Raw genomic sequence first — 57,671 nt, forward strand, 5'->3', positions numbered from 1 at the left:
GTGGGCAACAAGTACCACCAGACAAGACGTTATTTCAACCACGACCTGCATCCAATCAAGGTGGGCAACAAGTACCACCAGATAAGACGTTATTTCAACCACGACCTGCATCCAATCAAGGCAGACCACAAGTGCCGCCAGATAAGACGTTATTTCAACCACGACCTGCGTCCAATCAAGGCAGACCACAAGTGCCGCCAGATAAGACATTGTATCAACCGCGACCTGCATCCAATCAAGGCAGACCACAAGTGCCAACGGATGACACTATTTACCAACCAAGGCTAGGTGGGCAGCTAGCTACAAGAATTACTCCCAATTTTTTGCGAATCCTGGGGGTGGTTTTGGCAATTGGGCTGACTCTAGCATTAGTAACCTATATATATACTCAATCGCAATCTGGTAAACAGCCAAGCAATCAGCAAAATTTACCTAATAGCGATCGCATTCAGAACTAAATATTCTGTCAGCATAAGCATTCCCCAGATTATTTTGCGTACCTGCCCAATCTTTAGGAAAGGCGCTGCGGGTATATACTCAGTGGCGTCAAAAATGAGGAGGAGAGTAGAAGCTTTGGTTTCCATCCCCGTGAGGGGTAAGAGATTTAAAACCCTACTCTTACAGAAAGCTTACCAAATAAGGCTTACAGAACTGTAAAACTGAGGGCGGTCGATTTTACCTGTCAATAGACCACAATTATTGACAATAACTACAGTCTCCAAGTAACTCAAACCCTTATACAGCAAGTCTCCTGAGGGGGTCTACGAAACAATAAGCTTTTCAGCTTTTGTCCGACCCCCTCAGTTTACACTTCTTAACAAAATGGCTGGAGGAAACTAACCATTAGGTTAGATGTAAAGAATATGTACTTATTCAATTTTCAAGGTGCATGTGTTGGTATAAACCATACCATTAGCAACCGACAAAATGCAATCTCTCTATCAAGGTTTCCAAATCATTGGTCGATATATCTTAACCTCTCCCATTAGACAAGCTATATACTCCTGCGCTTGTAACTCTAAACACCTGCGAAAACTAACTTTCCTTAACTATGTTCATCCCAAGCCACGGGAAAGGAATAATCTGAAATCGGCGATAAATCATGATTTTCGCTGCGGGTTTCTTCATCCAGAACTTTGACAACTTTGTTATAAATGTCTTGTGCTTGTTGCGGGGAATCACCGATGCTGGTTAATCCCAACTTGCCAAACTGGGAAAGGCAACCCATAAGATGAAATACTGTACCAGTCTCAGTACCGCTGTCGAAGTGTAGTCTGTGGTGAGCGATGATATCCATCAAATCATTAGGTAATAATCCCTGATAGCGCTCTTTTTGCAGATTGTCAGTGGCAATGTAGTATTTTGGACGACCTTGCTGACTATAAAATAAACCCGTGGAAAGGTCATAGCGACCGTTCGTTAATAATTTTAAAGTCATGAATGGATGAGTTGTACCGCCTTTACGCAGGTTAATTTCGATCGCCTGAATGTCCCACTCTCCATTACCATTGTCAACAGCGATAAAATCTACGCCAAATCGCTCTAAAGTACCTTTCTCTGCTAGCTTTCTGCCAACTTGTAGTCCCAATTGCTGTAATTGCAATCGATATCTTTCATCAGCGGGAAAGCGACAACCAAGATAAATCTGACCGTCTGGGCCTCCAAGAATTTGGTCGTGGGTTGAAAGGATTTCCACTTCCCCAGTGGGTGTGATCCGTCCTTGGACGCTGGGCGATCGCTTAATTTCTCCCTCCACAAATGCTTCAGAAATTGCTCCTAATTCCGGGATTCTTCCCGAAAAATTGTCCCAAGTTTCTTGTTTTGCTTGAAAGCGCATTGTTGAAAAGCGATCGCTAATTGCTGCTACCCTTTGGGAATGAGTAGCAATACTTGGTGCTAAATTCTCAATCGGTCTCAGATCAAGCAATGCATTCCCCTCTCCCGAAATGCCTTCGTTGAGTTTTACCACTACCCGTTTTAATGTCGGTTGTCGTTCCCACAAATCACTAGTAGCTTCTGCCAAATCTGTGTGGTTCCAAACTTTTTCGCTGCCATCTGGATGCGGTACTCCGCTTTCAGCGAAGATTTGCCGACTGCCACTTTTTGTCCCCCAAATCTGTAAATCTGGTGCAGCAGCATAGAGCGGTACACCCAATTTTACAGACAATTCGCCTTCCCAGTGCGAGGAGTTGTAGCAAATCATGAATGATTTATCTAGCCTCAAAGCTTGATGAATCCGCTTTAGCAGGCGGGGGCGTTCTAAAATCTTTTGGCTGAGAGGCTTAAGCGAGGAATCGTAAGTAGAAAGTAGCAGCAAGCGATTGCGAGCATGAGAAAAGGGAATTCCTGGCAACAGTTGCAGATAATAATCAATGATACTAGGATGCAGCGGTACTGATGTTACATAAACCAGCCGAGTCCGGGGATTCTGTAACCGAATTAAGGAAAATAGTAATCTTTCTTCATAATGTTCGCAGCCTTCGATCTTTCGGAGTTCCCGCTGGTCGAGACTCAGAGAGGGAATAATTAAAATATCCGCTTCATTGTTGTCAAATGACTCGCTCGTTTTCCAGCGATCGCTTAGGGTTAATTGTAAGTGGCGAAACTTTTCAACCTGCTCTAACTCGGAAATATTTAGTATTGCCATAACCCCTGCCCTCTAATAATCTCAATGTAGCGCACCACGCGGGCTTTTGGGCTATTATGCGGACTAGTTGTCAGATACTTGTGCAAGGAATTTAGTCTGCTAGAAGACAACTATGCAGATATCAGCCTAAATAAATATTAACATTAACGAAAATCGATGGTATTGAAGTAAGTATTTTTGCAACTACGAAGTGAGAAAGTATAAATATTGATTTTCATTTAGTGAAAATGGCTCAATTATTGTGCCTCAAGAATTGATTGTAAGCTCATGCAGTAACTTTTATTTATTTCATTTATTTTACGTCTTAAGGTTGAGCAAATTTAAGTTTATTTTACCTCTATAGAGTGATAAAGTACAGCAACATAATAGTTAACTTAAAAGCAGATGAAAAGTAGAAATCCTTCATTGCATGAGAGTTGTATACTTGCTTTTTCGTGGTTAGGTGAATAGCGTGTGTCAAGTGTGAGGAGAAATAATTTAAGCTACGTACAATTGCCAGTAAGAAGTCCATTTGGTAAGCATTCGGGGTATAAACGCCTAAAGTTGCAAATGGCTAATGGGAGCCAAAGCAAAAAATAAGCCTTGGGTTGAATTTTCGATCCAAGGTTTACTTTTGAAATAGTGACTAGAGACTGGAGAAGGCTTTTCCTAACATCCAATTACATTCAATATTAAATTACCGAGACAAAACTTATGGCTAAATCAAAAGAGCAAAAAGAGCAGAAATTACAACCGCCACAGCAACAACAACCACCAGGTGTTGAATCAGAAATGACGCCAAAACCTAAAGCAGATGATGCTCAGTATCGGGGTAGTGGCAAGTTACAAGACAAAGTAGCATTGATTACAGGTGCAGATAGTGGTATTGGTCGTGCTGTAGCGATCGCATTTGCTAAAGAAGGTGCAAATGTGGCGATCCTTTACCTCAATGAACACGATGATGCCAAAGAAACAAAACATTTGGTAGAAAAACAAGGACGTCGTGCAGTAACTATTGCAGGTGATATTGGCGATGAAACTTTTTGTCAGCAAGCGATACAACAAACAGTTGGTGAGTTCGGTAAGCTCGATATTCTCATCAACAATGCTGCCGAACAACATCCGAAAGAAAGTATTGAGGAAATCACCAAAGAACAACTGGAGCGAACTTTTCGCACTAATATATTCTCGATGTTTTTCATGACTAAAGCTGCACTCAAACATTTACAAGCAGGCAGTTCTATCATTAATACCACATCGGTAACAGCTTATAAAGGTAGCCCACAACTACTAGATTATTCCTCTACAAAAGGTGCGATCGTTGCCTTTACTCGTTCCTTATCACAAAATTTAGTACCAAAAGGAATCCGCGTTAATGCTGTCGCACCAGGCCCAATTTGGACTCCTTTAATTCCCTCAACCTTTCCCGAAGAGAAAGTTGAAACTTTTGGTAAACAAGTACCGATGCAACGAGCCGGACAACCAGAAGAAGTTGCTCCTAGCTACGTATTTTTAGCTTCTGATGATGCTTCTTATGTCTCTGGTCAAGTATTACATGTCAATGGTGGAGAAGTTGTGAATGGATAAGTAAAAAAGTTAGTCATTAGTCATTAGTTATTCACTTTGGACAAAGGACTAATGACTAATGACAAAGAAATAATTACTTCTAACTATACCCTGATGGTATTCCATTGGAGGGATGAGTTAATGTTGGAGTATTGATAATCTATCTAGCAGCAAACATTTAAAAAATAATAAGTACGTTTATGGCATCTCCTACACCACTGCATGGCACGGAACTAGTAGATTGTGCTAGAGCAAATGCCAAGCAAGGAATTGAAACTGCTGCTTATCAATGTGGCTATGGTCAAGACCTCAACAAATTTGCCAGAGAACTCAGACAAGCTTGTGAAGAAATGAATTTACAAGTAAAAGAACTCAGCGGATTGATTACTGAGCAGGACTTGATACTGCAATTGGGTACTGGTGAAATTGTGGCTCCAGAAACGGAATCAGAATTGTAAAAGTTAGTCATTTGTACTTTATTCTTCACTAATGACAAATGACTCTTTTCATAACTTCAGAATAACCCGCGCCAAATTAAAGTAAATCAAAACGCCCACGACATCAACTGCTGTGGTGATGAATGGTGCTGACATTAATGCCGGATCTAAACGGAGGTAGCGAAATAGAAACGGCAGGGCTGAACCGGAGATAGAAGCCAAAATAGAAATAGCTACCAGACTAGTGCCGACAGCGATCGCTACTTCTAATCGTCCTTGGAGAAAATAAGCCCAGACAGTAGCGATCGTACCTAACATTCCTCCCAATAATGCCCCAGCGATCGCTTCCCGGCCGATTACCTGCAATGCGCCAAGTGATCGGATTTCATCGGTGTTCATCCCGCGAATCACCACCGTGGAAGATTGAGCGCCCACATTACCACCAGTACCAGTCAGCAAGGGGATAAATGCTGTCAGTGTCACCACTTTTGCCAAAATATCCTCTTGCGACTTAATAATCGTTCCTGTAATGGTATTGGTTATAAGTAAAACCAACAACCAGACAACCCGCTTCCGAGCAATTTCCAGTAGATTCATCTGAAAATAGTTGTCGCCCCCCGACTGCACACCACCACCTAAGGCATAGATATCCTCGGTGGTTTCTTGTTGCAGAATATCAATCACATCATCTACTGTGACAATACCTACTAGACGCTGTTCTCGATCAACTACAGGCACAGCCAGAAAGTCATATCTTTGAATTAATCTGGCAACTTCTTCCTGGTCTGTATCAGTGTGGACATAGACCACATCACGGGTCATAATTTCGTCAATAATTTGCTCAGGCTGAGATGTTACCAACTCCCGTAACGATACAATTCCCGTTAAGCGCCTTTCCGCATCCATGACATAAAGATAATAAATCATCTCACTGGCATTAGCTAAGTTGCGAATTCGCTCTAGAGCTTGAGATACTGTAAAGTTTTCTTTCAGTGAAATTAACTCTAGTGTCATGATTCGCCCAGCAGTATCAGCTTCATAACCCAATAGTTGGGCTGTGGCTTGGCGTTCTGCTGGACTCAGTTGTTCTAGGAGGCGATTGACGACTTTTGCTGGTAATTCGTCAAATAACCTAGCTCGGTCATCCGACGACATTTGATCGACAATATCGCGGACTTCTTGGCTTTTAAGTTCCTCGATTAACCGTTCTTGAACACTGTAGTCGAGATATTCATAAACCTCGATCGCTTCATCCTTAGAAAGTAAGCGAAAAGCCAAAGCGTGCATTGCTTCTGGTAAACCCTCAATCGCCTCGGCAATATCCGCAGGCTGCACAGGTACGAGAATAGCTTTTGCTCCCTGCAAGTCTCCTGCTTCTAGGAGCATTTGCAGCTGAGTCCGCACTAAATCTCGCAATTCCCTGCGTGAGACATTCTGGATGGTAGAGTTTAAATTGTTTGTCTCAGTCAAAATCCACTTTCCTCAGCCAGTTTGAACAAGGTTGCTGCCCCTAGTCTAGGGGAAAGTGGGAATGTGCAACGGCAAACTTGTAATTTTTCTGACTTGGAGTAAATTGAAAACTTTTGTAAATGAACGAAAGAGTAGGGTTTTGGACGTCGAAAATTCTTTGCGTTTAGCGATCGCGGAGCGTCTCGTTAGCGCTGCCTATTGTAGAAAACAGAAACTGTCGCGTAGCGATTCGCTGGATAGTCTACCTTACAACAGAGTTACTCAAAAAGTATGAGCGATCAAAGAATTCTAGCGGATTGTGTTCCCTAGCTTAAATGCATAACTGGTGAGGCTTTTGCAAAACTTTTCGATTTACTGACTTTAGGTTAGTACTATATCTTTGCTGCTTCTTGTAACAAAGATATGAATTGACAACCAACATCAAGCAGAGATAAATAATACTTTTTCAAATCTTTAAATATTAAAAACTTTCTTTATCTAATTTTTATTTAATTAATAACTATGCGATAAATAATATGAGATTATCCAGTATTTTGGCAATTTTTATTTAAAAATCATCAAAACTTTGATATTACTTTAAAAAAAATATATCAATGTGAATATTTAAACAAAGTTCTCCAAAAAAGATAGACATAACACCGTGATCTATTGTCAAATGTGTAGTTGATTAATCTCAAAGCAATACGTAGGATAATTATGTGAAATTATAACCTTTGACTACTTAAGTATGTGCTTACCCCGATTGGCGTTGCTTCATCTCAAGTTCATGCACCTGCACATCAGCGAGATTAGAAGCTCTCAAAAATGGTGATTTATAATTTTTTCTGAAATTCACCAAACTGAATTGACATAGATCAACAACTTAGAATTTTGTCGAAAGGAAGCAAAGATTAATAAGGACTAATATGCCCTTAAAGTAATCTCTAGTATTTCTTACTGTCATACACATTTTTCTATAGATATGCTTTCAGAGTAAATTTAGGAAGGTATATCATCGCATCATTCTATTTTAATCTTGATACAAATAGACAGCAAAGTAGTAGAGCAGATGGGCAAAGGAGCAAACAGATCAGAACTAATTTGTATCAGGAATTGAGTGAATAGTATTGGTAGTAATTAATATATCAATAGGCAAACAGTGATTTGCTTATTAATATATTTACGCTATGAATATTACGCATTTTTTGTTGAAAATATTAAACATAAAACTAATCCCAAAGCATTGATTATGGCATTAGTTTTAGCACAATTGTGAGGCATATATCTCAATGAATGAACAAAATCAAGGTCTTAATCAACAGTTGTCAACAGATGCAAGTCCAGTAATTGGTGCTCCATCACCTTTACAACAATCCAATATTTCCACTCTGGCTAGCAGCAGCGTGCTCTCTCAGGGAGATGGACTCAAAGCAGAGTACTACGACAACATCGACTTCACCAACCTGAAGCGAACTCGCACAGATGCGACGGTGAACTTTAACTGGGGTTCTGGTTCTCCAGATCCGTTAATTGGTGCAGATACTTTCTCAGCGCGTTGGACAGGTCAGGTAGAAGCCAAGTACAGTGAAATTTACAAGTTCTACACCACTAGTGATGATGGTGTGCGACTGTGGGTCAACGATCAACTACTCATCGATAAGTTTGTCCTTCAATCTGCCACAGAATATAGCGGCGCAATCACACTGGTTGCAGGTCAGAAGTACAATATTAAACTCGAATATTACGAAAATCAATACGATGCCGTTTCCCAACTGGCTTGGTCAAGTGCTTCTCAGACCAAGGAAATCATTCCTCAGTCCCAACTCTATAGTAATGTCAACGTACCTGCTGTAGTTGGTAATGGCAACGGACTCAAAGGAGAATACTACGACAACATCGACTTCATCAACCTGAAGCAAACTCGCACAGATGCGACGGTGAACTTTAACTGGGGTTCTGGTTCTCCAGATCCGTTAATTGGTGCAGATACTTTCTCAGTGCGTTGGACAGGTCAGGTACAAGCCGAGTACAGCGAAACTTACAAGTTCTACACCACTAGTGATGATGGTGTGCGACTGTGGGTCAACGATCAACTACTCATCGATAAGTTTGTCCTTCAATCTGCAACAGAATATAGCGGCGCGATCGCATTGGTTGCAGGTCAGAAATACAACATTAAAGTCGAATATTTCGAAAATCAATACGATGCCGTTTCCCAACTGGCTTGGTCAAGTGCTTCTCAGACCAAGGAAATCATTCCTCAATCCCAACTCTATAGTAATGTCAGCATATCTGCTAATGGCAACGGACTCAAAGCAGAATACTACGACAACATCGACTTCACCACCCTGAAGCAAACTCGCACAGATAAGACGGTGAACTTTAACTGGGGTTCTGGTTCTCCAGAGCCGTTCATTGGTGCAGATACCTTCTCAGCGCGTTGGACAGGTCAGGTAGAAGCCAAGTACAACGAAACTTACAAGTTCTACACCACTAGTGATGATGGTGTGCGACTGTGGGTCAACGATAAACTACTTATCGATAAGTTTGTCAATCAATCTGCCACAGAATACAGCGGCGCGATCGCACTGGTTGCAGGTCAGAAGTACAATATTAAACTCGAATATTACGAAAATCAATACGATGCCGTTTCTCAACTCTCTTGGTCAAGTTCCTCTCAGACCAAGGAAATCATTCCCCAATCTCAACTGTATTCACCAGAAATTCAGACCAGCATCACCTTAGGATCATCTTCCACCACTGTGAACGAAGGTGTTGGTAGTACAACCGTAACTTTACTTAGAAGCGGTAATTTAAGTAGTACTTCCTCAATTAAATATGCAACCCTATCTAATACTGCCACAGCAGGAGTTGACTACGGGAGTGAAGGCGTTGAAACCGCTGGAACACTGATTTTTGCACCGGGAGAAAGCAGCAGACAGATATCCATTCCGATCAATAACGATTCCTTAGTAGAAGGAAATGAAATCTTTAATGTTGTCATCGATCAGGCAGAGGGAGCAACACTAGGACTCCAAAGAACTCTCGGAATTACGATTCAAGATAATGATAGCTCTGGTCTCGACTTTACTGCGCCAGTAGTTAATGAGGGTAACACTACTGCTACGGTGACAGTTACACGAGGTAACACTGTGGGGGCTGCTAGTCTGGATTACATAACCGGGGATGGGACTGCGAAAGCGGGATCTGACTACCAAGCTGTATCTGGAACCTTAGCCTTTGCAGCAGGACAAGCCAGCAAGACCATTGTTATCCCCATTATTAATGACAATGTTGGGGAATCAAATGAAGAATTTACTTTGAAGTTCAGTAACGCAGTTGGAGTGCAACTAACTACTCAACAGACAACTATCAGTATTCTCGATAATGACTCTGGTAACTTTGCTTTAGATACAGTAGCTTCTGGTTTGAATCAGCCCACGGCTTTTGACTGGACACCTGACGGTAAGAGCTTGTTCGTTGCCCAGAAAAATGGGGTAGTGCGAGTCTTGAAAAACGGCACCTTATTATCAACACCATTTATCGATATTTCTGGAAAGGTAAATAATACTCGCGATCGCGGTCTGTTAGGCATTGCCGTACATCCAGATTTTGGCAAGGCTACAAACCCCAAAAACTACGTTTACCTGTTATATACCTTCGATCCACCAGAAACTAATCCAAACAATCCTAAGAACAATCCCAATAGCACATTAGACAATCCCGATCAGAATGGGAATCGTACTGCACAGCTAATTCGGGTGACAGCTGACCCCACCACTAATTACACTACTGCGATCGCTGGCAGCGAAGTTGTGTTGCTAGGCAAAAATGCCAGTTGGCAGTATATCAGCCACCCAGATGGCAATAGCACAAATGTCTCACTTAACTATGCACCATCAGGAATTCTCAACAAAGATACTGGTAAGCCGTTTACCAGCTTGCAAGATTATCTCAATAATCTCGATAAAGTCCAAAATGTCCAGGATTTTATAGCCAATGATAGTGAATCTCACTCAGTTGGTTCTGTGCGCTTTGGTACTGATGGTTCTCTGTTTGTTAGCTTAGGAGATGGCACTTCCTACAATGGAATAGACCCCCGAGCAATTCGCGTCCAGGATGAGGATAATCTATCCGGTAAGATCCTGCGGATTGACCCGATTACTGGTCAAGGCTTATCAAGTAATCCTTTCTACAACGGTGACCCTAATAGCAATCGTTCCAAGGTCTATAACTTAGGTCTGCGTAACCCCTTCCGTTTCACAATTGATAAAAATACCAATAGGCCCGTAATTGGTGATGTTGGCTTAAATTCTTACGAAGAGGTGAATGTCGGAACACCAGGAGCTAACTTTGGCTGGCCATTCTATGAAGGTGGTCTTGATGCAAATAACAAAATTGTCAGCCTGCAACAACCAAAATATTCTACCCTAGATGCAGCGCAAGACTTTTATAGTAGTGGCGAAACTGTCACAGCACCAGTTTACACCTACAAGCATTTTAGTTCCAATTCGATCGTCTTGGGCGACTTTTATACAGGTAATACTTTCCCCTCAATCTATCAAGGTGCTCTATTCGTTGGTGATTTCAGCCAAGGAACTATCGATGCTTTGAAATTCGATAGTCAGGGCAAACTTGTCTCAGTTAAGCGGTTTGCTTCTCCAGCAGATACGCCTAATCTAGGGGTAACTGCACAAATTACCACTGGGCCGGATGGTAATCTGTACTACGCAAACTTGACCGGAGGTGCGATTAATCGTTTCCGACCTGTTTAGAGATGACTTGAAGGAGGCAGGTGGTCACTGAGCGTAGTCGTACCACTTGCCTACGGCACGCTACGCGAACGTGGAAGCAAGCTAGCAAGAGCGTCTCCGACAGGAGAAGTGAGGCAGGAGACAGGAAGTAAACTCTTTATGTCTGATTTTGAGTCCTGTACTTTATGCCTCATCTACTTAAAAACTGCTGTATTAATTATCAGTGAACAGTTATCTGACTGTTCACTGATTTTGGTCAAGATAATTTTGTCAGAAATCCCAACAATTTTTTGGTATTTGATGTCAGTAGTGTTCGACGATAAGCATCAGCTGCTTTTTTAATAGCTTCGGCTTGAGTGGGATAAGGATGAATCACACTGCTTAACTTACTCAAACCGATCTTATTCACCATTGCTGTAGTCACTTCTGATATCATCTCACCCGCGTGACTGGCGACAATAGTTGCACCGATAATTTCATCAGACCCCTTTTTATGATGGATTTTGAGAAATCCTAACTCTTCACCATCTGCGATCGCTCGGTCTACACTATTAAAAGGTATGTTGATGGTCGTCACCTCAATACCCAATTTCTGCGCCTCGTGTTCGTACAACCCTACGTGGGCAATTTCTGGGTCAGTATAAGTTACCCAAGGCATCACCAAACTACTGAGTTTGGTGCGTCCCAAGCCAAAGGGAGAAAACAGCGTATTTTTAATCACAATTCGCGCAGCTGCATCAGCAGCATGGGTAAACTTCCAGTTCATGCAGATATCGCCAGCTGCATAAATTTTGGGATTGGTCGTTTGCAGGTAATCATTTACCTTCACGCCTTTGTGCTTGTCATATTCTACACCCACAGCTTCTAAATTTAGATTTTCGACATTTGGCGATCGCCCTGCACCAACTAAAATTTCATCTACTGTCACCGAATCTCGATGACCATTAGAGGAAAAGTAAAGCCGTTTCCCCTCAGTAACTGTTACCACTTCTTCCAATTTGGAATCGAGTACCACGCGAATTCCTTCGTTAATCAAAACCTTTTGGAGAATTTTAGCGGCTTGGGCATCTTCTTTATTCAAAAGATGAGAACCGCTATGGAAAAGTACCACCTCAGAACCTAAACGCCGGAAAGCCTGTGTTAATTCGCAACCAATGGGGCCGCCGCCAATCACCGCCAAACGTTCCGGTCGTTGAATTAGGGAAAAAACTGTCTCATTGGTTAGATAACCCGCCTTTTCAATTCCCGGAATCGACAGTTGTGCGGCTCTTGCGCCAGTAGCAATTACAGCTTTTTTAAACCGCAGGGTTTTGCCGCCAACTTCCACGGTATTTTTACTCGCAAATCGACCGCTACCCAAAAAGACATCGACACCCAATGAAGAGAAGCGTTCAGCTGAGTCATTATGGCTGATATCAGCTCTTATCTTCCGCATCCTGGCCATAACTTTGGGAAAATCAACATCAATATTATGTTGGGGAATATTAACTCCTAAGTCTTTAGCATCCCAGATTTCGCCAACTACGCGAGCAGACCGAATAATAGTTTTAGATGGTACGCAACCAACATTTAAGCAATCTCCACCCATGAGATGCTTTTCAATCAACGCTACTTTTAAACCCAAATCCAGACCCGCTGCGCCCGCCGCCACCACTAATCCCGCCGTACCAGCACCAATTACTACCAAGTCGTAAACATCGGCGGGTTGAGGATTAACCCAATTTGGCGGATGGACGGAAGACACCAACTTTTGGTTATATTCATCCATTGGACGAACTGTAACTCTCTCTAAATCTGAATTGGTCATTGGCGAAACCTCTTTTAAGAATTGAAAATACTAAAGTCAACTGCCTTTGCGGTATTCAAAATTAAGAATCCCGATAAATTTAGGCGGCTCAGTCTTTTATTTTTTATGCTTGTTTAATAAGGAATACAGTCTTTGAATTGTTTTGTCCGTTTGGGAATTGACAGATACGATTGAAGCTTTCCTGTATAAACGTTTCAGCAATCGATAATCTACAGCAATTTGCTGTTGAATAGCCCACAGTCGAGTACCTACAATTCCTCTTCTAAAGCTTTACGTGCAATCCGGGTTATATAAACTGTAACGGCTACTGTCGCAATCAAACCCAAAATCCGAATTGCCCATTGTAAAGTTGGGTTAGTAGGTTGAGCTTCAGTACCAATCATGGCAAGATTACTTGCAAGGGAACCTATATAAACGTACATAATGGTTCCAGGAATCATGCCCACGGAGCCGATAAAGTAATCTTTGAGCGAAACTCCGGTGATGCCGAAAGCATAGTTTAATAAATTGAAAGGAAATATCGGCGACAGTCGCGTTAGCAGGACGATTTTTAATCCTTCTCTGCCAACGGCTTGGTCAATGGCGGCAAATTTTTTATTATCTGCAATTTTTTGAGCAACCCAGCCCCTTGCTAAATAACGTCCCACAAGGAAAGCAGCTGTAGCGCCAAGGGTTGCACCAACGAACACGTACAAAGAACCCCAAATTACGCCAAAGATAACGCCAGCACCTAAGGTAAGAATAGAACCTGGGAAGAAAGCGATGGTGGCAATAATGTAAAGTGCAATAAAAGCGATGGTTCCCATTGCACCCAGGCTATCAATCCACTGCAAGGCGTCTCGTAAAATTGCTTGGGGATTGAAAGAATTCAGATTTGCAGATTCTTGTGCCAAAGCCGGGTCTGTATTTAATGAAAAAGCGTAGGCGTAGCCCGTCGTAGACATCGCCAATATCAGTAATATTAATACACTTAAGCTAAAAAACTTCTGCAACTTTCTGGCATCATTACTTTTAACACTTCGGCTACCTTGGCTTCTCTGCGAGACGCTACGCGAACGCTCGGTACAAGTTCGCTCAGTGTTAAAGCCGAGCGGAGTCGTTCGCGTAGCGTCTCGCAGAGAGGCTTTAAATATCTGAATGATTGTTAGTTTTGTCATGGATTGTTATTTCTTCTATTGCCACACTTTGAGCTAATGCTTTCTGAGCAACTTTTGTGATATATACAGTCACAGCAACGGTAGCAATCAATCCAACCACTCGCATTATCCATTGCCAGACTTGAGTTTCTGGAGTAATTGGTTGATGAGACGTGTTAATCATGGCAATATTACCAGCTAAAGAACCGATATAAACGTACATCACAGTACCGGGAATAATGCCAAAGGAACCTAATATATAGTCTTTGAGAGAAACCTGTGTCACTCCAAAAGCATAATTTAATAAATTGAAGGGAAAGACGGGAGAAAGACGAGTTAGCAAGACAATTTTCCATCCCTCTTTGGCAACTGCTAAATCAATCGCTTTAAATTTAGGATGTTTGTCCATTTGTCGAGAAACCCAATCCCGTGAGAGGTAACGTCCAATAAGAAAAGCCAAGGTTGAGCCGACGGTTGCAGCAATTAGCACATATATTGAACCCCAAAATACTCCAAACAGACAGCCACCTTTGAGCGTTAGAAGAGAACCAGGTATAAACAGTAATGTTGCCAAGTTGTAAATGACTATGTAGGCAATAGGCCCTAAGACGCCAAGACTCTCAACCCAAATGACTGAGGTTTGTAAAAGTCCCTGAATGTTTAACTGTTTGGCGGCAATTATGAGAGTAACAATTAGGCAACTTAGCAGTAGGAGTTTGAGTTTGGAATTTAATAAATGCTTCTTCATTTTTATAAGTTTCACCTTCCGAGGCTCAATGTTGACCTTTTGAGGCTCAATGTTGACCTTCTGAGGCTCAAATTTAAAACTTACATCTCAAATCCAATGCCCCTAAGATATACTACCCACATGAGAAACAGCTTAAATTCTCTTCAATTTTTCTTAGCGATACCAGCGACGAATTCGCTCAGGTGAAACGCCGAGCAAATAAGCAATAATTACTATTTGATTAAGTAGCGTAGTTTTAAACACTCCCTTTTGCAACCATCTACGCGCTGAGGTGACAACTGGCGTGGGAATAATTACAACGCGACCGATGCTTTTTAAACGACGCATGAGTTCAAAGTCTTCCATGATAGGCAATTCGGGAAAACCACCAATTTGCTGAAATACTTCCTTCGTTAAAAAAATTGCTTGGTCGCCATAAGGCATTTGGTAGAAATGCGATCGCAAATTTACTCCCCACTCCACCCATCGTAAACTTAAAAGTGACGCATCAATCCGCAACTTAAAAGCACCAGCCACAGTTCCAGGCTGTTGTAGTGCTGTGCGAATCATCTCATCAAACCCGGTTGGCAAACGGGTATCTGCATGGAGAAATAACAGAATCTCACCGCTAGCCGCTAAAGCACCGACGTTCATTTGCACAGCACGACCGAGAGATGATGAGATAACTTTGACACCTAATGATTGAGCAATTTCTACTGTGCCATCCTTTGAGCCAGCATCTACTAATATGACTTCTATATTTATGCTCTGTTGAGTTGTCGCAATTGCTTCTTTAATATTTCCTGCTTCATTAATAGCCGGAATAATAATCGAAATTTTAGCAGCGCCAATATTCTGACTCATGATTGCTGAGTTTTCTTTTCCGGTTGGTCAGGAAATGAACACTCTACCGTTACCTTAAGATTACTTTCAGCCGTGCCTTTAGTTACGTAAGGTATACCTGCTTCACCGCCAACTTTGATCCCAAATTCTAGAGTGACTTTATCAATATTAGCAACAGGGATTTTCTTAAAAGCATTAAGTGAATAAACAGTGTAAGCCCGAATTGTACCTTCAATTGCTTGGAAATTTTGGACTATTTGCTTTTGTGCAGCATCAGCATCCCATCCCTTATCAATTAGTGCTTCTTCTCCCTCTGGAGAAACTTCGGTAATCACTGGTGGAGCATCTACATTATCTGTAGCTTCAATGTAAATAATAGTGCCATCTTCTAACTGAATAGGTGTGAGTTGAGTCATGGGATAAATCTCGCCTAAAAGAATTGCGTGTAGTCAATTTAACGCGAAATGGGCGGTTAGAATTCGCGTTTAGACAAAGGAAGCCAGGGCGAATAGAATTCGCGGCTACACAAACATTCGCCCTTGGCGTTCCCGAAGGGTAGGCCGCCTCCGCAGACTAAAGAAAAATCAAGGTTTTGAAACCCACCTCCGTGGGTTTTGCCTGTGTAGACAAGCCAGTGCGTTGGGCGGCTTTGCCGACTTGAAGCATCTGGCGCGCGGTTTCTAACCGCCCGTTTAACTCTATACATTTTTACGGAAAATGCGGTAAATTTCTTGTAGAAGCTGGAAATAATGCGACTAAACTATCATAAAGCTTACTAAGATGAGTCGAGACGCTTTGGTGGTGGGAATTAATACGTATGACCGCTTAAAATGTCTCAACGCACCAGCTGCCGATGGTGAAGCGATCGCTCAAATCTTACAACAATATGGTGAATTTCGGGTAACGCGGCTACCAGCAGTCAAAGACAAGGAAAATGAGACGATTCGCATTGGCAAGCAAACTAAAGTTAGTTTAACTCAGTTAGAAAAAGCGATCGTCCAATTATTTAAGCCAGATGGAAAGCCGCCAGACACAGCACTACTGTATTTTTCTGGTCATGGATTGCGGAAAAACTTAGGAATTCAGGAAGGCTTTTTAGCGACGAGTGAAGTCAACCCTGATGCAGGTAATTGGGGATTATCTCTACAATGGCTGCGGCGACTGCTGCAAGAAAGTGAGGTTAGACAACAAATTGTGATTTTGGATTGCTGCTATAGCGGGGAAGTGCTAAATTTTGCAGAGGCAGATCCAGGCGATCGCGGTAAAGGCAGAGACAGGTGTTTTATTGCGGCTTCTCGTGATTTTGAAGTAGCTTTTGAAGATATTAACAGCCAACACAGCGTTCTCACTGCCGCACTGCTAAAAGGTTTGGAACCAAAACAAGACCGTTGGGTGAGTAACTACACTTTAGTAGACTTGCTCAATCAAGAACATCACCCCTTCCCCCAGCGTCCCATTTTTGCTAACTCTGGTGAAGCAATTAATCTCACCCGCAAATGGAATTCCTCTCCTGTTAACCCCACAGTACAGATATCAGCTATTTGTCCTTACAAAGGGTTGTCTTATTTTGATTGCACAGAAGCAGATGCAAACTTATTTTATGGCAGAACAGCGTTAACCGACGAATTATTAGAAAAAGTGCGATCGGGTAACTTCCTCGCTGTGTTGGGAGCATCAGGAAGTGGTAAATCTAGTGTTGTTAGAGCGGGTTTACTTTATCAATTACAGTTAGGACGTAGGTTATCAGGTAGCGATACTTGGCAGTTGAAAATATTTCGACCAGGGATTAACCCCTTACAAAATTTAGCACTGGCATTTTTAGAATCAGAATTATCAGATATTGAACGTGCATTTCAATTGGCGAAAGCAGAAGAATTAATAGCTAGAGGTGCAGTTGGTTTAGGACAGTTGATTACTGCTAGTCAAACTCAGCGCATAGTCCTAGTAGCAGACCAGTTTGAGGAAGCTTTTACTCAATGCCAAGACATTATAGAACGACAAAAGTTTTTTGAATGTTTGCTAGGTGCTTTGCAGCGCAATGATAACAAAATCTTCCTAGTAATTACTATGCGAGCCGATTTTTTTAGTAAATGCCTGGAACAAGAATATAGCGGACTTGCCAAGAAGATTCAAGAGCATTTAATAACAGTAACACCGATGAATAGGCAGGAATTAGAAACAGCAATTAACAAACCTGCCCAACAAGTGAACTTAGAAGTAGAATCTGAATTAGTTTCCCAGATGATTGCAGATGTAGAAGGCTCACCAGGAAGTTTACCGTTGTTGCAGTATACGCTAACAGAACTGTGGAAGCAAAGGACTGAGGAACGGTTAACTCTTAGCACCTATACCAAACTGGGTGGAGTCAGGGGAACCTTGCAAATACGCGCTACAGAAGTTTATGAGTCATTGTCACCAGAAGAACAGCAGGCAACCAAGCGAATTTTTTTGGAACTGACCCAGTTAGCAGAAGGAACAGAAGATACCCGCAGACAAGTTTTGCAACGGGATTTAGTTAGTCCGCAGTATTCAGAAGTTTTAATTAATCAGGTAATTCAGCGGTTAGCTGATGAGAAGTTAGTTGTCACCAGTACCTTAATTGAGAAGGGGTCAAGTTTTGGTAAAGTAGCTGTAATAGATGTAGCTCATGAAGCATTGATTCGGTATTGGTCATTATTACGCAAGTGGATTGAAGAAAGTCGGGATGTACTGCGACAAAAACGGAAAATTGAAGTGGCGGCTATGGAATGGCAAGATAGCGGCAAAGGCAAAGACTATCTGCTTCAGGGGAAACTTTTAACAGATGCCAAAATTTTTCAGAAGGAACGAACTGAAAATTTGACATTATCTAACCTGGCTATGGAGTTTATTCAAGCAAGTGCCAGACAAAGATCGAACCAGCGTTTTTTGATTGGTTTTTTCTTAATTTTTCCCTTAGGTTTATCAGTATATTTGGGCATTGTGGTTGAAACACAGAGCCGGATCAAGGAATCTTGGCAAACTGTCGAAGCTGTAAAGGGAGTTGAGTACAGTCAGGCAAGAATTCAAGCGCTTGAAAAGCTGGTAAAACTTGGTGAGAGCCTAGCTGGTAAAGACTTTAGCAATACCGACCTCAGTGAAGCTGACCTCAGCCATGCCAATCTAAGTAGTGCTTACTTCAGTAAAGCCAAATTTAACCGTGCCAACCTCAGTGGTGCTAACCTTAGCGATGCCAAATTTAACAATGCTTACTTCAGCCGTGCAAACCTCGTCAATACCAAATTCAGCCTTGCTGACCTCAGTGCTGCCTACCTCGGCGATGCCGACCTCAGCAATGCTCAGCTCAAAGGTGTCAATCTCAAGTATGCTTACTTCGGTGATGCCAACCTCACTGATGCCAATTTGAGCCGTGCTGACCTCAGCGATGCCAATTTGAGCCGTGCCAACCTCAGTGGTATTGATATCAGTGATGCCGACCTCAACCGTACTGTCTTCTATGATGTCAAAAACCTGACTATTGAACAAATTAAATCTGCGAAAAATTGGGATAAAGCTAAATATGACAAGGATTTTGGTGCAAAGCTAGGTTTACCACCAGAAGCAGCTAAGTGATTTAGTTATCAGTTATCAGTCAATCCGCCATAAGATTTTTAGATTAACTGACCATAAATATATTTCTCAGTATTATACTAAACTTCTGCAAGCGATTTATTGGAACATCTAATCTTCAAAAATGGCATTGAACAGCGATCGCTTGACTCTGAAATTCATTGCCAGGATGTCTTGATACAATTGGTCTGTGCTACTAATGGTGATTTTGCCATCTACCTGAAGTTTCTTGATGACTGCTAAGGTTCCCTTAACATTTAATCCCAGTCGAGTTGCTTCTTTTCTGGCTGCGAAGTCATCTAAAATTATGTAATCTGTTTGTAATTCAGTGCCTAAAGCAATGGCCTCTGATTCTCCTCTCCCTAGTCGCATATTTAGGCGATTGGCTAAGGAAAATAATTGAATTTCTTTAACTAATATTTTGTCGGCATCAATTAAAGCTTTTACCTGCTGACTAGCTGCATCAGATTTAGCACTGATTTCTTCTGCAACAAAATTTGGCAAAAAGTTATCGTCAGAATCTAGAAAAATATCGAGAAATTCCAGACGCGATAAAAAGATTAATGGAGAAGAGTTAAAAACAACCTTCACACACCCTACCAATCCTTTTCTATAGCGATATCTTGTTCAGTCAAGTAGGAAAATTCCAGCCCCATCAAATCTAATAGTTCAATAAATACATCAGGTTTTATTTCCATGATTTCTGCGGCTTTTTTCAAACTAATAACTCTTGAAAATAACGCCCCTATCACAAACAAAAATGTTTCTTTTTGCTCAATATTATTAAATAATGGAATTTCTGAGGCAACACTTCTTAATTCTTCCTTGCTAGTCATAGGTATTTCAAGCTACCGACTGAATATCTTCTAGATTATGCCAAACTTCTGCAAGCGATGTCTACCCACAAGCGAAATGAGCGGTTAGAAACTGCACGCCAGTTGATTTCGATAAAGATTTTCGTATCAAGCTGGGTTTACCACCAGAACCAGCTAAACGACTTCCAAAGAATGAATTATCACAAACATAACCGCCTTTAGTACAATTATATTAACTAGCCCCAATAGCTACTTTGTCTACATATCAGGGAGAAAATGCCGGCAAAAGATGTATACCATGATGCGGTTAAAAATGCCTTAATTCAGGATGGTTGGATAATTACAGCCGATCCTTATCCGATTAAATATGAAGAAGTTAAACTGTTTGCCGATCTTGCTGGTGAAAAAACCATTGCCGCGAGTAGAGAAGGACAACAAATTGTTATTGAAATTAAAAGTTTTCTGAGTCGCTCTCCTATGCGTGATTTTGAAACTGCATTAGGTCAGTATCTCATTTATAAAGCTCTACTTTCTCTTGAATATTCTGAAAAGCAATTATATTTAGCAATAGGTGAAATAATTTATGAGGATTTCTTTCAAAAAGTTGCAATTAAATTAATTTTGGCAAAATATCAAGTTTCACTATTAGTTGTTGATATGAATAAACAGGAGATTGTGAAATGGATAAGTTAAATCAATATCAAAATACGATCAAGCACATATTAACAGAGTATCAAAGAATATCTTCACAAGTTACTGATGTTGATGTAGATGAAGTGTTAATGTTTGATGATGATAGAAATCAATATTTGTGGTTCAATATTGGTTGGAAGCAAGGGAAAAGAGTTAAAGGAATTTCTGTCTATATTCGCATCAAAAATGAAAAAATTTACATTGAAGAAGATTTGACTGAAGAAGGAATTGCAACTGAGTTAATGCGTTTAGATGTTCCTGCAAGTGATATTGTCTTGGCTTTTCAGCCTCCAGAAGTGAGGAAATACACTGAGTTTGCAACGGTTTAAAGCAGCAAAGCGGATTCAAATTTAAGGAGGGTTAGGGATAATCAAGCCTTAACCCAAGAGTATTTGCAAATAATTAACTGCGATTATCTATCTGAGCGCGTTGCAAACTTCCAGAGAAGTCAACATAGACACTTTTCCATTCTGTGAAAACATCCAAAGCAGTAGTTCCAGCTTCGCGGTGTCCGTTACCAGTTTGTTTCACACCACCAAACGGCAAGTGTACCTCTGCGCCAATAGTCGGGCCGTTAATATAGGTGATACCTGCTTCAATGTCCCGCATGGCAGTAAAAGCCCGATTGATATCGCGGGTGTAAACTGAAGAAGAAAGACCATAATTGCTATCGTTGAGAATTGCGATCGCATCCTCAAAGGAACTAACCTCAATTAATGCCACCACTGGCCCAAATATCTCTTCACGGGCGACGCGCATATCAGGAGTTACATCATCCAAAATAGTTGGTTGAAAGAAGTAACCGTTTTTCAATGAGCCTTCACTAGCGATTTCTCCACCAATTAAAACCTTTGCTCCTTCTTCACGGGCGATATCCAAATACTTCCTCACCTGTTTGAGTTGCTTTTCATTGATTATCGGGCCAATATCTGTATCAGAGTCAGTGCCAGCACCCAAGCGCAACTTACTGGTACGCTCATAAAGCATGGTGGTAAATTTTTCCTTGATATCACGATGCAAAATCAGCCGACTAGTAGCCGTACACCGTTGCCCAGTTGTCCCAAATGCTCCCCACACTGCACCATCGAGAGCAAGTTCTAAATCCGCATCTTCCATCACAACTTGAGCATTTTTACCACCCATTTCCAAACAGACACGCTTGTGAGTACGTCCGCAAGTAGCGCCGACAAAAGCACCCGTTTCTGAGGAACCGGTAAACGATACCAAATCTACATTGGGATGCTCAACTAAAGCTTTCCCTACCTCTTCTCCCACACCATGCACCAAGTTAATTACTCCTGGTGGTAAACCTGCTTGTTGAAAAATTTCAATCAATTTAGTTGCACAGGCGGAAGTATCTTCGGCAGGTTTGAGAATAACTGTATTGCCACACACCAAAGCTGGCATAGCTTTCCAGCAAGGAATTGCCACCGGGAAATTCCAGGGAGTAATTAAGGCACAGACTCCAATGGGCATCCGTACAGTCATGGCGAATTTATTGGACATTTCCGAGGGTGTGGTTTGCCCAAATAGTCGCCGTCCTTCGCCAGCACTGTAAAAGGCGCAGTCAATACCTTCTTGGACATCTCCCCTAGCTTCCGTCAAGGGTTTACCCATTTCCCGACTGATTAGCTGGGCAAGTTCTTCTTTATGTTCGAGTAATATTTCCCCAACGCGAAAAATGTATTCTGCCCTCGCTGGGGCCGGGACTTTGCGCCAACTGTGGTAGGCTTTACGGGCTGCGGCTACTGCTGTATCTACATCTTTAACTTGAGAACGGGGAAATGTGGCCACCACTTCGGTTTTGTCAGCAGGGTTGCGACTTTCTAGGGTTGCTTCCCCTATAGCACTCAACCATTGACCGTCTATATAATTGCGGCAAGATAGCGGAGTTGTCATCTTGAAAATCTCCGGCTGATGATCTACTGAAACTTATGTACTAAGTTTGCTTGCTTTCTAGGTTATCCTCAAGTTTAGGAAATTGGTGTGAGATAGAAATATCGATATAAAAATTAAGGGACTAACGCCAATACTCCAACAGGAGAACCAGAACCACCACGTAATCTTAGAGGTGCGATCGCTAGAGTAGTACCTTTAGGTGGTAGTTGATCCAAATTGGTGAGATTCTCTAATACAATGCGCGGTTGTTCTAAAACTAAGCGGTTAATCGCAAAACTGTTATCCTGTCCTGGGTCTACGCCATGAGTATCAATTCCTACCCCAGCTATTTGCCGTTCATCCAGTAAGAATTGAGTAGCATCGCTGCCAAACCCAGGAAAGTGGGCAATTCCTTGAGCATCATGATTTAGGAATGCACTTTTATTAAACCACTTTTTTTGCCAACCAGTATTCAGTATAACTACGCAACCATCAGAAATTTTACCGTATTGTTCTTCCCAAGCCAGAACATCAGCAATAGTCAGGGCATAATCCGGATTAACCGCTGTAGCTTGGCAAACATTTATGACCACCGCAGGTACAACCAAAGACTGGGCTGGGTATTGGTCAATTCCCACAGCAGAACGATGAAAACTGTTAGGGGCGTTGATGTGGGTAGCGCTATGTTCTCCCAAGGAGAAACGTCGTAGGTAATAGCCATCATTATTCAGTTCAGCCACAGTTTCAAATTCTACTTTGGGATCGCCAGACCATTGGGGAATATCTATGTCAATTACATGACTTAGGTGGATAACGCGTGTGTAGGTGATACTATTTTGACTTTGGGGTTGTATCATCCCAGCCTTCTGTTTTATTTGTACTGAGGGATTTTTTTCACAGGTGCAATACTTGTTTTGAAAAGTGATGCTCCTGCAGACGCCCGTTCTTAGCGACCGCTAACAGATACCTGCGGCAAGCCCAAAATTGTTTACAGCAAGAACCTGGCTCGACTTTTCGCTGGGTTGGGCTACACCAACGCAAAGACAATACTACCATTACAATGTTTTTTAGTCGATTGAACTGCAACATTCCTACTCCTAATTCCCTATAGTTAGGAGAAATAATCCCCCCAACTCCTGTAAATTTAGGTTTTGGGGGGGAATTCAAATGTTGCAGCAAAAAGTGAATTAATCTTAGTTAACAACCAATAGATTAACTTTTAATTAAGCTTAGGTTAAGGTTGTGTGATATCTACGTTGAGGGTTGCTCTTGTAGTGGAATCACAATGATAAACTCGGCACCTTCTCCTGGCGCTGAAATACACTGGATTTGTCCTCCGTGTTTTTTGACAATAATTTGGTAGCTAATTGATAAACCCATACCCGTGCCTTTACCTACAGGTTTTGTCGTGAAGAACGGGTCAAATAGGCGTTTGCGTACTTCCTTAGTCATGCCTGGACCATTGTCGGCAATGCTAATAATTACACGGTCTTCTTCGATAAGGGTGCGAATGCGAATTGTGGGTATGGGGCATTGGGGAGACACTGCGTTAGGGAGGGAGTGTGTTGAGCGGGTTTCCCAACTCCTAGGTCGAAGCAAGCTAGCAAGAGCGTCTCCGACAGGAAAAGCAACTGCTTTATTCGCTCTTAGCGTTCCCCCAGGGTAGAAAGTGGCGTCATTGGGCACTGGGAAAACTCTTCCCTTGTCTCCCTCATCCCCTTCATTTCCAGTCCCCATTGCCCCTAATCCCCAGAGAGTACCAAGAGTTCCCCAATCCCCAGTCGCTACTCCCTCCTCTAAAACATCGATCGCATTTGTCAACAAATTCATAAACACCTGATTCATCTGTCCAGCGTGACACACTATTGGTGGTAGGTTGCCGTAGTCTCGGATTACTTGGATTTCGGGATGTCCTGGTTTGGCTTTCAGGCGATTTTGCAACAGCAGCAAGGTGCTATCAATACCTTCATGAATATCCACTCGCTTTGTGCCGTCTTCATCAAGGCGAGAAAAATTGCGTAAAGATAGGACAATCTGCCGAATGCGTTCGGCTCCCATGTTCATAGAATCCAGGATTTTGGGCAAATCTTGCTTGAGAAAGTCTAAATCAATGGTGGAGATTTCTTGGTGAATTTCTGGTGTTGGTGGGCAGTAGCTCTGTTGATAAAGTTCTACCAAGTGCAGCAAATCCTTGGTATATTGACGGGCGTGGCTAATATTGCCGTAAATAAAATTGACGGGATTATTGATTTCGTGGGCAATACCTGCAACCAATTGTCCTAAACTGGACATTTTCTCAGTTTGAATCAGTTGCGCTTGGGTTTGTTGAAGTTCTAGCAACGCTGCTTCTAGTTGCTGGGCTTTGTCTTGGGCAGTTTGGGCAGCAATGCGACTTTGAGTGTAGAGTTTGGCTTGGTCAATGGCGATCGCTAGTTGAACTGTAACTGCTTGTAGTAATTCTACTTCGTTATCCAGCCAAGGGCGGAAGCCACTACAATAACCACAGCTAAATGCACCAATTTCGCCAGATTGAGTGTGTACGGGCAGCGACATAAAGGCAGTGAAGCCAAAATCCTGTAAAAACTGCTGTGCTATGGAATCGCCCACAGTCTTAACATCATTAATGCGGATGATTTCTCTATTTAAGGTTTTGGCTGCGATTAGTTCGATTTCTGTATTAGTTGCTTCTTGGTGGTGAAGCAGACAGGGTAAAAAGGAACTTTTCGCCTCATATACTCTCTCCCAGTAGGGTACATCAGCGTCTTGCCGATACCAAAAGAAGGCGCAGCGATCGATCTGGAATAAGTTGCGAATCTCCTGCACTGCGGTTTCCACAATGTAATTGAGATCCAAAGAAGCTCGAATTTGGCTAGAAAGACGATTGAGTAATGTTTCCCGCTGGACGCTTTCTCTGAGTGCAACTTCTGTTTGTTTGCGCTTGATACCGATGGCAATCTCTTGGGCGGCAAATTCCAGTGCTGTGAAAGTTGATTCTGTCACTGTTTGGCGAGCAAACATGGCTATCACCCCTACAGTTTCATTTTCGACAATCAGGGGATAGCCAGCGAAGGCGACCATACCTTCTCGCTTTGCCCACTCTTTGTTACCCATGCGGGGATCTGTCTGCACAGAGTTAGTGAGGTGGGGTTTGCCCTCTTCGGCAATTAAACCAATTTTGAATTGACCGACTGGCACACATTTATGAGGCCCATTAATGTGGGTGTACATTCCCGAACTGACTTGCAACTCCAATACATTGTCTTGTTTGTTCAACGTCCAGATGCGAGCAAAGGCAACATCAAGATGTTCAACTAAAGCCTCAGTGCAACGGCGCATCATGTTATCTAAACTGTCACTCTGGGTAAGGGCCGCGTCTACATCGGCACGAAAATTTGCTAAACGCGCTCGCTCTGCTAGAGCTGACTCTGCTTGTTTGCGGTCAGTGGTGTCATAGCAAATACCAACGAAGTTTACAACATTACCATCAGCATCTCTAATAGCAGATGAGTTGCTTGTATGCCATCGCCAACTACCATTTTTGTGTTTTACTCGATATTCGATTGCATTTTGTTTTTCGCCTGTTGTCAAAAGTCTTTGGAAATAATCGGTACAGATAGACACATCGTCGGGATGTATAAAGGGAATAAAAGATTTGCCTTCAACCTCCGCAATCTCATGCCCAAAAATTTCAGTCCAGTTAGGAGAAACGTAAGAAAATATCCCTTCAAGTGTCAGCGCAAAAATAATGTTATTCGCGTTTTCCACAATGCTGCGAAACTTGGCATCGCTTTCTATCAATGCTGGTTGTACTGTGTCGCTAGTGTCGCGGACAAGAACTATGATTTGCTGGTCTGGTAATGGTAATAACCTAGCTTCAAAATTGTTGTTTGTTTCTGGTAGCGGTAAGGTATATTCAAAACTGACTTCATATTGAGTTTCCAGTACTTGAGTTATTGCTTGGTGGAAGCGATCGCCTACAGCAGTCGGCAGGCATTCTCGCAAACTCTTGCCCTGACAATCTCCTGTTGAAATATACAGACTCTGCATCAATCCTTGCTTGTAATCCAGGATAGTTCCATCAGCATCTAGACGAAAGTACAAATCAGAAAGGACTTGTAAAATCGCTGCAAATTCTGATGTTTTTTGGCGTAACTGTGCTTCAACTGCTTGGCGTTTTGCAGTTTCAGCTTCTAGTTGATCCAGTAATTTTGTGAATTCTGCTGCCTGTTTTTCTTCTGTGAATCTACGTAGACAACAAGAAAAGTTTGTAGACGCCGAGCAGCTTTCTGCCAGGATAGGTCGGCTTCCTACTATCGTCACTTCTGTTATATCTACACAATAACCGATATAACCAACAAAGCTGCCATCTGCTGCAAAGCGTGGCGCGGCTGTATCTAGAATCCAGCGATATTTGCCATCAGCCCGACGCAGGCGATATTGCCTCTGGAACGAATTATGCACTGCAAATGCTTTAAAGTATATATTTTTACATTTTTGTCTATCTTCTGGATGGACGTTGCAAGTCCAGATATTGTTTATCTCCTCTTCTCGCGCAGACATAGACGGGCATATTGTTAGATATGTTCCAGTAAATTCCAGCCAATTGGAATTGAAGTAACAGTAAAGTGCATTGCATCCAGACATCCAAATCATTAGAGGAGCAGTATCCGCCTGCTGGCAAAATACTTTTTGATCCTCTTGTATTTCTGACGGGGCAACCATGATTTGGTTAATATAGCTCTGCACCTTTTTAGAAAACACTTTTGCCTGCCTGCTCTGCCTAAATTATTAAGGTAATAGTCTGAAAATATGATTTGTTAATAGATGTATATAATCTTCATGCCAATCTGCTTTGATCTTAATACTTTATTTATTTTTATATGTACGGTAATTCCTCTTTTACTGTAAATAAATTGAAAAAATGCTAAAGTTATCATTAAGATTAACTTCAACACTTTTCGGTGAATTTTAAACTATTCATGTGTCAGGGAAGTTGTTTAACTTTGTTTCTTCTTAAAACTACCTTTAAATTCATCCTAGCTATGTAATTGCATTGCTTAAAAACCTGACTTAGCTTCACAAAAACTATACGATTCTCTGGGAAGCGTTGACATCTTTATGAGAAATTCACAATAATCAAGAATTTAATACCAAATAAATATTGATTTTTTATCAAGAAGAATTCAGCATGAATTAGAGTCCGGCTGACGAATCTAGCTTGCTTAAAATTAGGTGTATAAAATGGTTTAATCTCCACATCTATATTAAGCAGTCACCACGCAACTGGTGGTATAAAACCCCACTTAAATGATTGGTAATCCTGGATTCTGACAAATGTATTCTTTTTTATTTTTGCCAACAAAAGCCGATTTCTCAAAATTGTCTTGACCGTTCAAAATGCCTTATAGCAAAATCGCAAATTAAATGAGAGAAATGCTAAATGTGATATCAACAGGTTGCAACAATGGCTGATGATCGCGTTTTATATGTTATAAAGCTCACAGAAATTAATGTTAGGCGGAAACTACTCTATGGAACCAGACAAACTGGGACGTTTTAAGGAGTACGGGGAATTCATCCTCCGGAAGATAGATTCTGTGCCCCAGTACCCTTCTAAACAAGAAGATTGGGTTCCAGCTAGTCTTGATGACTGTCTCCTTCGTCTGCGGTCAGCTGCCCAGAAAACTGTAGACCTGGCAACTTCCCCTGTCAAAATTGGTGTGATGGGAGAATTTAGTAGTGGGAAAACCTTACTTTTAGGCAGTCTAATTGGATATGCAGATGCCTTGCCAGTCAGTGAAAACCCCACTACAGGTAATGTTACCGCCATACATATTATCCCGCAAGACGAGTTTGCAACTACGCAATTAAGTAATTTCACTGTAGAGTACCTTTCTCATGAAGGAGTACATGAGTGTCTGCGCTTCATGCTAGGGGAAGCCAATAAACGAACAACAGCAGCAGGGCTTCCTCCTATACCAGTATCGAAACTCAACTCTGGCAACGATATTATTAGCTGGTGTGAAGAAGCATGGAATAGCAGTAACAATTTAGAGCTACGTTATTTACTCCGGGAGTTGGTACTATTCCTACGGGCTTATCAAGCATACGGGGAAGTTATGTGTGGTGGGCACTACCAGATTGATGCTATCACCGCCCGCGAGGGGCTACAGCTAGTCGAACAGCCAATGGCAATCCAAACTCTGAAATTTGAGGATCTACCTCCAGCACACATCCGATTACCGAGTCCACCCCAGAGGCTACCAACAAAGTTATTGCAAAACAGCTTCCCACTTATCCGCCGCGTAGATATAGATGTGAAAATCTCACGGGAAATTTGGGATTTTGCAGGCGCAGCTAAATTTATTCTCATCGACTTCCCAGGATTGGGGGCTGCTAATTCGGGGGCTAGGGATACCTTTTTGTCACTGCGGGAATTGGCAGAAGTACAGACAATTTTGGTACTGCTAAATGGTAAATCTCCCGGTAGCGATCGCGCCAATAAAATCTTTACCATGATGCAGCAGCAGCGACCGGGACAAGACCTGAAAGATTTAATTCTCGTCGGTGTCGGTCGCTTCGATCAACTACCCCTAGATAGCGAGGGTGGCGAAAGAGAACTTGACCAACTGATTGAAGATAGCCATTTACAAGAGGAAACCGTTTTCCAAAAACTCAAAGTTCTGCAAACTACCATTGATGGTGCAGAAGCGTTTACAACCCAAAAAGACCGCATCGTTTTACTGTCACCACTGTTAGGGCTGGCTGAATTGGCAAAACGTTCTAGTACAGTCAAAGCAGGCTCACCAGACTTTTTGGCTAACTTGGACTATCCTGATTACCTAGATCGGTCTAAACGGCTACAAGAGAAATGGGAGCGCTTAAGTGAACGGCTACTAGAATCTGACACCCGCAGTTATTTGGGCAGACAGCTAGGTTACTTTAGTCAAGATGGGGGTCTTAGTAAGCTGCGAGAATTAATTCAAACCCACGTAGCTACTCATGGTCTGAAGCAATTGTATGAAGATACTCGCAGAGCGGCTGATGTGGTGAGTCAGCAACAAGATTACTTGAAAGACATCATAGATGAAATTCACGAGCAAGGCATTCCTACAGGCGATAGCCCCGCTTTTATCGAATTGCGCTTTCTAGTCGAAAGCTTGGATAAAATTTACAGGAATTTTCAAAAAGATTTAGGCAAAGAACCACTTAAAGATCGTCGCGGTGTTGTTGTCAGCGATGTAGTGAAAGACGAACTTACCTTTAGAATCCTCAATTGGAACCAGTGGACTTTACTCTTCAACAAAGCCAACAATGGAGCGATCGCTCTGGCAGAATCTAAAGGTGCAGCCGGGAAATTGTTTGACCGAGGAAACCGTGTAAATAGTTCCCTTCCGACTAAGAGTGATGATTTTTATCCAGTCTTTGACAAAACCGTTAAAGAAGTAGAAGATTTTGCCCGCGATCGCATCCATCAAGCGGTGGTAGATTTGTTGAACCAATTGTCAAATTATGTAGCCCCAGAACGCGAACAATTGCAGGCATTTTTCCATCCAGAAATGGAACAAGAAATCGAAGAAAAATTTGGTTTTGAAGATGGCGATCTGTTTTACAAATTATTACTAGGATGCGATCCTAACGAATGGAAAGAGGCAATTATATCTGAAATCAGTAGCAAAGAGAAAACCGTTGCACCCGAAATTATCTTTCCTCTGGCACGTAAAGACGATAAACACAATGTTGGCCAAATCTTTGACTGGGCACCAGAGAAAAGTCAAGGCTTACCCAGATCGAGCAATCACCAACTTTTAGTACTGCGACTGCGAGATGAAATTACTGCTAGCGCTAGCCTCCATCTTGTGCAGTATGTTAGCGAAGTTAATCAGCAAATTAATTCCGAAATAGAAGGCATTTTAGATCAAATTATTCCTAGTTTGCAAAACCTCTCAAAAAAAGAAACTTTGTTAAGATATCTGGCAGCTGGAGAATTGCCATCTGAAACAGAAATTCCTACTTGGTTGCAAATTATTTCAGAACTTGCTGCTGTTTCTTACTTAGATGATTTGAGATAAGCCAACTGAGAAAATAACTGATTGCGATCGGCTACGGTTATGAGGATGTATTTGTGAGACGGGATGCGATTTTTTATACAATTTTCAAGCGTGTACCAGGGTTGCTTTTCGAGTTAGTAGAACAACCACCAGCCGAAGCTAGTAACTATCGCTTTGAATCAGTTGAAGTTAAAGAACCAACATTTCGGATTGATGGGGTATTTTTACCTCCAACTGATGCAGCATCTCAGACGATCTTTTTTGCTGAGGTACAATTCCAAAGAGATGAGTTACTGTACCATAGGTTTTTCTCCGAATCCATGCTGTATATGTATCGCAATCCGTCGCTTTATGATGACTGGTACGGGGTAATTATTTTACAGTCTCGCAGCTTGGAACCGGAAAACACCACTATTCATAGATCGTTACTGAACAGTTCTCAAGTACAACGAATTTATTTAGATGAGTTAGGTAGTCCTGATGAGCAAAAAGTAGGCATCAGTTTGATGCAGTTGACTATTGCCTCAGAGCCTCAAATGGTGCAAGAAGCGAAACGTTTAATTGAGCGGGTGCAACAAGAACAGATAACTGTCTTGGCTAAGAAGGAGATAATAGATGTAATCACAACAATTGCAGTTTATAAATTCGCAAACTTAAGTCGTGAAGAGGTAGAAGCAATGTTAGGAGTTAAGTTAGAAGAAACCAGGGTTTATCAAGAAGCTAAACAAGAGGGACGAGAAGAGGGACGAGAAGAAGGACGAGAAGAAGGACGAGAAGAACTAAAACTTGAACTTGTACCTCGATTCTTAGCTCGTGGTATGTCGATGGAAGAGGTTGCCCAGTTACTTGATTTAACTATCGAACAAGTAAGACTTGCAACTGAGCAAGAGTCTTCAACATCAACTTAGTAACTACCGTAATTTTCATAGCAATGCCTAGTTTGAGCTACGCCTACGTCCTTTCATATAAAAGCGTAGGCGTAGATATCGTGCCAAATAAAGAAGCCAGTGCTAAAGAGAATCAGTGGTACAAGACCAAAAATTAAAAGTTTTTACCATAAAGATTCTCTAAATTTGTAATTTTATGATAGAACATTACAGTTTTTAGGCAGCTATAAAATAAACAACAGAAAGTGATACTATGAACCCTTTTCAACTCAACAAATATAGCGATCGAGAAGCAAGCGAGAAACAACAAAAAAGATTTCCAGGATGGTTTGCTTTAGATTTTGGCACGTCGAATTCGACAGTTACACTTTTCGATCCGATTGAAGTACCGATCGCAGAAATTTTACCCAAAGAACAAGAAATGCGGTTACGCGATCGCTTATCGCAATGGCTAAGTTCTCCCGCTTCTGTAGCTTTACCAGATGTCAGTGCTGATGATTGGGAAAAGTTTATCGCGGAAATTAGTAAAAACCTGGAGATAGAACCAAGAAAATTAAGTGAAGTTTTTGAAAGTGACAATAAAGAGCGATTTTTGGAAGCAATTCGCCAAATTGAACTTTCTTTAGGAAACAGCGAAAGGTTCCGTCGTGCTGTCAGCAAAAAACTTTACCAAATCTATCATGAGGTGTTCCGTGTCCCTACCCTAGAGTCGCAAAATCTGATCCCAGTTGTGTTGGATATTGATCGCCGCGATACGGAAATTCCCAGCGAGTCGGAAATTTCGCACTTAGGGGACTTAAAACTGCGGATGGGTAGGGAAGCTAGAGATAACAGAAAAAAAGCGATCGCTCAAGGTACAAGCGGTTCTTTAAAGGAAATTATCAGCAGGTTTCACCATTCACCCAAACGCTATTTTGGTCAAGATCGTTTGTTTTCAGTGATTTTGGATGGTGAGGAAGAAATAATTACCGCTAACCAACTGATCCAATCTGCTTGGGCGCATTTAATCGAGTTAACTGAAGATTATCGCCAACGCGCCCAACGCAGGTTTTCAGAAGGGAATTTTTTAACAGCAGTTGTCACCTACCCCACTGTCGCCCCACCAGTTGTTCGTAAGGAAGTTAAGGAACTGGTTGAGCAGTTGGGAATCGATGATGTGCAAACTGCTTATGATGAAGCCGTTTCCGTGGCGATATTCTTTTTGTGGCGAGAATTTGGCGGTAATCTCAACATTGGGATCGAGTCATTCAAAACCCGTTGTCGCCAAGCAGTCAACAAATGGTCACAAAATGTCCTCGTTTTGGATATTGGCGGGGGAACCACAGACTTAGCTTTAATTGAACTGACTTTAGAAGACAAAACCCCAGCTTTTGCTGATTATGAAGACCGAGGTTTAGGAGGACGTTATTATAAACTCACCCCCAAACTATTAGGTTCATCCGGTCATTTACAATTAGGTGGTGAGTTAATTACACTGCGGATTTTTAGATTGTTAAAAGTTGCGATCGCAGACTTTTTATTGACAGCGGTAACCACAGGTGATATCGAAAATGAAAAGCTGGAAGATTTAATTAACTCTGAGTTAAATGAGCGTTTCTTAGAACAAGGCAAATTCAAAAGTGGCAGTCTTTTAAAATGTCTGGATAAAGAGAATCCAGAAGGGGATATTGCTTATAAAGATGCCTTAGATACTGCCGAGAAAGTATTGCCTACCCGTTGGCAACAAGCACCCCAACGTTTACAATCTTTTTATATTCTTTGGGATTATGCAGAAGCAGCTAAACTTAAACTAGGACAAAAGCCACCAGCAGATAATTCTCTATCAACCTTTACACTTTCTGAGCAGCAAATTGCCGAACTGCTCACCCAAAGTGCCTTGAAACTGCAAGTCAAAGATCCAAATAGCATCTGCGTCACTCTAGACAACCAGCAATTTGAACGAGCCGCCGCTTCTGGAATTAAAGAAGCGATCGGTATTGCCAAAGGATTAATGGAAAGTCGTTTGCGTCCCGATGATATTACCAAAGATTCTTGGAATTCCCAAAAAGTTGATTGGTTAATTTTGTCTGGTAAAACTTGTAATTTAGACATAGTGCAGCGCCAAATCTACCAGGAATTTAGTAAGTCTCCATATTTTGTCTGGAATCCAGAACGAATTACCTTTGTACTGGAATTTACCAAGCTAGCCACCTCCGCCGGTGCTTGCTATGCCGAGAAACTGCGAAGATTGAGGTTCGATCCAGAAGAATCCAAAAGCTTGCTGCGTAAGGGAGCCAACCAGCTAGAAATTGATGTCAAAAACCTGTTTTATTATTTACCTTGCAACTTCAAACGCAAAACCCAAAGCAACGATTTATTGACTATATTCAAAGCCGGACAAGAACTCTATCAACTTGCACCTTGGGAAACTGTCGCCAAAGTTCGTACTGCGTGGCAAGGTATACAATTAACTAACATTATCTATCGTCAAGATTATGAAGAGGGAGATTTACGACTTTGGGGTAGCTTTGACGGCAAAAACCTGATGAAGAAACTGGAGATGGAAGAAGTAGAGTTTCTGAAAAAAATCAAAGTCCAGTTTGAGATTGACCAAACCCTAGAATTTAACGTGTTGCTTTGTCAAGGAAATCCTCATTATTTAATAGATATTCCTGGCATTGATTTGGAATCAGTAGTTTCAGAAACTTCAGCACTATTTGCTGATGGTAAATTGAACTGGAATATTGCTGTGGAACGCTTCAATAAAGACTTGAATGATGGTGATATTGCCGTCAATGTTATTGAGTCAGCAACTGTTGATCAACCAGATGCCTATCATCTTGTCTTTGAGGTAGGAAATGATGGTAGTAAAACGTTTCAAAAATTTCACTATTTGCGCGATGGAGTGACGCAACCAGGAACCGGGTTAATTAGTAATCCTTTACCTCCTTTCCCGCAAACTGGCCAGCACACTTTCTATGTTTATCAAACAGACGCGGAAACCAACAGTAAAAAATGGATCAGAATTGGCGCACTCAGCAAACCAGATGTAACAACAGATTACCCTTGCCAATATCGTGTAACTCTTGACGATCAAGGCATTTTGCGGATGCACGCCGGTGAAGTTCCTTACTGGACATCGCAAAATCAAGAATGCCTCAAGCAAGAAGGATGTGTTTATCGTGCTGAATTAGAGTTGCAACCTAATGAAGTTGATAAAGAACGCGATCCCTTTTGCGGCATACATTAGAATTACCTTTTTAGCGACTTGCCGCAGGCATCGCGTTCATAGAAAATGGAGAAAGTCGAGCTAGTGAAGATGTCTAGAAAGTCTTAAAATATACTAAAAACCCCTCTCTAAATCTCTTCCCAAAAGGTCAAGAGGCTTTGAAATCCCCATTAGTTTGTAGGGAAGGAGGTTAGTTTTGGGAGCTTTTAGTGTTAACAATAATACTTTTAAAACGTCCTCTAAATATGCTCTTTTTCTCTGCGTGAGATAAAAAAGGTGATATGAATGCAGCACTTGCGTCAATTATTAGAAATAGAAAACTCAGAATTAGCCCGATTATTACGGTTTAGTCTGTATGGATTGGAGGCTACTTTAAATCAGGCTCGCGCAGAATTTCCATTAGATCCAGGAGTTGAGGTATGCAATGAGGTGATGCAAGAACTTCATTGCCTATTGCAACCTTCACCAGATGCACCTCCACAATCAGATAATGGTTGGGAAGATGTCATCATATCGCCCTCAAATGAGTTAAAACTCAGTCACCTCCGGGAAGCTTTTGATTCTGACACAGAACTTATTTCTTATTTGGGTAATTCCCAGCTGCAAAGCCAAACAGATTCAGATTTGTGGAATGAGATTCAACGGAAACTGCTGCGAGTCCCAGAGGATTTAGCTGCATCTTGGCGACAGCGCACCTTGGATTTGGCTCAAGAAGTTGGTGCGATCGCAGATAATTCTAATCTCTATCAACTTCCTTTTATTCGCGATGAAATTATCTACCCCGGTCTTAGTGGTACTGTTCAAACTCAGGGATTGACATTGTATCAACAAGCACTGTCAAATTTCCAGGATACTCAAGGTAATGCATCCGATTTACCAGCAGCATTCCTATTTTTATATATGAATTTTATCGAAATAGACCCAGATTTACATCATGCTTTAAAGAGCGTTTTTAGCTTCGATGTCATTTCCTTGCACTCGAAACCAGAACAGCGCGATCAATATATTGATGCTTTAAGCGATCGCTTCCAACGCACTCAAAAAGCTGAAAAAAACACTGATCCCCTGTCAATTCTCCGTGCTTGGATTGACATGGACGAAGCGATACATTCCCTAGTATTTGTACCACCGGCTGAACGCTATTCTTGGTGGGGAAAGCTACAACATGAATCACGCCGCATCCTGAAGAAAGTCGCTGATGAAGCTATTAATGCAGGTAATGAAGTGCGAATTCGCCAATTATCGGGACTTTATGCAGATATCTGTGCTTCATCCAAGGATGACTTACAACTAGACTGTGGTGGTATTCCTGGCGAAGTCTTAACTTGTCTTCGAGTATATGCGCGAATTAATCAGGAAGAATTTCCAGGTCGTGTAGTATTTCGCTCATCACGCTAGTTGCTGGCGAGTTTTCTAATTCTTGAGATTATGAGGCAAGGCAGACGATTTTGCTAATCCCCGCCTTGCCTCATAATCTAATGAAGATAAAAACGTTTAAATCTATAAAATGCCCCAGAAGTGTAAAATCCCTTGGCCAGAAAACACTTCAAGTGCAATGGCAGATAAAAAACCAATCATTGCAAAACGACCGTTCCAATTTTCGCTCTGAGGAGTGAAGCCCCAGCGCAAAGCATTAGGATCTTCTGAAACAGAAGGCGTAGTCTTTTTAACGTCTGCCATAAATAATACTCCGAGCTTTTATGTTGTAACAGTTATAACTGCCTGTAAAGTAATGTAACAGACTTTTACGAAAATGCAACATAAACTCAAGAGAAAATTCAGTAAGAGATATTAAGGACACGTAGTTTTGTGTCAGTTAGGTTTGCGATCGCCTACGAGGGCAAGCTACGCCCCAACAGCCAATTACTTCAGAAAATTGTAGCCATTCAGGAGGAAATTAACTCTTGCTTGGTCATTTCTATGCTTTAATAGCCAATGCTGAACTAAACTATGGCAAAAAGAAATATTAAGAAAAATTTTAATATATGGCAGAAGTTCTCCATTTTACAGGGTTTATCAAAGGAGTTACCTATAAAACTTACTTGGATGATAATTTAAGTAGGATTAGTTTAGATGTATTTGATGTCAATAAAGAAAGGGGTTATGGATTAATCAAATCACCTACAACTGAAATTGCTTATTCAAAATGGGTATCACCTAAGAGAACCAGAAGTTATCCATTTGCCAGAATTTATAATACATATAATTCCTCGAAAGTTATAACTATTATCCCGGTGATTAAGGATGAGGGCAAAGATGGCGATATAGATAAAATTCAATACTCTACAATTTCTTGGATGAATTTACTTAATATTTATATAGTACTTGCTTATTATGAAACAGCAAAAAAAAGTACTAAAAAGGGGCAAGTTAATAAGAATAAGTTGAGTAATCAGAAATTTGCTAATGATTTTGTGAAATTTCAAATCAGTGAAATATTAGCATATCGCCAAAGCGCACTTCATTGGAATAAGAATCTATTTGAAGAAAGATTTACACAAACTTTTGAAAAAGCTCTAGATTCTTATGATTCTATTTCTCATCAAACTGGAGTAATAATTCACTCACGAGAAGGATTAGATAAATATTTACATAAAATCAGAGAAGAGTTTGAGGAATTTAAGAATATTTCTCTTAAAGGCTCTCAGAGTGCTAGTAAGAGAGAAGCGCTGACTTCTCATAAGCTAGAATATTTAGTGGATGGATTAAAAGCAACTTTTAGTATTGAAAACTATCTTGGCGGAATTTACTATTTGACTCCTGATGAGATAACATTCGAGAACAATATGTATATTATACAAGAGTCAAAAAATACTTCAACAGCGTCTTTGCCAAAGCTCCCTGATATTCAAGATGGTTTATTCAAGCTAATTTTATTTTCTAATTTAGATTCTTTAATATTAAACGGTGAACCAGTATTATTTGTTACGAAGCTAAAGCTTACAGGTAACAACGTTGTTGGTTCTATTGTTTTTCCTGATGCATCACTAGAAGAGCTAGAATGTTTTTTAGAAGTTAATATTAAAATTTTTAATAAAAATCAAAAATTAGTTATTAAAAAATTGGCTTTAGAAGCTCAAAATAATCAGAAACTTAAAATAGAAGTATCCGGCAATTTTTAAAAATTATAATTTTGGGTTATGATTGAAAGTTACTTCTGATATCCTTGTGGTGGATTTTAATTTAGATATTGTGGGTTACGATTACAAGGTCATGTCTTGTCAATAAACTAAGCTAATATGACATTGATAGTTACATATAATAGCTGAGGTGTAGTGCGGTGATTCAGGTTTTAACCTTGGAATTAAGTGATGAAGTCTATGTGGCATTAGAGCAACAAGCTGAGGTTTTAGGCATATCTATTGCAGAATTAGTAGTTACTTTCATAAAACGGCAATATGGTTCTCTGAGACGTGAAAAGTCGCAAACTAACGCAGAGAAAGAAGCAAATCGCCAACGCTTCCGAAGTCATGCTGGAACCATTAACCTGGGTTAGGTTACAGGAGCCTACCATGAAAGTATTGATGCTGATTTAGTCAGAGCATACGGCAATATTTTTTAGCAAACAAATTGAGTATTTATATTACTCTAAATATTACAATTTATACAAATTATGATCAAAAGCCCTCTCCGATATCCTGGTGGTAAGTCAAAAGCAATTAATCAGATAGTTGAATACTTGCCAGAGAGCTTTTCGGAATTTCGAGAGCCTTTTGTGGGTGGTGGTTCCGTATTCATTTATTTAAGACAAAAGTTTCCCGATCTCAAAATTTGGATTAACGATTTAAACCGTGAACTCTTCTTATTCTGGAAATTTGCCCAATCTGATCTAAGTCAGCTAGTTCAAGAAATTCGACATATTAAAGTCAAATATACAGATGGCAAATTACTATTTAGAGAATTAACTAGTGTAGATGTAAATGATTTATCTGATTTAGAAAGAGCCGTTCGCTTTTTCGTACTCAATAGAATTACTTTTTCAGGAACTGTAGAATCAGGCGGTTTTTCTGAACAAGCTTTCCATAAAAGATTTACTGATTCTTCAATAGAACGGCTAGAAAAGTTAGAAAATCTTCTCTCAGAAAATGTCCAAATTACTAATTTGGATTACAGCCACCTATTAAAATCAGAAGGGAAAGATGTATTTTTATTTTTAGATCCCCCATATTTTAGTGCTACTAAATCAAAGCTATATGGTAAAGACGGTGACTTGCACACTTCTTTTGAACATCAGAGGTTTGCTAACCTTTTGCAACAATGTCATCATCGCTGGCTAATTACCTACGACGACTCACTACACATTCGACAAAATTTCCAATGGGCTAATATCTCAGAGTGGGAATTACAGTATGGGATGAATAACTATAAGCAGAGTGGTGCGGCTAAAGGAAAAGAGTTATTCATTACTAACTACGAAGTTAAACTTTTTTTGCAAAATAAAGCACAAAATCATAACCTTGTTAATCCAGCTTTGCAGTTGAGCCTTGATATTTCAAGCTAACTTTGATAACTGCCAATTTTCCGGTAGGATAGCTCCCATGCCCTTCAACGTAGCTACACCCTACAACACCACAAACCTTAGCTATGACAACTTTCCCAATCCCTGCTCAAGAATCCTCTGTTAGCTGGTATGTTCTGCTGCAACAATTAATAGATGGCCAATCCTTGTCCCGTACTCAAGCTGCTGAATTGATGCAAGGATGGCTCAGTGAAACGGTTCCCCCAGAGTTATCAGGGGCTATCTTAACAGCACTTAACTTTAAAGGCATTTCTGCCGACGAGTTGACCGGCATGGCTGAAGTATTACAATCTCAATGTTCCCCACTCAGCACTCAGAAATTACCACTCAATACTGTAATAGATACCTGTGGCACTGGTGGAGATGGATCATCAACCTTTAATATTTCCACAGCGGTTGCATTTGTCGCCGCAGCCTATGGTGTACCCGTGGCTAAACACGGCAATCGTTCAGCGTCAAGTCTCACAGGAAGTGCAGATGTCTTGGAAGCCTTGGGTGTAAACTTGAGTGCCTCTAGTGAAAAAGTGCAAGCAGCACTACAAGAAGTCGGGATCACTTTCTTGTTTGCCCCTGGTTGGCATCCAGCACTCAAGGCGGTTGCTTCATTAAGGCGGACTTTGAAGGTGCGAACAGTTTTTAATTTGCTTGGACCGTTAGTAAATCCCTTGCGTCCAACTGGGCAGGTGGTAGGATTATTTACTCCCAAACTTTTGGCAACTGTTGCCCAAGCTTTACATAATTTGGGCAAGGAAAAGGCGATTGTGTTGCACGGGCGAGAAAAACTTGATGAAGCTGGGTTAGGAGATTTAACTGACTTAGCGGTGTTATCAGAAGGAGAAGTGCAGTTAACTACGATTAATCCCCTGGATTTGGATCTAACGCCTGCTCCTATCGGTATGCTTCGGGGTGGAGATGTCCAAGAAAATGCGGTGATTCTCAAGGCGGTACTGCAAGGTAAAGGAACTCAGGCACAACAGGATGCAGTAGCGTTGAATGCTTCATTGGCGCTACAAGTAGCAGGTGCGATCGCATTCTTAGATCACGCCCAAGGTATTAAAATCGCTAAGGATATCCTACAAAGTGGGGCAGCTTGGACGAAGTTGGAGCAGTTAGTCCAGTTTCTGGAGAATTGATTTGCGATCGCGATTGCGGACGAAATTCTACAACATTACGTTTAATGGTGACATCATAGTTACCAAAAAAGTCATGTCCAAGAAGTCCAGTTTCTAGTTCCGCACCTGCGATCGCTACTGCTACCTTATTCACTATTACACCGCCAACTGCCATCGAATTAACATAGCCCACAGGAAATTCTACAGCTCTAGAACTAGCGGTGTTTGCCTTAGCTTTCCCTACTGGCACTATTCTCAAAGCATCGGCCATCTGTTGGGTGATTACAGTGCCACTGGCACCTGTATCCACAATCATCTCAAATTGTTGCTGACCATTGAAGGTGACTTCGACAATTGGCGTACCACCAATCCGCCTTTTAATCGGGGCTGTGAATACTGCTTCATCTGGAATCAGCACTACTGATGAGGGCAAAGCTGGCTTTGGTGGTAACGGTTTTGTTTCTTGTGGAGGTAATACAGGTGAAGTATACTTTGGTGTGATTGCTGTATGGGGAACAACAACTACTATCCTCTTCGGTTCGGCAAGGCGCACAGGGCGAGGAATAGCTTGCTGTTGGGCATATTTGATTTGCCGCCGATATTCAGTAATCTTGGTTTGAGCGATCGCAAATTCTGGGCTTTGTCGCCGCACTTTTTGCATCAGCGCGATCGCATCCTGGTACTGATTCGCCACCAAAGTCCAATCACTTGGAGATTGAGCAGATTGGCTGATACTCCAAGCGCCAACGGCTTTGTCTAGCCCCATCTCAAAAATACTTGGTTCACTTTCAGAGGGATCTAGCGGCTGTACTTCTGGGGTAACTGCTGGTGTTGCTGGTTTTACGGCAGGCTGTACTGATGCCAGATCCCCAATTGGCGCGGGTTGCTCATTGCCACCAGTCGCAGTGTTTCGTTTGTCTTCACTACAGGCAACACACAAAACCGTTAGAGCGCTTGATAGAAAAATTAGGGTTGCACGGGATAAAAAGGACTGAAGCATAATTAATTTTAACTGCCCAAGCTTTGCCAAAGCCACTCCCGCTAATTTAATTCCCTTTTAATTTTAATTAACTATCCTAGAAACTCCCAATTGCTCAACTCATGGGATAATTAACAATCGCAGTATTAGGGACTAGAAAAGAGTTTCTCAATTCCCAGTACCCAATCCCCAGCGATGCACTGAGTTTCGACTGCGCTCAACTACCGCTTGTCGAAGTGTACCCAATCCCCAATCTATCGCTTATGCCCCTGTCTGACGCAATACCTGCTTTACTTGTCCTGGCAGATGGAACCACTTATCGCGGTTGGTCTTTCGGTGCTACGGGAACCGCGATCGGAGAAGTGGTGTTCAACACTGGCATGACCGGCTATCAAGAAGTCCTGACCGACCCTAGTTACTGTGGTCAGATAGTCATTTTTACTTATCCGGAATTAGGCAATACTGGCGTCAATTCTGAAGATGAAGAATCAAATGGGCCCCAAGTGCGGGGTGCGATCGCACGGAATATTTGTCACCGTCCGAGTAACTGGCGATCGACACAATCCTTACCAGACTACCTTAAGCAAAACCAAGTACCAGGGATCTACGGCATCGATACCCGCGCCCTCACCCGCAAAATTCGGATGTTTGGAGCCATGAACGGTGGTATTTCTACAGCCATTCTTGATGAAGCGGAATTGCTAGAGCAGGTACAGGCGGCTCCCAACATGGCGGGATTGAATCTGGTTCGGGAAGTCACCACTCCAACAGCTTATGAATGGTCAGATCCCACAATTCCAGCTTGGGAATTCAACTCCGAGGCCGCAGAAAATCTTGGGGAACCCTTTACCGTTGTTGCCCTTGACTTTGGCGTAAAACGTAATATTTTGCGTCGCTTAACAAGTTACGGTTGCCGGGTGATTGTTGTACCCGCTGATACGCCACCAGAAGAAATTCTCAAATACAATCCAGATGGTGTGTTTCTTTCTAATGGGCCTGGCGACCCTGCTGCCGTTACTGAAGGGATTGCAACTGCCAAAGCGCTTCTGTTAAGTGAAAAACCCATCTTTGGTATTTGTATGGGACACCAAATTTTAGGTCATGCACTAGGGGCAGAAACCTATAAACTCAAATTTGGTCACCGTGGTTTAAATCAGCCTGCCGGCTTACAACAACGGATAGAAATTACCAGCCAAAACCATAGTTTTGCTATTGATCCAGATTCTTTACCTACGGCAGTTGTGGAAATCAGCCACCTGAACTTAAACGATCGCACCATTGCCGGGGTACGTCACAAATCTCTGCCTGTATTCTCCGTACAGTATCACCCGGAAGCCAGCCCTGGTCCCCACGATGCTGATTACTTGTTTGAGCAATTTGTCCAAGCCATGCGAACAGCACGTCAAGCCGTAGCTGAGGTGAGGTAAAAATAGGAAATGGGGAAGAAGCAGGGAAGCAGGGAGCAAGGGAGAGGAATTTTCTTCTCTGCCCCCCGCACCCTGCCCCTCTGCATCTTTTCAATGCCCAATCCCCTATTCCAGCAGATTGTAGACAACTTGCTCAAAAACCATCTATACTTGAGCGTTCACTTTAACTCATGAGGAGGGAATTATTGCTGAGCCACTGAATCTAACCGTTAGCCTGAGGGGTACTCGTGAAGTCCGGGATAACTGTCAGCTATTCCGCCTCACAGGTTTGTTAGATGCCTTTTCTGAGCCGACATTTCGCAAGACACTTGGCAGCAAGATTGACGAGGGCCCTAAGCACATTATTTTGGATCTCTCACAAATCGACTTTGTTGATAGCTCTGGCTTGGGTGCTCTGGTGCAGCTAGCCAAGCAGGCTCAAACTGCTGATGGCACTTTGCAAATTGTCACGAATGCCCGCGTAACTCAAACGGTCAAGCTTGTTCGCCTAGAGAAGTTTCTCTCCCTGCAAAAATCAGTCGAAGACGCTCTAGAAAACGTCAAGTAGTCTTGATTGCTAGACCTGAGAGATCAATTTGGCTATCCAGATTCAACATCGGATAGCTTAATTTTTAAAACTTCTGGCAGAAAACCTCTCTCCTTGTGGGAGAGGCATAAAGCCAGTTGAGCTATTATGTTTAGAGTTGAGTAATAACTAAAGATATAGACACCCAGTTCTTACGCATGTAACTGTCGGCTAGAATATCCGAACAAGAATCAAGTCTGAGAAATTTCTAATAAATACAAAACTAGAAGATTTGTCTATAGGTAGACTTGACTTGATACTGTATAGTTAAAAATTGTCGCTTACTTAAGTAAGCATGGCAATACGATCGAGTAAAAGGGTGAATTTGATGTCCAGATTTTACCCTATCTTAGGCACAGACCACAAGAAGTAGGCAAAATTTGGTTTATAGGCGTTGACATCAGGGTGATTTAAAATGCCAACTCTCAATCAAAAAGATGAAATTAGTAAGTAATTTTGATAGTATTGATTATGCTAAGTATACTATCACGGCATACTTCAGAAAAATCAGTCTTTGCGAAGAATGCCTGCCAAATGTAGCCCGTCAAGGAATGATTTATTTGTGAAGTCACAGGAGGAAGAGCTATTAGATGGACAAGATGAAACTTCTAAACAGAGTTTATCTTGGACTCAAGCACTCTTGGCAACCACAGGGCCATTCCAACAGATTTCTCTCTCACAAGTGCAACAAATTTCTCCTACTGCTTTAGCATATTTGGGGGATGCAATTTATGAGTTGTATGTTAGAATCTTCTATCTGCTGCCATTGCAGCGGTCAGGAATTTACCATCGTCTGGTAGTGGAGCAGGTAAGAGCGGAAACCCAAGCGCTACATTTGCGATCGCTGATTCCTCATCTCAGGGATACCGAATTAGAAATTGTCCGACGGGGTAGAAACGCCGCTACAGGACGCCCTAAGCGACTTAATCCCGAAATTTATCAACAGGCAACTAGTCTAGAAACCTTAATTGGCTACTTATATCTCACCGATTACCAGCGTCTAACCGAACTGTTGCAAATACTTCATATAGAAAAAGAGTGAGAACTCAATTTCACAATGGCCACAACAGTAGATTAGGTTCAAGAAATTGAGGTAATCGGGATAGTCAACCATACGCTATATCCATAACTCAAATGCAGAATCAACCAAGAAAAGTCAAGACTTCTAACGACCCAAATCGTGGACAACCCGTAAAAATTAAAGGTAAGCGTGTTGTTAGTAATCCCACTCGCAATCCCAGGAAAATAGATAGCAACCCGAACTCTGTAGCTAATCCCACTCGCAATCCCAGAAAAATAGATAGCAACTCCATTTCTGGCAACTCCCGGCCACGAAATAGCAATTTCTCCCAGCCGTCTGTATCTACACAACCGATAGAAGAAGATAGCGATCTCATCTACGGTCGTCATCCAGTATTGAGTGCGTTACAAAATCAGCGCAATCTCAACCGTCTCTGGATTACTACCCGTCTGCGCTACGATCCCAGCTTTCACCGTTTTCTGCTGCAAGCGAAGGAAAATGGCACAGTTATTGATGAGGTTGAACCCAAGCGCTTAGATCATCTCACTAACGGCGCTAATCACCAAGGTGTGGCAGCACAAATTGCTCCCTACGCCTATATGGAATTGCCGGATCTAATTGAGCAGTCCAAATCTGTAACCGATCCCGTAATTGTAGTGGCTGACGGAATTACCGATCCCCACAACTTGGGAGCAATTATTCGCACCGCCGAAGCAATAGGTGCTCAAGGATTGGTAATTCCTCAAAGAAGAGCATCTGGGATTACTTCCACTGTCATGAAAGTGGCCGCAGGCGCTTTAGAAAATTTTGCTGTAGCTAGAGTTGTCAACCTCAGCCGCGCCTTAGAAGAATTAAAAACCGCTGGCTTTTGGATTTACGGCACTGCTGCAAGTGGGAGCGAACCCGTGCATACAGTTAATTTCACTGGCCCAATCGTTTTGGTAATCGGCTCAGAAGGTGAAGGTCTGAGTATGTTAACTCAACGCTCCTGTGATTTTTTAGTATCGATTCCTCTACAGGGTAAGACTCCCAGTCTCAATGCTTCCGTAGCAGCGGGTATGACGCTTTATGAAATTTATCGCCAGCGATCGCTAAATACGCTGCACTTAGATAAATTGCAAAAAATCTCTTTGAAAAAATAACAGTAACAGAGTATAAAGAAATGTAAAAGATAATAAAGCACGCTATCGTTTAACACCCTGTAGACGTTTATAAATCTGCGAAAACCATGAAAACCATTTGGCATAACCTCAAGGAAGTGTTAATTAACACATTCGACTACATCGGCTTGGCTTGGTGGGTAGAGATTGTGACACAGAATCCCCGTTGCACGTACTACTTCGGGCCATTTCTAAGTTCTTCTGATGCAAGATTGTCAAGCATTGGATATATAGAAGATTTGGAGATCGAAGGAGCGCAGGGAATTTCTGTGCATGTCAAGCGCTGCAAACCTAATACCTTAACAATCGCCGAAGACTTGGGGGAAAGATTTGACCGCAAAGTACAGCCTGCCTTTGGCGGTCAAATTTAAGTTAGGCCAGAGAATGAAAAGGATATGGGGATGCGGCGACGCAAAGACATGGAGACACATAAAATTTTATGACCACGTTATTGTGTCTTTTTCACTCATCGTGTCACCACATCTTCCCTCTCCATTTCTTTTTCGTCAAATAGTCAAAATTTTTTAACCATTGGACTATTGACTACCAATTACCTGCGGATGTTCTTCCAGCCAATGGTCAATGTCACTGAGCACCAACTGGGGAACTTCCCACGGGAAAAGATGGGCGGTGTTGGGATAGCACTGCCACTGAGAATTTTGGAGGTGTTGAGCAGTTTGTAAGCTGGAATCAGATGTGATGTGGCGGTCTTGGTCACCAGCAAGTACTAAACTAGGACATTGTATTTGTTGCAAATCTAGAAGGCGGTTGTATCCCAATTGAATTGCACTATAGAGGGCGCGAGTAGCAGCAGGAGAGGTTTGCAAATAAGCTGGTACTGCTTCCTTGGCGATGTAATTGTAACTAGTAAATGTATGTTGTTGGATTAAGTAGCGGAAAAGCGATCGCTTACCAAAAGTTTCAATATTCCATTGCCAGCTTGGTTTTATATAGTTTAGTAGAGCAGCAACGCCAGTATATAAATTATCTTGCCAAGTGATAGGAGGATGACTGCCACGGGGTTTTGCCGCTGTCGCCACCAAAATCAGCCCTGTAATGCGTTCTGGCAAACGTAATGCCAGTTCCATTGCCAGAATGCCCCCAAGTGACCATCCCAATACTAGGCACTTTTCAATCTCAAAGCGGTCTAGCAGCGCTTCTAAATCAGTCAAATGGTCATTCATATCAAAATTGCCATTACAGCGACTTTTGCCGTATCCACGTAAATCAGGGGCAAAAGTTTTGTAGCGTTTTGATAAATGATTGGTAAAGACAGAAAGACTACGACCAGTACCAGGATGACCGTGTAAACCCAAAATTGGGAATCCTTGACCTTGGATGTAGACATTGAGGCGTGTAGCAGTAGTACGATTATGGCGATCGCTCATTACTCACCATTCTCCTGTCTGTCCATACTGCCAACTGCATCGATCGCAGCTTCCAAGGCGATCGCTACATGAGTCCAATGAGTCCCCCCCTGGCAATAAACCACATAAGATTCACGCAAAGGCCCATCTGCTGATAATTCCAAAGTACTCCCTTCAATAAATGTCCCCCCAGCCATGACTACCTGGCTCTCGTACCCCGGCATTTCATCTGGAACAGGGTCTAAGTAAGAACCGATGGGAGAATGCTGTTGTATCGCTTTACAGAAAGCAATTAGCTTTTCGGCAGAACCGAGTTTAATTGCCTGAATTACATCCCCACGGGGAGCAAGAGGTGCGGGATTGACTGGATAACCAAGTTTATCGAATACATAACCAGTAAGATAAGTCCCTTTCATTGCTTCTCCTACCATTTGCGGCGCGAGAAATAGTCCTTGGAACAGTAGGCGATTTTGGTCAAAAGTAGCACCCCCATAACTACCAATACCAGGAGCAGTGAGGCGACAGGCGGATGCTTCCACCAAATCCGCGCGACCGGCGACATAACCGCCAGCGCTGACAATGGTGCCACCAGGATTTTTAATCAATGACCCGGCCATTAAATCAGCACCTACGGCTGTGGGTTCTTTTGTTTCAATAAATTCGCCGTAGCAATTATCGACAAAGCAAACAGTGTTCGGATTTTGCTGTTTGACTAAGTGGACGATTTTTTCAATATCAGCAATTGATAAACTAGGACGCCAAGAATAGCCACAAGAACGCTGAATTAACACTAAACGAGTGTTTTCAGCCACACTAGTACTTAAAGCTTGCCAATCTATAGTTCCTTCGCCAGTTAGCTCCAATTGTCGGTAATTTATGCCAAACTCGATAAGGGAGCCTTGACCTTGACCCCGTAAACCAATGACTTCTTCAAGCGTATCGTAGGGAGAACCGACCACTGCTAACATTTCATCTCCAGGACGGAGCACACCAAACAAAGCACAAGCGATCGCATGAGTTCCCGAAACGAACTGCACTCGCACGGCCGCAGCTTCAGCACCCATAACTTCGGCAAAAACTTTATCTAAAGTTTCTCGTCCTAAATCATCATGACCATAGCCACTTACACCCGCAAAGTGGTGTGCGCCCACACGGTGATTACGAAAAGCATCCAGCACTCGTTTTAGATTATGCTTGACCTGAGTGTCAATTCCAGAAAAAATTTCTAACAGTGCATGTTCTGCTTGCCGCAGCTGTTCTAAGCTGTTCATCAGTTCCTCGTTCAAAAAAAATTATAGATATGCGGATTTTAAGATCGCGCAGACTAGGCTGGAAAATTCAAATTCAGGTTACTGCATGACAATTGCTACTTCAACCAAACCTCAAATTAACTGGGTTAATACCCTGTTTTTCATTGGACTGCACATCGGCGCTTTATTTGCCTTTGTCCCTGGTAACTTTAGCTGGACGGCAGTTGGTGTGGGTTTCTTGCTGTACTGGGTAACTGGTGGCTTAGGCGTTACTCTGGGATTTCACCGCCTTGTTACCCACCGCAGTTTTCAAACTCCCAAGTGGCTAGAGTATCTCCTGGTTTTCTTTGGGACACTCTCCTGCCAAGGAGGCCCAATTGAGTGGGTAGGGACACATCGCATTCATCATTTAAACTCTGATACGGACCCCGATCCCCATGATTCTAATAAAGGCTTCTGGTGGAGCCACATGGGTTGGCTAACTCATTATTGTCCCGCTCACGCTGATGTTCCTCGTTTCACCAAAGACATTGCCGAAGACCCAGTTTATCAGTTTTTAGAAAAATATTTCATTTTGATCCAGGTTGCTCTAGGTGTATTACTTTTGCTTCTAGGTGGCTGGCCTTTTGTTATTTGGGGAATTTTTGTTCGCATTGTCTGGGTTTACCACTGCACTTGGTTGGTGAACAGCGCAACTCATAAATTTGGCTATCAGAGCTATGATTCTGGTGATAAATCGACTAATTGCTGGTGGGTAGCCGTACTAGTTTTCGGTGAAGGCTGGCATAATAACCATCATGCTTTTCAATACTCAGCTCGTCATGGGCTGGAATGGTGGGAAATCGATTTAACTTGGATGACTGTTCAATTGCTGCAAGCAGTTGGTCTGGCGACTAATGTGAAGTTGGCCCCAACAAAAAGTAGTTAGGGGTTAGGAGTTAGGAGTTGTGTTCAATGCGAATCAGGCGTTGAAATTTTTATTTTGCCGTCGAATTTCCTCAAGACATGATTTTGGATAGACCCAGAAATCCTTATAGGACAAGGAGTATTTCTAATTCACGCCAGACGTGAGTTAAGAATCTAAGCTCCTAATCACTCCTAACTCCTCACTTTTCAAAACTCTATTTACGGGTGCGCTTGTGTCGGTTAGGTTGCTATAATCCGAAGCGCTAATGTGAAGAATTTTTACGGCAAGTTGCTTTTTGGTGACTTGGTGGAGGAGTTTGTTGTTTTTCAGGTGTTCATGACTACATCAATAATTAACAGCCAGAAGCTAAGTGACGAGTCTGGTAATTCCAACCTGAGGCTCAAAGATATTGTCAAAACCCTGCCACGGGAATGTTTTCAGCAGAACCGTCGCAAAGCTTGGACACAAGTACTGCTCAGTGTTTTCGCAGTTGCCTTGGGCTATTACAGCCTGATCGTTACTCCTTGGTTTCTCTTGCCCCTAGCTTGGATTTTTACGGGCACTGCTTTAACAGGTTTTTTTGTAATTGGCCATGATTGTGGTCACAGGTCTTTTGCCAAACGTCGTTGGGTAAATGATTTAGTGGGGCATTTCTTCATGATGCCGTTAATTTACCCCTTTCACAGTTGGCGCATTAAGCATAATTATCACCATACTCATACCAACAAGCTGGATGAGGACAACGCTTGGCATCCAATCAGGCCAGAAGTGTTTGAAAATTGGGATAAAACCCGGCAGTCTGCTTTTGAACTGTTCATGCGTAAACGCTTCTGGTGGGTAGGTTCCATTGGACATTGGGCAGTTGTGCATTTTGATTGGCGGAATTTCAAAACTAAAGACCAATCAAGTATCAAACTTTCTGTGGCTGTAGTAGTTGTGTTTGCGGCGATCGCTTTCCCGATTCTCATCGCTACAACTGGCATCTGGGGATTTGTCAAATTTTGGCTAGTGCCCTGGATGATTTACCACTTTTGGATGAGTACTTTTACTATTGTTCACCATACTGCCGCAGATGTTCCTTTTGTGACAGCGAACAAGTGGAATGAGGCTCTAGCACAGTTATTTGGCACTATTCATTGCGATTATCCGCGTTGGGTAGAAATCTTGTGTCACGATATCAATGTTCATGTCCCTCATCATATTTCCACTGCTATTCCTTCTTATAATTTGCGGTTAGCTTACAGCAGCATCAAAGAAAATTGGGAGCCTTATCTACATGATGAGTGTCAGTTTTCTTGGTCTTTAATGAAGCAGATTACAGACCAGTGTCAACTGTACACAACTGATGTTGGCTACAAGACTTTCAACGAATATTATACAGAGCGATAAATAGCGCTGTGATTACACTCACGCTCTTGAACCAACGAGAGCGTTTATCATACTGTGTTTAAATAGAATCTGGCATTGTTTACTGACTAAAATTATTAGGTAAACTGCCAGAAATTATCCTCTTGTATGTTAGCGATCGCAAGTGTCGTGGGCATCCTAGAGGTGAGATTATCTTGTCTCAAATAAAGTTCCGATTTATATCCAACAAAAGAATCCAGTGCAATCAAATATCATCAGGTTCAACAATCCTCTTAGCAGTGAAACGTCTGAGGATACAACTAAATTACCTTTCACACTTGGGGATTTAAAAGCTGCAATTCCTGCTGAATGCTTTCAACCCAATGTGACAAAATCACTTTTTTACTTTTTTCGTGACATCCTGATTATCGGTTTGCTTTACGCGGTAGCTAGTTACCTGGATTCTTGGCTTTTCTTCCCGATTTTCTGGTTAATGCAAGGAACGATGTTTTGGGCTTTGTTTGTAGTCGGACATGACTGCGGACACCAATCTTTTTCTAAGCATAAATGGCTCAATGATTTGATTGGACATCTTTCTCACACACCAATACTTGTTCCTTATCATGGTTGGCGGATCAGCCACAGAACCCATCACAAAAATACTGGCAATATCGATAACGATGAAAGCTGGTATCCTGTGACAGAATCTCAATACAAAGACATGCCTTTAGCCCAAAAAATCGGCCGATATTATGTTTTTTTATTAGCTTATCCTGTGTATCTGTTTAAGCGTTCTCCTAATAAGGAAGGCTCCCACTTTTTACCCAGCAGTTCGCTTTTCAAATCATCGGAAAAATGGGATGTTCTCACTAGTACTGTACTTTTGATTGGCATGGTAGGTTTGCTCGGTTTCCTCACCTACCAATGGGGTTGGATGTGGTTGCTGAAATATTACGCTGTGCCCTACCTTGTGTTCATAATTTGGCTAGATTTGGTGACATTCTTGCACCATACTGAGCCAGAGCTTCCCTGGTATCGTGGAGAAGATTGGACTTTCCTGAAAGGTGCAATTTCTAGTATTGACCGTGATTATGGTTTGGTTAATCATATCCATCATGATATCGGTACTCATGTTGCTCACCATATATTCCTTAACATCCCTCACTACAATTTGCTGAAGGCAACTGAGGCAATAAAACCAGTGATGGGTGAGTATTTCCACAAATCGGAAGAACCAATTTGGAAATCATTATGGAATTCATGTATCATCTGCCATTTTGTCCCTGATACTGGTAGTAAGGTTTACTACACATCCAACAATAAGTTAGCTAAAGGCTAAGACTCACATTCCCGACTTTTTAAATAAGTCGGGAATCTTGTATTTTCGTCAGTGCTTTCTGACTATTGACCGTTGAGCACTCCCTCATTCAGATAAACTTTTATAAAAGTTGCATTAAAGATTAACTAAATAGCCTACTAAACTTACCTTTTCAGGGGCGTTGGCGTAGCCCGCCGCAGGCATCGCATATTACATTATTAGTACTTCTAACTTTGTCAGTATTTGGCGTCCTTAACCTGCCGTAAATCTCAACTTCCTGGCTGTAAGGTTATTAAAATACAGAGGTAAAATAAAAATGGATAGATGACGTTCGCGGCTTCTTGCCCTCACCCTTACAAAAAGATTTATTTTTTCCAAACTCTTGCTGTCTCGGTGGGTAAAGATTAACATATCTGTGGGCAGAGGTAGCATCTCGTCAAATCAACTCTAACAACAGTGAAAACTCCTTCGGCTGTCTACCTTGAATCCTGTTGAGCGCCGTTAAGTTTATCTGCATCTAGTGACTTAAGACCATTACCTGCTAGGGTTATAAATCAGAACAGACTATACTATAGACAATTTAGCAAAAACTCTCTACAGATTTAAAATTCAGAGGTATCAATGATTATAACTAATTTTAGCAAACAAAGAAATGAATTTAAAGAACCTAAAGTACTCAAAACTAAACCACATTGGCAAGGGCAAAATTTGAGCGATACTGCTGTCAAAGGTAAAGATACCAAGATGCGAGATCCTGCACCTGATAGTTCTATTTTCAATAGCTTAAATCGTGGTCGAGTTGCTATTTTTATTGATGGTTTAAGTCTATTTCATACAGCTTTACAACTTGGCATAGAAATTGACTACGTTAAATTGCTTTGTCATTTAACTAACGGTTCAAGACTGTTGCGTGCTTTCTTCTATACTGGGGTTGATCTCAGCAATGAAAAGCAACAGGGTTTTCTATTGTGGATGCGTCGTAATGGCTATCGTGTAGTCGCAAAAGACCTAGTTTTGCCAACAGAGAACTTCAAAAAATCAAATCTGAACGTAGAAATTGCTGTAGACATGATAACTTTAGCTCCTTACTATGATACTGCGGTCTTAGTCAGTGGAGATGGAGATTTAGCCTATGCTGTGAACGCTGTCAGCAGAATGGGAGTTCGAGTGGAAGTGGTCAGTCTTCAAACGACTACTAGTGAAAGCTTGATTGATGTCGCTGATTGCTTCATTGACCTCGATAGTATTAAAGCACACATTCAAAAAGATTCTAATCTTGGCTATAGTTATCGCACGCCGTCAAATTCAAACCTTTAAAACCTATTTCAAATCTATCGAAATCTATACTGAGCTATTGCAAGCTTGTAGAAGGTTTATCAGGTTGGGTGGGGTTTGAATCCCCATCTATACCCGTCCCATTTCCTAGTACAGGTTGGCGAAAATCCGTCTATCATTTTCAACCAGACAACAAGGGGCAAAATCACCTTGGTAAAGGTAGGCAAACTGACGCCACAGTATACTAGTCCCCAGTTCTATCTGCATATTTTGCTCAGTTCTAATTGAAATGGATATTTTAATAGTTGAAGATGAACCAGAAATTGCTCATTTAATTGAACTATCTTTAGAAAAAGAAGGATTTTTTTGTCGCACTAGCCGTGATGGCATGAATGCTTTGCGGATGTTTCATGAGCAACCACCTGATTTAATTATTTTAGATTTAATGATTCCTGGTTTAGATGGGCTGGAAGTTTGTGCAAGAATTCGCCAGAAACCAGGTGCAAAAGATCCTTATATTTTGATGCTCACGGCTAAGGGTGAGGAAATTGATCGCGTCATAGGTTTGTCTACTGGTGCTGATGATTACATGGTCAAACCCTTTAGCCCCAGAGAGTTGGTAGCTAGGGTGCGGGCACTATTACGGCGTAGCCTCCGCCAAGGGGGACAACATCAAGTCAATCGTACGCAACACTTTATTGTCGATGTAGACCAGCGCACTGCTAGTCGTCAGATGAATTCCAAAGAAGTTGAGATTTTGGACTTAACTACCCTAGAATTTAACTTGCTAACTACCTTTGTCAGCAATCCTGGCCGAGTTTGGAACCGCACCCAACTAATTGATAAACTTTGGGGAGATAACTTTTTTGGCGATGAACGAGTGGTGGATACTCATGTAGCTCGGTTGCGAAAAAAGATTGAACCCGATCCGGCAAATCCTACTTTTATTAAAACTGTTGTTGGGGTGGGCTATAAATTTGAAGATCCTCTGGTAGCGTAAATGTTATGAAGATGGGGCTGAGAGGGCGCCTGTTTTTCTCCCACTTAGTAGTAATGATCGTGGGGGTAGCTAGTCTGGTGAGCATCAGCAAAATCTCTTCCCCCCGTTTCTTTATCTTGCATTTGGAACGATTAGAAAATCAGGGGTTCGACTTAATCGATATCCGTGCTGAATTGGTTACAGGATTTGAACTTGCTTGGCAGCGAAGCACTATTTGGTCAGTCTTAGTCGGTACCACCGCAGCTGGAGGATTGAGTTACTGGGTGTCCAGACGGATTATGCAGCGGTTGACCGAGATGGAACAAATCACCCAAAAATTTGCTGCTGGTCAGATGGATGCACGACTACCAGTATCTGACATTCCCGAACTCAGTGGATTGAGTGCTAGTTTCAACCGAATGGCAGCTAGTTTAGAAGGGGTAGAAGCGCGGCGGCGAGAAGTGATTGGAGACATGACCCATGAACTACGAACACCGTTAACAGTGGTGCGCGGTTACTTGGAAGAACTGGCTGATGGGGAAATTGAAGCGTCTCCTGAAATCTATCGGCGTTTAGCGAAGGAAACTAGGCGCTTAGAGCGGTTGGTGAACGATTTACAAGAGCTGTCTAAGGCAGAAGCTGGTTATCTGCCAATTAATATAAAACAGGTAAATCTGCGTCCGTTGTTAGAGTCATTAGTAGAGAAATTTACCGACCAATTGTTGGAAGATGGGCCAGTTCTGCTCTTGCAATGTCCATCTGTGCTACCTCTGGTATTGGCAGATATTGACCGCACGGAACAGGTATTGGTTAATCTCTTAGGTAATGCAGTGCGTTACACTAACGAAGGTTCAATTACTATTGCTGTTGGGACTGAAGCATCTCAACTCTGGATTGCAGTTATGGATACAGGCATTGGTATCGCTCCAGAAAATTTGCCCCATGTGTTTGAACGCTTCTGGCGAGCCGACCAATCGCGCGATCGCCATTCCGGAGGCACTGGTATTGGCTTAACTATTTCCCGTCGTTTGATTGAACTACAAGGCGGTCAAATTCAGGTAGAAAGCGAATTGGGAGTTGGCAGTACGTTTCGGTTTTTTCTGCCTTTAGCTTGAGGCAAAACCTTGATAGCCGAGAGATTGACACAAGGTAGTCATGGCTGTGTCATACCCAATTGCTAATTTGAAAGTATCCAAAATCTTGGTTTGTTGATGGATGCCAAGCTTTTGGAAATGCATAGAGTGTAACATTATGTCTACTTTTGTTCTGGCTGCTTTTTTGGTTAGTTTACTCAGTCTTTCTGGTTACGCTGCGATCGCCTACTTGTTCCCTCAAAATCGTTCCTAAGACTCACCAAATAATTTGTAATTGGTAATTAGTTAATCTCCTTTCTCAATAATTCTGGAATCTGAGAAGGGCGTTCAGCTACTGGAACTTCCGCTTCTTTGAAAGCAGCTAATTTACTTTGGGCTGTGCCAAAATTAGGATCGCGTCCGATAACCGTTGCTAAAGTCCCGGTTTGACGCCACGTTTTTCCTGGTGGTGCTTGTCGGCCTGCAATGTAGGCAATTACTGGTTTATCAATTGCCTCAGTGATGTACCTGGCTGCTGCTTCTTCACTACCACCACCAGGTTGACCGACTAAAACGATCGCCTGTGTGGTTTCATCCTCATCAAGAATTTGCAGCCATTGGAGAAATGAGGAACCAACGATCGCATCACTACCAATACTGACACTAATCGACTGCCCCAAACCTGCTTTTGTTAATTCGTAGGCAATTTCGTAGGTGAGGGTGCTGCTACGGCTGACTATTCCCACTGTTCCAGGGGTATAAAATTCGCTGGGTTGAGTCCCTAAGAGAATTTTCCCTGGCACAATGATCCCCGGACTATTTGGCCCGACTACCAAAGTTTCACAGGCTTCAGCTTTGCGGAGTAATTGCACCATATCCAAAGGCGGCACGCCAGCAGTGATAATAATAATCTGGCGAATATGAGATGCGATCGCTTCTAATGCTGCATCTAGCACGTCGTAAGGGTCTACACAGATAATTGTCGTGTCAATTGCCCCAAATTGTTCTATTACCTCCTCTACTAAATCAAATACTGGCAGTCCATGCAGTTCCTGTCCGCCACATCCAGGATTGACACCGGCTACTAAATTCGTGCCATAAGCTTGCATTTGAGCAACATGAGTGCCTGATATAAATTCACAAAAGCCTTGAATTAAGACTTTACTCTCTGGCGTTATGTTCATAAAAAATTACCGTAAGTTTAGCAACCCAGCGTCTTAAACTACTGGGGATAAAAACGACAAGTTTACAGTGTCGTATTGATTAAATTTTTACTACTTTTTATTAGCCGTTGGTTTAGCAAGACGAACTGCTGCCGCCACTGCCTCATCTAAGTTTTCTACCACGATAAGCGTGTTACTGTGGGTTTTTAGTGTTGCTAAATATTTTTTAGCAGCATTAAATTCAGAACCAGCAAGACGGACAACCAAGGGTGAAAAATTCGGTTCTCGCCGACTTTTATTACCATTAGAATTTACAACCTGTGATTGAAGTTCGCTATTGTCTTGTTGCACAACTCTGGCTATAACTTCAGCCACTTCCTCAGTTTGAGGAATACTACCCAAAAAGTTAATTAGTATTACTTGAATGCTTTTGTCAGCCTCCAGGATTTTCAAACCTGTCTCTAGGCGATCGCGGAAGGTAGTTGGTGTAGTATCTGTGAGAAAAGCATGACGTAGATTCAAACAAACACCTGGATTGCCACCAGCATTAGCGACTAAATCCAAAGTTGCCATCACTGAACCAGTACCATTACCTAAAATCCCGATTTTTCCATGCATTTGCACACCATCCCAGTCGCCCAAAATACCGTTGATTTCAGTACTGGTATGACGGCTGATAATTTTTGCCGCCATCTCGGCGAGATCGGGATGACGCTTGATCGCGCGTTCATTGACCCTGACTTTACCATTAAGAGCCATAACTTGACCAGTAGCACTGACTGCCAAAGGATTAATTTCAACTAAATCCAGGTCTTTTTGCACAAATAACTGATACATCTTCTGGACAACGCTGCTTACCGACTGCATCAGCGTTCCCTGCAAACCCATTTTCAAAGCCAATCGTCGGGCATAAAATGGCGAGAATTCCTGTTCTACGACAACGTAGTGCATTTTTTCCCCAGCGGATTCCCAATCGATGTCTGCTTCTTTGCAACCTAAAAGTACCGGTCGGCAGACAGCAGTATCTAAAACCACTGCGAGATAAAATTCTTGGTTGGCGTCGTATTGAGATTCTGCCAGCACAACTTCTGGCAATTCGCCCCATATTGGTAAACTAAAGATATTTTGAGCAGCTGCGATCGCATCGATAGTCGTTTGGGCAAACCTGACTCCACCTGCTTTTGCCCGTTCCGCTCCGTGTACTTGAGATTTCAGTACAATTGGAAAGCGAATTTTTAAACGTTTCAAATCTGTAGGATGGTCAATTCGTTGGGAAGGCAATACCGGAATGCCTATCTTCCCAAACCATTCTTTAACTTGGTACTCTAATAAATCCATTGATACACCTTAGTATTGACACTTTCCAAGCTTTTGGTTAGTGCTGTCTTAATATTTTGCAGCACCTTTATTGCATAATTAAGCTTTTGGCAGCTATAAAAACTTATTTTTCACGGATCAATTTTATCGAATTCAGCAAATGAGGTACATTAATTTCGATAGCCAACCTGTTTGTACCAGAGCCACAAGACTTAATTAATCTTCTCAGTAGGTTTCTCAGCATAGAAGATAACTAGCATATCTGTCAAAACCCTCTGACATAGCATCATTTCCTTAACCTTTGGATAATTTGGTCACAACTGCTCTGCAACTAGAATTTTGCAGAGCAGTTGCTCCTGTGAATTTTATTGTCGCGAAATAATGCAGTGAAAATACTCAAAAACTCTATTATTCCCATTTTTTATTT

At 41.9% G+C, this 57,671-nt stretch carries 43 protein-coding genes and 1 pseudogene; 26 read left to right on the top strand and 18 right to left on the bottom strand.

Features of this window, described 5'->3' with window-relative positions; all coding sequences use genetic code 11:
* A pseudogene (locus tag RM347_RS28300) lies at positions 1-458 on the top strand (serine/threonine protein kinase); the annotation flags it as partial.
* Between the two features lie 587 nt (positions 459-1,045).
* On the opposite strand, the gene RM347_RS28305 reads toward RM347_RS28300, so the two are convergent.
* Entirely contained in the window at positions 1,046-2,647 is a 1,602-nt protein-coding gene (locus tag RM347_RS28305) for a peptide ligase PGM1-related protein (protein ID WP_322719308.1), read from the bottom strand.
* A 693-nt stretch (positions 2,648-3,340) separates the two neighbouring features.
* On the opposite strand from RM347_RS28305, the gene RM347_RS28310 reads away from it, so the two are divergent.
* The gene (locus RM347_RS28310; RefSeq protein WP_322719307.1) at positions 3,341-4,213 is read left to right on the top strand and encodes an SDR family oxidoreductase; all 873 of its coding nucleotides are present in this window, start codon (positions 3,341-3,343) and stop codon (positions 4,211-4,213) included.
* A 179-nt stretch (positions 4,214-4,392) separates the two neighbouring features.
* Positions 4,393-4,650: a hypothetical protein gene (locus RM347_RS28315; RefSeq protein ID WP_322719306.1), complete on the top strand. Its 258-nt coding sequence runs from the start codon at positions 4,393-4,395 to the stop codon at positions 4,648-4,650.
* A 48-nt stretch (positions 4,651-4,698) separates the two neighbouring features.
* On the opposite strand, the gene mgtE is transcribed toward RM347_RS28315, so the two are convergent.
* Positions 4,699-6,099, bottom strand: a complete 1,401-nt coding sequence (mgtE, locus tag RM347_RS28320; protein ID WP_322719305.1) for a magnesium transporter — start codon at positions 6,097-6,099, stop codon at positions 4,699-4,701.
* Between the two features lie 1,268 nt (positions 6,100-7,367).
* On the opposite strand from mgtE, the gene RM347_RS28325 reads away from it, so the two are divergent.
* Positions 7,368-10,853, top strand: a complete 3,486-nt coding sequence (locus RM347_RS28325) for a PA14 domain-containing protein (protein ID WP_322719304.1) — start codon at positions 7,368-7,370, stop codon at positions 10,851-10,853.
* A gap of 235 nt (positions 10,854-11,088) precedes the next feature.
* Here the strand turns inward: RM347_RS28325 and RM347_RS28330 are convergent, their stop codons facing one another.
* From RM347_RS28330 to RM347_RS28350, 5 genes are all read right to left on the bottom strand, one after another.
* Positions 11,089-12,639, bottom strand: coding sequence for a mercuric reductase (locus RM347_RS28330; protein ID WP_322719303.1), 1,551 nt, complete (start codon positions 12,637-12,639; stop codon positions 11,089-11,091).
* Positions 12,640-12,887: 248 nt separating this feature from the next.
* Positions 12,888-13,583: a TVP38/TMEM64 family protein gene (locus tag RM347_RS28335; RefSeq protein WP_322719319.1), complete on the bottom strand. Its 696-nt coding sequence runs from the start codon at positions 13,581-13,583 to the stop codon at positions 12,888-12,890.
* A 181-nt stretch (positions 13,584-13,764) separates the two neighbouring features.
* Positions 13,765-14,523 carry a TVP38/TMEM64 family protein gene (locus RM347_RS28340; protein WP_322719302.1) on the bottom strand — a complete coding sequence of 253 codons (759 nt, stop codon included), beginning with the start codon at positions 14,521-14,523 and terminating at the stop codon, positions 13,765-13,767.
* Positions 14,524-14,676: 153 nt separating this feature from the next.
* Positions 14,677-15,366, bottom strand: coding sequence for a TIGR04283 family arsenosugar biosynthesis glycosyltransferase (locus RM347_RS28345; RefSeq protein ID WP_322719301.1), 690 nt, complete (start codon positions 15,364-15,366; stop codon positions 14,677-14,679).
* Positions 15,363-15,761: a CU044_2847 family protein gene (locus tag RM347_RS28350; protein ID WP_322719300.1), complete on the bottom strand. Its 399-nt coding sequence runs from the start codon at positions 15,759-15,761 to the stop codon at positions 15,363-15,365. Before RM347_RS28350 ends, RM347_RS28345 begins: the two co-directional genes overlap by 4 nt.
* A gap of 364 nt (positions 15,762-16,125) precedes the next feature.
* Here RM347_RS28350 and RM347_RS28355 point away from each other — a divergent pair, with 364 nt between their 5' ends.
* Positions 16,126-18,936 carry a pentapeptide repeat-containing protein gene (locus RM347_RS28355; protein ID WP_322719299.1) on the top strand — a complete coding sequence of 937 codons (2,811 nt, stop codon included), beginning with the start codon at positions 16,126-16,128 and terminating at the stop codon, positions 18,934-18,936.
* A gap of 108 nt (positions 18,937-19,044) precedes the next feature.
* On the opposite strand, the gene RM347_RS28360 is transcribed toward RM347_RS28355, so the two are convergent.
* Both RM347_RS28360 and RM347_RS28365 read right to left on the bottom strand, forming a co-directional pair.
* Complete coding sequence (locus RM347_RS28360; protein WP_322719298.1) at positions 19,045-19,524, bottom strand: DUF3368 domain-containing protein; 480 nt, start codon at positions 19,522-19,524, stop codon at positions 19,045-19,047.
* 5 nt (positions 19,525-19,529) lie between these two features.
* The gene (locus RM347_RS28365; RefSeq protein ID WP_292871787.1) at positions 19,530-19,769 is read right to left on the bottom strand and encodes a hypothetical protein; all 240 of its coding nucleotides are present in this window, start codon (positions 19,767-19,769) and stop codon (positions 19,530-19,532) included.
* 255 nt (positions 19,770-20,024) lie between these two features.
* Between RM347_RS28365 and RM347_RS28370 the strand changes: the two genes are divergently transcribed.
* Both RM347_RS28370 and RM347_RS28375 read left to right on the top strand, forming a co-directional pair.
* Positions 20,025-20,441 carry a XisH family protein gene (locus tag RM347_RS28370; protein WP_322719297.1) on the top strand — a complete coding sequence of 139 codons (417 nt, stop codon included), beginning with the start codon at positions 20,025-20,027 and terminating at the stop codon, positions 20,439-20,441.
* Positions 20,429-20,770 (top strand): XisI protein, encoded by a 342-nt coding sequence (locus RM347_RS28375; RefSeq protein ID WP_322719296.1) that lies wholly within the window; start codon positions 20,429-20,431, stop codon positions 20,768-20,770. Before RM347_RS28370 ends, RM347_RS28375 begins: the two co-directional genes overlap by 13 nt.
* A 73-nt stretch (positions 20,771-20,843) precedes the next feature.
* Here the strand turns inward: RM347_RS28375 and RM347_RS28380 are convergent, their stop codons facing one another.
* From RM347_RS28380 to RM347_RS28390, 3 genes are all read right to left on the bottom strand, one after another.
* Complete coding sequence (locus tag RM347_RS28380; protein WP_322719295.1) at positions 20,844-22,340, bottom strand: aldehyde dehydrogenase family protein; 1,497 nt, start codon at positions 22,338-22,340, stop codon at positions 20,844-20,846.
* Positions 22,341-22,453: 113 nt separating this feature from the next.
* The gene (locus tag RM347_RS28385) at positions 22,454-23,176 is read right to left on the bottom strand and encodes a cyclase family protein (protein WP_322719294.1); all 723 of its coding nucleotides are present in this window, start codon (positions 23,174-23,176) and stop codon (positions 22,454-22,456) included.
* 394 nt (positions 23,177-23,570) lie between these two features.
* A complete protein-coding gene (locus RM347_RS28390; protein WP_322719318.1) occupies positions 23,571-27,041 on the bottom strand; it encodes a PAS domain S-box protein in 3,471 nt (1,156 codons plus the stop codon).
* A gap of 809 nt (positions 27,042-27,850) precedes the next feature.
* Here RM347_RS28390 and RM347_RS28395 point away from each other — a divergent pair.
* The 4 genes from RM347_RS28395 to RM347_RS28410 all read left to right on the top strand — a co-directional run bounded on the left by RM347_RS28395 (position 27,851) and on the right by RM347_RS28410 (position 35,863).
* Complete coding sequence (locus RM347_RS28395) at positions 27,851-30,391, top strand: proteasome protein (RefSeq protein ID WP_322719293.1); 2,541 nt, start codon at positions 27,851-27,853, stop codon at positions 30,389-30,391.
* 53 nt (positions 30,392-30,444) lie between these two features.
* Complete coding sequence (locus tag RM347_RS28400; RefSeq protein WP_322719292.1) at positions 30,445-31,278, top strand: Rpn family recombination-promoting nuclease/putative transposase; 834 nt, start codon at positions 30,445-30,447, stop codon at positions 31,276-31,278.
* Between the two features lie 232 nt (positions 31,279-31,510).
* Positions 31,511-34,486, top strand: coding sequence for a molecular chaperone (locus RM347_RS28405; protein WP_322719291.1), 2,976 nt, complete (start codon positions 31,511-31,513; stop codon positions 34,484-34,486).
* Between the two features lie 264 nt (positions 34,487-34,750).
* Entirely contained in the window at positions 34,751-35,863 is a 1,113-nt protein-coding gene (locus RM347_RS28410) for a hypothetical protein (RefSeq protein WP_322719290.1), read from the top strand.
* A gap of 102 nt (positions 35,864-35,965) precedes the next feature.
* Here RM347_RS28410 and RM347_RS28415 read toward each other — a convergent pair whose 3' ends face one another.
* Entirely contained in the window at positions 35,966-36,145 is a 180-nt protein-coding gene (locus RM347_RS28415; protein WP_322719289.1) for a high light inducible protein, read from the bottom strand.
* A 305-nt stretch (positions 36,146-36,450) separates the two neighbouring features.
* Here RM347_RS28415 and RM347_RS28420 point away from each other — a divergent pair, with 305 nt between their 5' ends.
* The 4 genes from RM347_RS28420 (at position 36,451) to trpD (ending at position 40,117) form a co-directional block, all read left to right on the top strand.
* Positions 36,451-37,587, top strand: coding sequence for a hypothetical protein (locus RM347_RS28420; RefSeq protein WP_322719288.1), 1,137 nt, complete (start codon positions 36,451-36,453; stop codon positions 37,585-37,587).
* 158 nt (positions 37,588-37,745) lie between these two features.
* Positions 37,746-37,961: a hypothetical protein gene (locus RM347_RS28425; protein ID WP_322719287.1), complete on the top strand. Its 216-nt coding sequence runs from the start codon at positions 37,746-37,748 to the stop codon at positions 37,959-37,961.
* A 117-nt stretch (positions 37,962-38,078) separates the two neighbouring features.
* Entirely contained in the window at positions 38,079-38,966 is an 888-nt protein-coding gene (locus RM347_RS28430) for a DNA adenine methylase (RefSeq protein WP_322719286.1), read from the top strand.
* An 83-nt stretch (positions 38,967-39,049) separates the two neighbouring features.
* Positions 39,050-40,117 carry an anthranilate phosphoribosyltransferase gene (gene trpD / locus RM347_RS28435; RefSeq protein ID WP_322719285.1) on the top strand — a complete coding sequence of 356 codons (1,068 nt, stop codon included), beginning with the start codon at positions 39,050-39,052 and terminating at the stop codon, positions 40,115-40,117.
* Here trpD and RM347_RS28440 read toward each other — a convergent pair.
* Positions 40,047-41,096 (bottom strand): retropepsin-like aspartic protease family protein, encoded by a 1,050-nt coding sequence (locus RM347_RS28440; RefSeq protein ID WP_322719284.1) that lies wholly within the window; start codon positions 41,094-41,096, stop codon positions 40,047-40,049. The two genes, trpD and RM347_RS28440, sit on opposite strands and share 71 nt — an antisense overlap.
* Before the next feature lie 242 nt (positions 41,097-41,338).
* On the opposite strand from RM347_RS28440, the gene carA reads away from it, so the two are divergent.
* The 5 genes from carA to RM347_RS28465 all read left to right on the top strand — a co-directional run bounded on the left by carA (position 41,339) and on the right by RM347_RS28465 (position 45,619).
* The gene (gene carA / locus RM347_RS28445; protein ID WP_322719283.1) at positions 41,339-42,502 is read left to right on the top strand and encodes a glutamine-hydrolyzing carbamoyl-phosphate synthase small subunit; all 1,164 of its coding nucleotides are present in this window, start codon (positions 41,339-41,341) and stop codon (positions 42,500-42,502) included.
* A 181-nt stretch (positions 42,503-42,683) separates the two neighbouring features.
* Positions 42,684-43,049, top strand: coding sequence for an STAS domain-containing protein (locus RM347_RS28450; RefSeq protein ID WP_084227153.1), 366 nt, complete (start codon positions 42,684-42,686; stop codon positions 43,047-43,049).
* 580 nt (positions 43,050-43,629) lie between these two features.
* On the top strand, positions 43,630-44,109 hold the full coding sequence (locus tag RM347_RS28455) for a Mini-ribonuclease 3 (protein WP_322719282.1): 480 nt from the start codon (positions 43,630-43,632) through the stop codon (positions 44,107-44,109).
* A 92-nt stretch (positions 44,110-44,201) separates the two neighbouring features.
* Positions 44,202-45,230: a 23S rRNA (guanosine(2251)-2'-O)-methyltransferase RlmB gene (gene rlmB / locus RM347_RS28460; protein ID WP_322719281.1), complete on the top strand. Its 1,029-nt coding sequence runs from the start codon at positions 44,202-44,204 to the stop codon at positions 45,228-45,230.
* Between the two features lie 86 nt (positions 45,231-45,316).
* Positions 45,317-45,619 carry a DUF1816 domain-containing protein gene (locus tag RM347_RS28465; RefSeq protein WP_322719280.1) on the top strand — a complete coding sequence of 101 codons (303 nt, stop codon included), beginning with the start codon at positions 45,317-45,319 and terminating at the stop codon, positions 45,617-45,619.
* Between the two features lie 165 nt (positions 45,620-45,784).
* On the opposite strand, the gene RM347_RS28470 is transcribed toward RM347_RS28465, so the two are convergent.
* Positions 45,785-46,636 (bottom strand): alpha/beta fold hydrolase, encoded by an 852-nt coding sequence (locus RM347_RS28470; RefSeq protein ID WP_322719279.1) that lies wholly within the window; start codon positions 46,634-46,636, stop codon positions 45,785-45,787.
* Positions 46,636-47,886, bottom strand: coding sequence for an aminotransferase class I/II-fold pyridoxal phosphate-dependent enzyme (locus RM347_RS28475; protein WP_322719278.1), 1,251 nt, complete (start codon positions 47,884-47,886; stop codon positions 46,636-46,638). Before RM347_RS28475 ends, RM347_RS28470 begins: the two co-directional genes overlap by 1 nt.
* Positions 47,887-47,971: 85 nt before the next feature.
* On the opposite strand from RM347_RS28475, the gene RM347_RS28480 reads away from it, so the two are divergent.
* The 6 genes from RM347_RS28480 (at position 47,972) to RM347_RS28505 (ending at position 54,806) form a co-directional block, all read left to right on the top strand.
* Entirely contained in the window at positions 47,972-48,793 is an 822-nt protein-coding gene (locus RM347_RS28480; RefSeq protein ID WP_322719277.1) for an acyl-CoA desaturase, read from the top strand.
* A 315-nt stretch (positions 48,794-49,108) separates the two neighbouring features.
* The gene (locus RM347_RS28485) at positions 49,109-50,161 is read left to right on the top strand and encodes a fatty acid desaturase (RefSeq protein ID WP_322719317.1); all 1,053 of its coding nucleotides are present in this window, start codon (positions 49,109-49,111) and stop codon (positions 50,159-50,161) included.
* A gap of 217 nt (positions 50,162-50,378) precedes the next feature.
* Positions 50,379-51,458 (top strand): fatty acid desaturase, encoded by a 1,080-nt coding sequence (locus RM347_RS28490; protein ID WP_322719276.1) that lies wholly within the window; start codon positions 50,379-50,381, stop codon positions 51,456-51,458.
* Between the two features lie 600 nt (positions 51,459-52,058).
* Positions 52,059-52,754 carry an NYN domain-containing protein gene (locus RM347_RS28495; protein ID WP_322719275.1) on the top strand — a complete coding sequence of 232 codons (696 nt, stop codon included), beginning with the start codon at positions 52,059-52,061 and terminating at the stop codon, positions 52,752-52,754.
* Positions 52,755-53,001: 247 nt separating this feature from the next.
* Positions 53,002-53,712 carry a response regulator transcription factor gene (locus tag RM347_RS28500; RefSeq protein WP_322719274.1) on the top strand — a complete coding sequence of 237 codons (711 nt, stop codon included), beginning with the start codon at positions 53,002-53,004 and terminating at the stop codon, positions 53,710-53,712.
* 5 nt (positions 53,713-53,717) lie between these two features.
* Positions 53,718-54,806 carry a sensor histidine kinase gene (locus RM347_RS28505; protein ID WP_322719273.1) on the top strand — a complete coding sequence of 363 codons (1,089 nt, stop codon included), beginning with the start codon at positions 53,718-53,720 and terminating at the stop codon, positions 54,804-54,806.
* A gap of 260 nt (positions 54,807-55,066) precedes the next feature.
* On the opposite strand, the gene RM347_RS28510 is transcribed toward RM347_RS28505, so the two are convergent.
* Entirely contained in the window at positions 55,067-55,948 is an 882-nt protein-coding gene (locus RM347_RS28510; protein ID WP_322719272.1) for a succinate--CoA ligase subunit alpha, read from the bottom strand.
* 90 nt (positions 55,949-56,038) lie between these two features.
* Positions 56,039-57,265: a succinate--CoA ligase subunit beta gene (locus RM347_RS28515; protein WP_322719271.1), complete on the bottom strand. Its 1,227-nt coding sequence runs from the start codon at positions 57,263-57,265 to the stop codon at positions 56,039-56,041.
* Positions 57,266-57,671: the final 406 nt, after the last annotated feature.

The sequence above is a fragment of the Nostoc sp. ChiQUE02 genome, assembly GCF_034531305.2.
In the GTDB taxonomy this organism is placed as follows: domain Bacteria; phylum Cyanobacteriota; class Cyanobacteriia; order Cyanobacteriales; family Nostocaceae; genus Nostoc.

Excerpts from the sequence above, each read along its gene's own strand:
- RM347_RS28305 (WP_322719308.1), bottom strand. The coding sequence starts at position 2,647 with ATGGCAATACTAAATATTTCCGAGTTAGAGCAGGTTGAAAAGTTTCGC.
- RM347_RS28310 (WP_322719307.1), top strand. The coding sequence starts at position 3,341 with ATGGCTAAATCAAAAGAGCAAAAAGAGCAGAAATTACAACCGCCACAG.
- RM347_RS28315 (WP_322719306.1), top strand. The coding sequence starts at position 4,393 with ATGGCATCTCCTACACCACTGCATGGCACGGAACTAGTAGATTGTGCT.
- RM347_RS28325 (WP_322719304.1), top strand. The coding sequence starts at position 7,368 with ATGAATGAACAAAATCAAGGTCTTAATCAACAGTTGTCAACAGATGCA.
- RM347_RS28330 (WP_322719303.1), bottom strand. The coding sequence starts at position 12,639 with ATGACCAATTCAGATTTAGAGAGAGTTACAGTTCGTCCAATGGATGAA.
- RM347_RS28335 (WP_322719319.1), bottom strand. The coding sequence starts at position 13,583 with ATGTCTACGACGGGCTACGCCTACGCTTTTTCATTAAATACAGACCCG.
- RM347_RS28340 (WP_322719302.1), bottom strand. The coding sequence starts at position 14,523 with ATGAAGAAGCATTTATTAAATTCCAAACTCAAACTCCTACTGCTAAGT.
- RM347_RS28345 (WP_322719301.1), bottom strand. The coding sequence starts at position 15,366 with ATGAGTCAGAATATTGGCGCTGCTAAAATTTCGATTATTATTCCGGCT.
- RM347_RS28350 (WP_322719300.1), bottom strand. The coding sequence starts at position 15,761 with ATGACTCAACTCACACCTATTCAGTTAGAAGATGGCACTATTATTTAC.
- RM347_RS28355 (WP_322719299.1), top strand. The coding sequence starts at position 16,126 with ATGAGTCGAGACGCTTTGGTGGTGGGAATTAATACGTATGACCGCTTA.
- RM347_RS28365 (WP_292871787.1), bottom strand. The coding sequence starts at position 19,769 with ATGACTAGCAAGGAAGAATTAAGAAGTGTTGCCTCAGAAATTCCATTA.
- RM347_RS28370 (WP_322719297.1), top strand. The coding sequence starts at position 20,025 with ATGCCGGCAAAAGATGTATACCATGATGCGGTTAAAAATGCCTTAATT.
- RM347_RS28375 (WP_322719296.1), top strand. The coding sequence starts at position 20,429 with ATGGATAAGTTAAATCAATATCAAAATACGATCAAGCACATATTAACA.
- RM347_RS28380 (WP_322719295.1), bottom strand. The coding sequence starts at position 22,340 with ATGACAACTCCGCTATCTTGCCGCAATTATATAGACGGTCAATGGTTG.
- RM347_RS28385 (WP_322719294.1), bottom strand. The coding sequence starts at position 23,176 with ATGATACAACCCCAAAGTCAAAATAGTATCACCTACACACGCGTTATC.
- RM347_RS28390 (WP_322719318.1), bottom strand. The coding sequence starts at position 27,041 with ATGGTTGCCCCGTCAGAAATACAAGAGGATCAAAAAGTATTTTGCCAG.
- RM347_RS28395 (WP_322719293.1), top strand. The coding sequence starts at position 27,851 with ATGGAACCAGACAAACTGGGACGTTTTAAGGAGTACGGGGAATTCATC.
- RM347_RS28405 (WP_322719291.1), top strand. The coding sequence starts at position 31,511 with ATGAACCCTTTTCAACTCAACAAATATAGCGATCGAGAAGCAAGCGAG.
- RM347_RS28410 (WP_322719290.1), top strand. The coding sequence starts at position 34,751 with ATGCAGCACTTGCGTCAATTATTAGAAATAGAAAACTCAGAATTAGCC.
- RM347_RS28415 (WP_322719289.1), bottom strand. The coding sequence starts at position 36,145 with ATGGCAGACGTTAAAAAGACTACGCCTTCTGTTTCAGAAGATCCTAAT.
- RM347_RS28420 (WP_322719288.1), top strand. The coding sequence starts at position 36,451 with ATGGCAGAAGTTCTCCATTTTACAGGGTTTATCAAAGGAGTTACCTAT.
- RM347_RS28430 (WP_322719286.1), top strand. The coding sequence starts at position 38,079 with ATGATCAAAAGCCCTCTCCGATATCCTGGTGGTAAGTCAAAAGCAATT.
- trpD (WP_322719285.1), top strand. The coding sequence starts at position 39,050 with ATGACAACTTTCCCAATCCCTGCTCAAGAATCCTCTGTTAGCTGGTAT.
- RM347_RS28440 (WP_322719284.1), bottom strand. The coding sequence starts at position 41,096 with ATGCTTCAGTCCTTTTTATCCCGTGCAACCCTAATTTTTCTATCAAGC.
- carA (WP_322719283.1), top strand. The coding sequence starts at position 41,339 with ATGCCCCTGTCTGACGCAATACCTGCTTTACTTGTCCTGGCAGATGGA.
- rlmB (WP_322719281.1), top strand. The coding sequence starts at position 44,202 with ATGCAGAATCAACCAAGAAAAGTCAAGACTTCTAACGACCCAAATCGT.
- RM347_RS28465 (WP_322719280.1), top strand. The coding sequence starts at position 45,317 with ATGAAAACCATTTGGCATAACCTCAAGGAAGTGTTAATTAACACATTC.
- RM347_RS28470 (WP_322719279.1), bottom strand. The coding sequence starts at position 46,636 with ATGAGCGATCGCCATAATCGTACTACTGCTACACGCCTCAATGTCTAC.
- RM347_RS28475 (WP_322719278.1), bottom strand. The coding sequence starts at position 47,886 with ATGAACAGCTTAGAACAGCTGCGGCAAGCAGAACATGCACTGTTAGAA.
- RM347_RS28480 (WP_322719277.1), top strand. The coding sequence starts at position 47,972 with ATGACAATTGCTACTTCAACCAAACCTCAAATTAACTGGGTTAATACC.
- RM347_RS28485 (WP_322719317.1), top strand. The coding sequence starts at position 49,109 with ATGACTACATCAATAATTAACAGCCAGAAGCTAAGTGACGAGTCTGGT.
- RM347_RS28495 (WP_322719275.1), top strand. The coding sequence starts at position 52,059 with ATGATTATAACTAATTTTAGCAAACAAAGAAATGAATTTAAAGAACCT.
- RM347_RS28500 (WP_322719274.1), top strand. The coding sequence starts at position 53,002 with ATGGATATTTTAATAGTTGAAGATGAACCAGAAATTGCTCATTTAATT.
- RM347_RS28505 (WP_322719273.1), top strand. The coding sequence starts at position 53,718 with ATGAAGATGGGGCTGAGAGGGCGCCTGTTTTTCTCCCACTTAGTAGTA.
- RM347_RS28510 (WP_322719272.1), bottom strand. The coding sequence starts at position 55,948 with ATGAACATAACGCCAGAGAGTAAAGTCTTAATTCAAGGCTTTTGTGAA.
- RM347_RS28515 (WP_322719271.1), bottom strand. The coding sequence starts at position 57,265 with ATGGATTTATTAGAGTACCAAGTTAAAGAATGGTTTGGGAAGATAGGC.